Annotated in this window: 53 protein-coding genes, 3 tRNA genes and 1 pseudogene (1 of these 57 cut by a window edge); 29 read left to right on the top strand and 28 right to left on the bottom strand. The window is 52.2% G+C overall.

Annotated elements, in window-relative coordinates; genetic code table 11:
• Nucleotides 1–38 precede the first annotated feature (38 nt).
• From MOV14_RS04620 to MOV14_RS04600, 5 genes are all read left to right on the top strand, one after another.
• Nucleotides 39–293: a histone family protein gene (locus MOV14_RS04620; protein WP_318538054.1), complete on the top strand. Its 255-nt coding sequence runs from the start codon at nt 39–41 to the stop codon at nt 291–293.
• A 126-nt stretch (nt 294–419) separates the two neighbouring features.
• Nucleotides 420–2228 carry a V-type ATP synthase subunit A gene (locus MOV14_RS04615; protein WP_318538053.1) on the top strand — a complete coding sequence of 603 codons (1809 nt, stop codon included), beginning with the start codon at nt 420–422 and terminating at the stop codon, nt 2226–2228.
• The gene (locus MOV14_RS04610; protein ID WP_318538052.1) at nt 2221–3636 is read left to right on the top strand and encodes a V-type ATP synthase subunit B; all 1416 of its coding nucleotides are present in this window, start codon (nt 2221–2223) and stop codon (nt 3634–3636) included. Before MOV14_RS04615 ends, MOV14_RS04610 begins: the two co-directional genes overlap by 8 nt.
• Nucleotides 3637–3647: 11 nt before the next feature.
• Nucleotides 3648–4247 (top strand): V-type ATP synthase subunit D, encoded by a 600-nt coding sequence (locus MOV14_RS04605; protein WP_318538051.1) that lies wholly within the window; start codon nt 3648–3650, stop codon nt 4245–4247.
• Nucleotides 4248–4249: 2 nt separating this feature from the next.
• Nucleotides 4250–5143 carry a hypothetical protein gene (locus tag MOV14_RS04600; RefSeq protein ID WP_318538050.1) on the top strand — a complete coding sequence of 298 codons (894 nt, stop codon included), beginning with the start codon at nt 4250–4252 and terminating at the stop codon, nt 5141–5143.
• A gap of 9 nt (nt 5144–5152) precedes the next feature.
• Here MOV14_RS04600 and MOV14_RS04595 read toward each other — a convergent pair whose 3' ends face one another.
• From MOV14_RS04595 to MOV14_RS04585, 3 genes are all read right to left on the bottom strand, one after another.
• The gene (locus MOV14_RS04595; RefSeq protein WP_318538049.1) at nt 5153–5506 is read right to left on the bottom strand and encodes an ATP synthase subunit C; all 354 of its coding nucleotides are present in this window, start codon (nt 5504–5506) and stop codon (nt 5153–5155) included.
• Between the two features lie 34 nt (nt 5507–5540).
• Nucleotides 5541–8360, bottom strand: a complete 2820-nt coding sequence (locus tag MOV14_RS04590; protein ID WP_318538134.1) for a V-type ATPase 116kDa subunit family protein — start codon at nt 8358–8360, stop codon at nt 5541–5543.
• An 81-nt stretch (nt 8361–8441) separates the two neighbouring features.
• Nucleotides 8442–9956, bottom strand: coding sequence for an acetate--CoA ligase family protein (locus MOV14_RS04585; protein ID WP_318538048.1), 1515 nt, complete (start codon nt 9954–9956; stop codon nt 8442–8444).
• A gap of 254 nt (nt 9957–10210) precedes the next feature.
• Here MOV14_RS04585 and MOV14_RS04580 point away from each other — a divergent pair, with 254 nt between their 5' ends.
• On the top strand, nt 10211–12124 hold the full coding sequence (locus MOV14_RS04580; protein WP_318538047.1) for an anaerobic ribonucleoside triphosphate reductase: 1914 nt from the start codon (nt 10211–10213) through the stop codon (nt 12122–12124).
• Nucleotides 12125–12127: 3 nt separating this feature from the next.
• On the opposite strand, the gene MOV14_RS04575 is transcribed toward MOV14_RS04580, so the two are convergent.
• Nucleotides 12128–12958 carry a metallophosphoesterase gene (locus MOV14_RS04575; RefSeq protein ID WP_318538046.1) on the bottom strand — a complete coding sequence of 277 codons (831 nt, stop codon included), beginning with the start codon at nt 12956–12958 and terminating at the stop codon, nt 12128–12130.
• Nucleotides 12951–13217, bottom strand: a complete 267-nt coding sequence (locus MOV14_RS04570) for a hypothetical protein (protein WP_318538045.1) — start codon at nt 13215–13217, stop codon at nt 12951–12953. Before MOV14_RS04570 ends, MOV14_RS04575 begins: the two co-directional genes overlap by 8 nt.
• Before the next feature lie 89 nt (nt 13218–13306).
• Between MOV14_RS04570 and MOV14_RS04565 the strand changes: the two genes are divergently transcribed.
• Both MOV14_RS04565 and thiI read left to right on the top strand, forming a co-directional pair.
• Nucleotides 13307–13732 (top strand): EamA family transporter, encoded by a 426-nt coding sequence (locus MOV14_RS04565; RefSeq protein WP_318538044.1) that lies wholly within the window; start codon nt 13307–13309, stop codon nt 13730–13732.
• Nucleotides 13733–13914: 182 nt separating this feature from the next.
• The gene (thiI, locus tag MOV14_RS04560; protein ID WP_318538043.1) at nt 13915–15393 is read left to right on the top strand and encodes a tRNA uracil 4-sulfurtransferase ThiI; all 1479 of its coding nucleotides are present in this window, start codon (nt 13915–13917) and stop codon (nt 15391–15393) included.
• Here thiI and MOV14_RS04555 read toward each other — a convergent pair.
• Entirely contained in the window at nt 15350–16603 is a 1254-nt protein-coding gene (locus tag MOV14_RS04555; RefSeq protein ID WP_318538042.1) for a M28 family metallopeptidase, read from the bottom strand. The genes thiI and MOV14_RS04555 overlap by 44 nt on opposite strands.
• A gap of 43 nt (nt 16604–16646) precedes the next feature.
• Here MOV14_RS04555 and hypF point away from each other — a divergent pair, with 43 nt between their 5' ends.
• Nucleotides 16647–18920 (top strand): carbamoyltransferase HypF, encoded by a 2274-nt coding sequence (hypF, locus tag MOV14_RS04550; protein ID WP_318538041.1) that lies wholly within the window; start codon nt 16647–16649, stop codon nt 18918–18920.
• Nucleotides 18921–19009: 89 nt separating this feature from the next.
• On the opposite strand, the gene MOV14_RS04545 is transcribed toward hypF, so the two are convergent.
• From MOV14_RS04545 to rpiA, 6 genes are all read right to left on the bottom strand, one after another.
• On the bottom strand, nt 19010–19261 hold the full coding sequence (locus MOV14_RS04545) for a 50S ribosomal protein L35ae (protein ID WP_318538040.1): 252 nt from the start codon (nt 19259–19261) through the stop codon (nt 19010–19012).
• A gap of 313 nt (nt 19262–19574) precedes the next feature.
• Complete coding sequence (locus MOV14_RS04540) at nt 19575–21008, bottom strand: tagaturonate epimerase family protein (protein ID WP_318538039.1); 1434 nt, start codon at nt 21006–21008, stop codon at nt 19575–19577.
• Nucleotides 21009–21095: 87 nt separating this feature from the next.
• Complete coding sequence (locus tag MOV14_RS04535; protein WP_318538038.1) at nt 21096–21677, bottom strand: ASCH domain-containing protein; 582 nt, start codon at nt 21675–21677, stop codon at nt 21096–21098.
• Entirely contained in the window at nt 21678–24107 is a 2430-nt protein-coding gene (locus MOV14_RS04530; protein WP_318538037.1) for a valine--tRNA ligase, read from the bottom strand.
• Nucleotides 24108–24179: 72 nt separating this feature from the next.
• On the bottom strand, nt 24180–24929 hold the full coding sequence (gene pdo / locus MOV14_RS04525; protein WP_318538036.1) for a protein disulfide oxidoreductase: 750 nt from the start codon (nt 24927–24929) through the stop codon (nt 24180–24182).
• Between the two features lie 230 nt (nt 24930–25159).
• The gene (rpiA, locus tag MOV14_RS04520) at nt 25160–25849 is read right to left on the bottom strand and encodes a ribose 5-phosphate isomerase A (protein ID WP_318538035.1); all 690 of its coding nucleotides are present in this window, start codon (nt 25847–25849) and stop codon (nt 25160–25162) included.
• 85 nt (nt 25850–25934) lie between these two features.
• Here rpiA and MOV14_RS04515 point away from each other — a divergent pair, with 85 nt between their 5' ends.
• Both MOV14_RS04515 and MOV14_RS04510 read left to right on the top strand, forming a co-directional pair.
• The gene (locus MOV14_RS04515; protein ID WP_318538034.1) at nt 25935–26321 is read left to right on the top strand and encodes a hypothetical protein; all 387 of its coding nucleotides are present in this window, start codon (nt 25935–25937) and stop codon (nt 26319–26321) included.
• A gap of 60 nt (nt 26322–26381) precedes the next feature.
• Nucleotides 26382–27023, top strand: a complete 642-nt coding sequence (locus tag MOV14_RS04510; RefSeq protein ID WP_318538033.1) for a hypothetical protein — start codon at nt 26382–26384, stop codon at nt 27021–27023.
• 118 nt (nt 27024–27141) lie between these two features.
• On the opposite strand, the gene MOV14_RS04505 is transcribed toward MOV14_RS04510, so the two are convergent.
• From MOV14_RS04505 to MOV14_RS04495, 3 genes are all read right to left on the bottom strand, one after another.
• Nucleotides 27142–27285: a hypothetical protein gene (locus MOV14_RS04505; protein ID WP_318538032.1), complete on the bottom strand. Its 144-nt coding sequence runs from the start codon at nt 27283–27285 to the stop codon at nt 27142–27144.
• Nucleotides 27286–27437: 152 nt separating this feature from the next.
• The gene (pyk, locus tag MOV14_RS04500; protein WP_318538031.1) at nt 27438–28820 is read right to left on the bottom strand and encodes a pyruvate kinase; all 1383 of its coding nucleotides are present in this window, start codon (nt 28818–28820) and stop codon (nt 27438–27440) included.
• Between the two features lie 309 nt (nt 28821–29129).
• The gene (locus tag MOV14_RS04495; protein WP_318538133.1) at nt 29130–32228 is read right to left on the bottom strand and encodes a DEAD/DEAH box helicase; all 3099 of its coding nucleotides are present in this window, start codon (nt 32226–32228) and stop codon (nt 29130–29132) included.
• Between the two features lie 82 nt (nt 32229–32310).
• On the opposite strand from MOV14_RS04495, the gene MOV14_RS04490 reads away from it, so the two are divergent.
• Together MOV14_RS04490 and prs are read left to right on the top strand one after the other, a co-directional pair.
• On the top strand, nt 32311–33003 hold the full coding sequence (locus MOV14_RS04490; RefSeq protein ID WP_318538030.1) for a VTT domain-containing protein: 693 nt from the start codon (nt 32311–32313) through the stop codon (nt 33001–33003).
• Nucleotides 33000–33887 carry a ribose-phosphate diphosphokinase gene (gene prs, locus MOV14_RS04485; protein ID WP_318538029.1) on the top strand — a complete coding sequence of 296 codons (888 nt, stop codon included), beginning with the start codon at nt 33000–33002 and terminating at the stop codon, nt 33885–33887. Before MOV14_RS04490 ends, prs begins: the two co-directional genes overlap by 4 nt.
• On the opposite strand, the gene MOV14_RS04480 is transcribed toward prs, so the two are convergent.
• Together MOV14_RS04480 and MOV14_RS04475 are read right to left on the bottom strand one after the other, a co-directional pair.
• Nucleotides 33867–35558: an ATP-binding protein gene (locus MOV14_RS04480; protein ID WP_318538028.1), complete on the bottom strand. Its 1692-nt coding sequence runs from the start codon at nt 35556–35558 to the stop codon at nt 33867–33869. The two genes, prs and MOV14_RS04480, sit on opposite strands and share 21 nt — an antisense overlap.
• Nucleotides 35559–35616: 58 nt before the next feature.
• Nucleotides 35617–36873: a DNA double-strand break repair nuclease NurA gene (locus tag MOV14_RS04475; RefSeq protein WP_318538027.1), complete on the bottom strand. Its 1257-nt coding sequence runs from the start codon at nt 36871–36873 to the stop codon at nt 35617–35619.
• Nucleotides 36874–36943: 70 nt separating this feature from the next.
• Between MOV14_RS04475 and MOV14_RS04470 the strand changes: the two genes are divergently transcribed.
• Together MOV14_RS04470 and MOV14_RS04465 are read left to right on the top strand one after the other, a co-directional pair.
• Nucleotides 36944–38179 (top strand): M20 family metallopeptidase, encoded by a 1236-nt coding sequence (locus tag MOV14_RS04470; RefSeq protein WP_318538026.1) that lies wholly within the window; start codon nt 36944–36946, stop codon nt 38177–38179.
• Nucleotides 38176–38865: a molybdenum cofactor biosynthesis protein gene (locus MOV14_RS04465; protein ID WP_318538025.1), complete on the top strand. Its 690-nt coding sequence runs from the start codon at nt 38176–38178 to the stop codon at nt 38863–38865. The genes MOV14_RS04470 and MOV14_RS04465 overlap by 4 nt, the downstream gene beginning before the upstream one ends.
• A gap of 63 nt (nt 38866–38928) precedes the next feature.
• On the opposite strand, the gene moaC is transcribed toward MOV14_RS04465, so the two are convergent.
• Both moaC and MOV14_RS04455 read right to left on the bottom strand, forming a co-directional pair.
• Nucleotides 38929–39402, bottom strand: coding sequence for a cyclic pyranopterin monophosphate synthase MoaC (gene moaC, locus MOV14_RS04460; protein ID WP_318538024.1), 474 nt, complete (start codon nt 39400–39402; stop codon nt 38929–38931).
• Entirely contained in the window at nt 39399–39932 is a 534-nt protein-coding gene (locus MOV14_RS04455) for a MogA/MoaB family molybdenum cofactor biosynthesis protein (RefSeq protein WP_318538023.1), read from the bottom strand. The genes moaC and MOV14_RS04455 overlap by 4 nt, the downstream gene beginning before the upstream one ends.
• A gap of 79 nt (nt 39933–40011) precedes the next feature.
• Between MOV14_RS04455 and MOV14_RS04450 the strand changes: the two genes are divergently transcribed.
• Both MOV14_RS04450 and MOV14_RS04445 read left to right on the top strand, forming a co-directional pair.
• Nucleotides 40012–40614 (top strand): hypothetical protein, encoded by a 603-nt coding sequence (locus tag MOV14_RS04450; protein WP_318538022.1) that lies wholly within the window; start codon nt 40012–40014, stop codon nt 40612–40614.
• A complete protein-coding gene (locus tag MOV14_RS04445; RefSeq protein WP_318538021.1) occupies nt 40568–41071 on the top strand; it encodes a PUA domain-containing protein in 504 nt (167 codons plus the stop codon). Before MOV14_RS04450 ends, MOV14_RS04445 begins: the two co-directional genes overlap by 47 nt.
• Here MOV14_RS04445 and MOV14_RS04440 read toward each other — a convergent pair.
• Together MOV14_RS04440 and psmB are read right to left on the bottom strand one after the other, a co-directional pair.
• Nucleotides 41068–42987: a beta-CASP ribonuclease aCPSF1 gene (locus tag MOV14_RS04440; protein WP_442786687.1), complete on the bottom strand. Its 1920-nt coding sequence runs from the start codon at nt 42985–42987 to the stop codon at nt 41068–41070. The genes MOV14_RS04445 and MOV14_RS04440 overlap by 4 nt on opposite strands.
• A 62-nt stretch (nt 42988–43049) precedes the next feature.
• Nucleotides 43050–43655 carry an archaeal proteasome endopeptidase complex subunit beta gene (psmB, locus tag MOV14_RS04435; RefSeq protein ID WP_318538019.1) on the bottom strand — a complete coding sequence of 202 codons (606 nt, stop codon included), beginning with the start codon at nt 43653–43655 and terminating at the stop codon, nt 43050–43052.
• Nucleotides 43656–43703: 48 nt separating this feature from the next.
• Here psmB and MOV14_RS10015 point away from each other — a divergent pair, with 48 nt between their 5' ends.
• A complete protein-coding gene (locus MOV14_RS10015) occupies nt 43704–44192 on the top strand; it encodes a UPF0179 family protein (RefSeq protein WP_442786686.1) in 489 nt (162 codons plus the stop codon).
• Here MOV14_RS10015 and MOV14_RS04430 read toward each other — a convergent pair.
• Complete coding sequence (locus tag MOV14_RS04430; RefSeq protein ID WP_318538018.1) at nt 44110–44898, bottom strand: FKBP-type peptidyl-prolyl cis-trans isomerase; 789 nt, start codon at nt 44896–44898, stop codon at nt 44110–44112. The genes MOV14_RS10015 and MOV14_RS04430 overlap by 83 nt on opposite strands.
• 249 nt (nt 44899–45147) lie before the next feature.
• Here MOV14_RS04430 and MOV14_RS04425 point away from each other — a divergent pair, with 249 nt between their 5' ends.
• The 4 genes from MOV14_RS04425 to MOV14_RS04410 are packed head-to-tail and all read left to right on the top strand — an operon-like array spanning nt 45148 to nt 49168.
• Nucleotides 45148–47346 carry a CDC48 family AAA ATPase gene (locus MOV14_RS04425; RefSeq protein WP_318538017.1) on the top strand — a complete coding sequence of 733 codons (2199 nt, stop codon included), beginning with the start codon at nt 45148–45150 and terminating at the stop codon, nt 47344–47346.
• Between the two features lie 5 nt (nt 47347–47351).
• Nucleotides 47352–47618 (top strand): hypothetical protein, encoded by a 267-nt coding sequence (locus MOV14_RS04420; RefSeq protein WP_318538016.1) that lies wholly within the window; start codon nt 47352–47354, stop codon nt 47616–47618.
• Nucleotides 47608–48648, top strand: coding sequence for a flap endonuclease-1 (gene fen, locus MOV14_RS04415; RefSeq protein WP_318538015.1), 1041 nt, complete (start codon nt 47608–47610; stop codon nt 48646–48648). Before MOV14_RS04420 ends, fen begins: the two co-directional genes overlap by 11 nt.
• A gap of 7 nt (nt 48649–48655) precedes the next feature.
• The gene (locus MOV14_RS04410; protein WP_318538014.1) at nt 48656–49168 is read left to right on the top strand and encodes a DUF371 domain-containing protein; all 513 of its coding nucleotides are present in this window, start codon (nt 48656–48658) and stop codon (nt 49166–49168) included.
• A gap of 15 nt (nt 49169–49183) precedes the next feature.
• Here MOV14_RS04410 and MOV14_RS04405 read toward each other — a convergent pair.
• A tRNA-Trp gene (locus MOV14_RS04405) sits at nt 49184–49279 on the bottom strand.
• Between the two features lie 128 nt (nt 49280–49407).
• Between MOV14_RS04405 and MOV14_RS04400 the strand changes: the two genes are divergently transcribed.
• The 5 genes from MOV14_RS04400 to MOV14_RS04380 all read left to right on the top strand — a co-directional run bounded on the left by MOV14_RS04400 (nt 49408) and on the right by MOV14_RS04380 (nt 51207).
• Nucleotides 49408–49515 (top strand) — tRNA-Asp (locus tag MOV14_RS04400).
• Between the two features lie 139 nt (nt 49516–49654).
• A tRNA-Ile gene (locus MOV14_RS04395) sits at nt 49655–49728 on the top strand.
• 286 nt (nt 49729–50014) lie between these two features.
• The gene (locus MOV14_RS04390; protein ID WP_318538013.1) at nt 50015–50383 is read left to right on the top strand and encodes a hypothetical protein; all 369 of its coding nucleotides are present in this window, start codon (nt 50015–50017) and stop codon (nt 50381–50383) included.
• A 48-nt stretch (nt 50384–50431) separates the two neighbouring features.
• A complete protein-coding gene (locus MOV14_RS04385; RefSeq protein ID WP_318538012.1) occupies nt 50432–50575 on the top strand; it encodes a hypothetical protein in 144 nt (47 codons plus the stop codon).
• 326 nt (nt 50576–50901) lie between these two features.
• Nucleotides 50902–51207, top strand: coding sequence for a hypothetical protein (locus tag MOV14_RS04380; RefSeq protein ID WP_318538011.1), 306 nt, complete (start codon nt 50902–50904; stop codon nt 51205–51207).
• A 13-nt stretch (nt 51208–51220) separates the two neighbouring features.
• On the opposite strand, the gene MOV14_RS04375 is transcribed toward MOV14_RS04380, so the two are convergent.
• A complete protein-coding gene (locus MOV14_RS04375; protein WP_318538010.1) occupies nt 51221–53749 on the bottom strand; it encodes a DNA-directed DNA polymerase I in 2529 nt (842 codons plus the stop codon).
• A 260-nt stretch (nt 53750–54009) separates the two neighbouring features.
• The gene (locus MOV14_RS04370) at nt 54010–54165 is read right to left on the bottom strand and encodes a 50S ribosomal protein L40e (protein WP_318538009.1); all 156 of its coding nucleotides are present in this window, start codon (nt 54163–54165) and stop codon (nt 54010–54012) included.
• Between the two features lie 174 nt (nt 54166–54339).
• On the opposite strand from MOV14_RS04370, the gene MOV14_RS04365 reads away from it, so the two are divergent.
• Nucleotides 54340–55614, top strand: coding sequence for an ABC transporter substrate-binding protein (locus MOV14_RS04365; protein ID WP_318538008.1), 1275 nt, complete (start codon nt 54340–54342; stop codon nt 55612–55614).
• On the opposite strand, the gene rimI is transcribed toward MOV14_RS04365, so the two are convergent.
• The 3 genes and pseudogenes from rimI to MOV14_RS04345 form a co-directional block, all read right to left on the bottom strand.
• Nucleotides 55611–56090, bottom strand: a complete 480-nt coding sequence (gene rimI / locus MOV14_RS04360) for a ribosomal protein S18-alanine N-acetyltransferase (protein WP_318538007.1) — start codon at nt 56088–56090, stop codon at nt 55611–55613. The genes MOV14_RS04365 and rimI overlap by 4 nt on opposite strands.
• A gap of 61 nt (nt 56091–56151) precedes the next feature.
• Nucleotides 56152–56741: pseudogene (locus MOV14_RS04355) on the bottom strand (TATA-box-binding protein).
• A 102-nt stretch (nt 56742–56843) separates the two neighbouring features.
• Nucleotides 56844–57257 (bottom strand): signal peptidase I, encoded by a 414-nt coding sequence (locus tag MOV14_RS04345; RefSeq protein WP_318538006.1) that lies wholly within the window; start codon nt 57255–57257, stop codon nt 56844–56846.
• A 94-nt stretch (nt 57258–57351) separates the two neighbouring features.
• Between MOV14_RS04345 and thsA the strand changes: the two genes are divergently transcribed.
• Nucleotides 57352–57671 carry the 5' portion of a thermosome subunit alpha gene (thsA, locus tag MOV14_RS04340; protein ID WP_318538005.1) on the top strand. It continues 1327 nt past the right edge of the window, so the window shows 320 of its 1647 coding nt (coding positions 1–320); the start codon lies at nt 57352–57354; its stop codon lies beyond the right edge, outside the window.

Here is a 57671-nt window from a genome sequence, read left to right as displayed (position 1 = left end):
AATTACGTGACCATGTAATCTATCAAAAGTGTTTCGGTATGTCGGCAAAGAAGAAAGAGCACGAAATACCGCTAGCACCTATAGACAGGATTCTCCACCAGGAAGGAGCTGAGCGGGTAAGCGAAGAGGCTACCCTACTTTTGAGAGACTTCATAGAGAAACTGGCGCGGGAGATTGCCCGTGAAGCTATAGATGCCTCAAAACACGCGGAGCGAAAAACAGTAAATGAAGAAGACGTGAAGTTTGCTATAAGCAGGCTTCAAAGAATCCTCTGCTCCCACATTGTTGTCTAAAAACCTCAGCCGCTCACTCGAAAACTTCTTGCGTCTAGAATATGCGGAAAGCCCTGAGAATACATGTGCGAATGGTAAAACATTAATGCAACATATTTACAAAACTTCACCGGTTGGCAGAAAGCTATGTCTGGTGACCGGAAAGGCTACATCGCGAAGATCTCGGGACCCGTTGTAATAGGAAAGGGTATCAGCAACATCAAGCTCGGCGAAGTCGTGTACGTGGGTAACGAGGGCCTCCTAGGTGAAGTCGTCAGGGTGGGTCAGGATTACTTCGCGGCACAGGTTTATGAGGACACAAGTGGGCTACGCCCTCGCGAACCTATCACGGGTACAGGAAAGCTGTTGGTAGCTGAGCTCGGCCCAGGGCTCATGTCAAGCGTGTTCGACGGAGTCCAGAGACCGCTAGAGAGTATAAAGGAGCTCGTAGGGCCCTTCGTGAAGAGAGGTGTCAAGGTCAACCCCCTTCCTAGGAATAAGAAGTGGCACTTTGTACCAATGGTCGAGAAAGGCGTCAAGGTAGGCTCCGGAGACATCATCGGCACCGTACAGGAAACGTCCCTCATAGAGCACAGGATAATGATCCCTGTGGGTATTGAGGGCAGGCTACGTGAAATAGCTCCTGAGGGCGACTACACCATCGAAGACGTCGTCGCTGTCGTTGAGTCGGACGGTAGGACATACGAGCTAACAATGAAGCAGGAGTGGCCTGTGAGGCAGGCGAGGCCGTACAAGGAGAGGTTGACGAGCGAGGTGCCCCTTTTGATAGGGCAGCGAGTGATAGACACGTTCTTCCCGATAGCCAAGGGCGGCGCCGGCGCTATACCTGGGGGCTTCGGCACTGGGAAGACGGTTACGCTTCACAAGGTCGCGATGTACAGCGACTCCCAAATAGTCATCTACATCGGCTGCGGTGAGCGCGGTAATGAGATCGCAGAGATGCTCATGGAGTTCCCGAGGCTCACCGACCCGAAATCTGGTCGCCCCATCATTGAGAGATCAATAGTGATAGCTAACACCTCTAACATGCCCGTCTCCGCTAGGGAAGCATCGATCTACATGGGCATCACGCTGGCAGAATACTATCGGGATCAGGGATACGACGTAACGCTCATAGCGGACTCGACAAGCAGGTGGGCTGAGGCCTTGCGCGAGATAGCCGGAAGGCTCGGAGAGCTCCCTGTCGAGAGAGGATACCCGGCCTACCTTCCCGATAAAATAGCGGAGTTCTACGAGCGAGGTGGTCGAGTAAAACCCCTAGGCTCACCCGAGAGAAGCGGCTCTGTGACTGTACTGGGGGCCGTGTCGCCGCCGGGAGGTGACTACAACGAACCGGTAACGATACACACTTTGAGGTTTGTCGGGGTCATGTGGGCTCTGGACACTGACCTGGCCTACAGGAGGCACTTCCCGGCTATAAACTGGCTGAGAAGCTTTAGCCAGTACGCGGACATAGTTGAGCGGTGGTGGGTTAAAAACGTTTCACCAGAGTTCCCGCAGTACAGGCGGAGAGCCCTGCGGCTCATGACTGTTGCTAGCGAGATAGAAGCCATAGCTTCGGTGGTGGGAGAGGGGGCGCTGCCGGACGACCAGAGGCTGATACTTCTGACGTCGGAGATAATAAAAGAGGGCTTCCTGAGGCAAACGGCTCTCTCGGGGGAAGACATCTTCTGCAAGCCTGAGAAGCAGTACTGGCTCCTCAAAATGATGATAGACTTCTTCGACAAAGCATATGAGCTGATTAAGAAGAGAGTATCGATAGAGGAGATAACGAAGCTCCCCGAAGTGTACGAGATGATGCGCGTGAAAGAAGACGAGAGAGGCTTGGAGGCCGTGAAAGAGCTATATAACCGAGTAATGGCTAAACTAGACGAGATCGCACAACGGCATGGTGTTCAAATAACGGCTGAAAGCGGGGTGGTGGCTAGTGCCTGAGGAGATCCTCACTACCATTATCGAACGCTATCCCGGAAAAATCTACCGAGGCGTGCGAGAGATACGCGGTAGCCTGCTCATCGTGGAGGGCGTCGAGGATGCTGCTTACGACGAGGTCGTGAAAATATACGGTAGAGACCATAGGGAGAGGTTCGGGAGGGTCCTGGAAACGAGCATAGGTAACGCTGTGGTCCAGGTTCTCGGAGACCGGGAAGGCCTCGAGACAGACACTCTAGTGAAATTCACAGGATCCACGTTCAAGATCAGAGTCTCTGAAGACGTTTTAGGCAGAATCTTTAATGGTAGATTCGAGCCGATCGACGGGCTACCTCCCGTCATGACGGGTGAGATGAGGGAGATAACCGGCGAACCGATCAACCCGGTCGCGAGGGAGTACCCTCACGACTTCATCCAGACCGGCGTCTCGGCGATCGACGGTCTCTTCAGCCTGGTGCGTGGTCAGAAGCTCCCAATATTCAGTGTCTCAGGTCTGCCTCACAACCTACTCGCGGCGCAGGTTGCTAGACAGGCGACTGTTAGAGGCGAAGGTGAGCGATTTGCTGTGGTTTTCGCCGGCATTGGTCTAAGGAAGACGGAAGCCGAGTTCTTCATGGAGCAGTTCCGCGAAACCGGGGCCATCGAGAGGCTGGTAGCTGTCCTTAACATGGCTGACGACCCAGCAGTAGAGCGCCTTATGACCCCGCGCATTGCCCTCACGGTGGCGGAGTTCCTGGCCTTCGACCTCGACATGCATGTGCTGGTAATAATGTCCGATATGACTAACTACTGCGAAGCTCTTCGGGAGGTAAGTTCCGCAAGGGGCGAGATCCCTGGCAGGATGGGTTACCCAGGATACATGTACAGCGACCTCGCGACGATCTACGAGAGAGCGGGCATAATAAAGGGCAAGAAAGGCAGCATCACGCTCTTCCCGATACTCACTATGCCGGGAGGGGATCTGAGACACCCAATCCCGGACCTCACCGGCTACATCACTGAGGGGCAGATTTTCCTAAGCCAGGAACTCTATGCTCAAGGCGTATACCCACCAGTGAACGTTTTGCCGAGCCTCAGCAGGCTGATGAAGGCTGGGATAGGCGAGGGCAAGACCCGAGAGGATCACAGGTACCTCGCGGATCAGCTCTACGACGCGTACTCAAGAGGTGTGAGGGCTAGGGACCTAGCCAGGATAATCGGTGAAATCGGGCTCAGTGAGAGGATGAGAAGATTCCTGAAGTTTGCAGAGGAGTTCGAGAACCATTTCGTGAGCCAGTCCTTCAACGAGAACAGGAGTGTAGAAGAGACTCTGGACAGAGGGTGGAAGGTGCTTTCAGTGCTCCCGGAGGAGGAGCTCGTCAGGATCCCAAGGAGGCTCATCGAGAAATATCACCCCGCTTACAGGAGCTGAGGGTATCGGAAATGCTTAGCGAGCTTGCTTTTCTACCTGCCTCCAGAGGAACCCTCCAGGTGCTGCGGCGGAGGTTGGAGCTAGTAAAAAGGGGTAAAGATGTTTTACAGATGAGGAGAGACCAGCTCGCTAAAGAGCTACTTGGTATAATGGACGAGCTGCAGAAAAGACCACAGGCAGAGCACGAGTTCATAGAGGCGTCCCGCCGAGTTGCCATTATGAGGATGGCTCGCGGCGAGTATGACTTCAGATCCACCGCGTCGCTCGTTCGACCACCAAAGATAACAAGCATCATAGTCAGCTACCAGGGCATACCTGTGCCCCAGGCCAGGATCGCCGAGGACCCTGACTTCTCGCAGATAACAGACCCGGACTACCGGGAGGCTATCGAGCACCTGTGGAACGCCGTCAAGATGATGATCGACGTCGCCAACAAGGAGCTCGCCGTTGAGAAGATAAGCGACCAGCTCCTCTACATAAACAGAGTCGTGAACAGCCTCGAGAAGAACCTCATTCCAGCCCTCACCGACGTCCTGAGAAGAATAGAGGAGCGGGTCATTGAGGAAGAGCTTGAAGACTTCGTCCGGGTAAAAATCCTAGGGGGTGGCTAGGAGTGGAGTCGTACATAGCCGTCAGAGCTCACGGCTTGAAGTCAAGGCTACTCAAAAGACAGGACTATGAAGCCATCCTGAGCGGCGAGAAGAAGCTCTACGAGCTAAGGGACTACGCCCTGATATCCGATCGGGACTCTCTGGAAGAAGCCCTCGAGAAGATATACAGGGTTTACGTTCAGAGGATTGAAACGCTCGCGAAGCCCGACAGAGTCCTGGGGCAGTTCGCCTACGCCCTCTTAGACCGACTAGAGGTCGAGAACGCCAAGATCCACCTAAGGTACATACGAGGCGCCCAAAGGCCCGTCATATACTACCCATACGGGCGGCACATAGGCCCCGCGAGACTCTCTCAGATTAGAACAGAGGGGGGTCTATGGGAGGAGCTGTCGAAGACGCCCCTTCAAGCCCCAAGCACTCCGAGCTTCTCAAGCGGCCTCGAGGCGGAGCGCGAGGCGTTGCTGGAACTGCTGTATTACAAGTACCTGCTAAACATGCTCAAAGAACTCCCCGTAAACAAGGAAGAGAAGGAAGACCTGGAAGCTCTCATAAGAGAGGAAGCATCCCTAAAGATGGTCGTGTGGTCCAGGACGCTTAGCCAAAGCATCGTCGAAAAGCTCGCTCAAGGATACCTCAAGGGTTACGGAATCATGTCCCCTCAACTCCCAGAGGAGTGGAGCTCGATGAAGCTTACGGAGCTACTTCTTCACGTCCAGAGAACAGTCATCTCCAGAGCTGAGCAGCTAGCCATGAAGCATTCATTAGACATCGCGTACATATACTACTTCAACCACCTAGCTCTTGCGGAGGCGAATAACCTCGAACGAATTCTCCTGGGGAAAGAGATAAGACTCCCAGAGGAGGTAATTCAAAGAAACCTAGTCATTGTCGTTTAAGTTCTATCCCTATATTTTTCCTAGAATCAGTATAGCTACTAGTAGGCCGTAGATCGCGATACCTTCGGCTAAGCCGCCCATGATAAGTATCCATGTTGAAAGTTCAGGCTTTTCAGCGGCCGCGGCGAAGCCCGCTGTAGCCACGCTTTTCAGAGCCATACCAGAAGCTATAGTAGATCCTATTACAGCTAATGCACTTGCCAGCATGGCTAAAGCTGCTGGTAGGTCTAGTGGGCGTGCTTCCTGGGCTGGTAGACCTGGCTGAAGGATTTTCGTTGAAGCCGAGGCAAGCACGGATATCGATGCTACCAGAACAGCCATGTTCACCGCGAGCAATACCAGAGCTATCTTCTTGCTCTTCATAGCAAGCCACATTTTTTAATCATATATAAAAATGTTATTCCCTTACCATTTCTGCAGTTGTAGCTATCGGTTTAAACTCGATCCCTTCTCCTTTGAAGAACTTCGTGGAAAACTCATAGTAGGTTAGCCTCATCGCCTGAATTCCGACCGCTAGGGCCTCAATAGCCAGCACCAGGAAGTTTGCCACAAGGAAGCTGACAGTCTCGCCTGCAAACGGCGCCATGTTTTCAGCCAGTATCCCGAAGGCCTCGTGGGCCATTGCGAAGGCGGCTAGACGTATATAGGAGAGTGAATTAGCTGGAAACGCGATGATCATCTCGATAACCTCTGACATTGCGTGCATCAACCTTTCTTTATGTCCAGTGAACTTCGCCTCGTAAAAGCCGAAGCCTAAAACACCGATTAAAGCTCCCGCTACGAGCCAAAGGAGTACTGCCACGTCGGGTGAGCTGAGGACGGCGAAGTTGAAGCCGCTTGAGGCTAGCTTGTAGGCTATCATGACGCCGGACGCGTAGAACAGTATGCCCATTCCCCCCATTCCGCTGAACACTGCCCCAACTACATCGCCGAACCTAACGAGGTTCACAATATTCAAAGTCATGGCAAGCATCAACTGTATCACGCCAAACCACAGCGCGATCGAGATAATCTCGTATACATCGTGTATGGGGCTTATCAGCGGCGTTCCCAGTTGCTTCAGGAAAAACATGAAGCCGTAAAGCACCCCGAAAACCATGCTCGAAGCCCCCGCGAGGGTAGCTAGGGCACCTAGCGTGCCGGCGCTTTCTCGTTTAATCCCCAGCAGGGGGTACTTTGTTCTGAGCAACCACAGGCCGAATAGCACCAGTATAAGCCCCTGCCCAACGTCACCGAACATCATCCCGTACATTACCGTGAAGAGAGCCGTGAAGATCAGTGTCGGGTCTATCTCCCAGTAGGCAGGAGTGCCGCGCATGGAAGTGAGCTTGTAGAGAAGCCCTCGAATACCTCTAGTCTCCACGTACGTAGGAGCGTTCTCCCTTCTCGGCACGTCTTCAAACTTCATGTAAAGTATCCTTGGGACTCGCCGGGTCAGCTCCTCTCTTAAGGTGACGCTGAACTTGGCAGGCACGTAGCCCTCTACGACCGTGATCCTCCTGCTCCGGAACACTCTCACCTGGCTGAGCAGGGGCTGAGCGCGGTACATCGCCTCCAAGGTCTGCTCGTACGATAGGTACTCCCTCACCTTTCCCAGAACGTCTTTCAGCACTACAAGCTGAGCGCTCAGCTTAGCTAGCATCTCTTCGGAGGGTAGCTCCAGGGCGTTCCTCAGACCCTCGCTTAGGTGCCTGATTTCCTCCTCAGTAGCGTCAACGCTACTTATTAGGCTTCGGAGGAATGCGAACCTTTCCTCGTCTGGTAGAGGCCTAGGGGGGGTCTCCGAGAAAGCGGCTTTGAGCAAATCAGCAAGCTCCTTTAAATCAGTGTCGTTTAGATGCTCGGCCACTTTCTCAAGGCTCACATTGTGGTGCTTCAAAGCCATCATAATGGTTCTTGCCACTATCGAATTCCTCAAAGATCGCCCCCGCCGCTCGGTGTCTTGCAGCATCTCTTTGATCTTCTCTGGGCTGCACACGGAGGTGTAAGCTAGCGCTTTGTAGCGAGCCCGTAGAGCGCTGGCCAGGCTCTCGGAAACTGTGGCTGGTACTGCTAAGACGCACCCGAAACCCCAACCTATGCTTTCCGATGCTAGAATACTGGCTCCGTAAACACTGCAGGCATCAGCCTTACAGAACTCTTGGAGCGCATCTTCCCCGTAAGCGGCGAGAAGCGTATCACAACCCGCCTCCAGTCTGTCCAAAGCTTTTATCAATAGAGCCTTAACTCCCAGGTATTTGTAAAACATCTGGACATCTTCCATAATCGCACTAGCCTCTTTTTTCGCAGGAAGCGAAGACAGGGCTTTTTCTATATCGCGCTGTGGCACTACGGTTTCTTTGAGTATATTCTGAATAAAGGAACAGTACTCCTTACCCAGACCAATCTTAGACTGTTGGAACGCGCCCTCTTTACATGCCTTGTGCGCTAGCTTAAGCGAGGCAATAGCGTAAACCACGTCCTCTAGGAGCTCCCTCTTCTGGCGAAGCTCTCTAACAGCTCTATATGCGTTACCTATCACCTCCAACCTGGAAGCCCTCTCGAACTCAACGGCGTCTCGAAGAACGCCTGCCACCTCGAGGAGCAAATCGTACAAATCTTTTCTGAGCCTCGCCTCCTCCTCCTCAATTCTCCTGAGGACGGTCTCTGGCTTGTCGAAGAACCATTTTGGTAGGTCGAGCTTTATAGAGTACAATCTTTTTACCTCCTCAACTTTGCTCTGAAGCTCTCTCCTGTAGATCAGCAGTAAAGCGTGCTCGAAGCTCGAGACTCTCCCTCTGCGGACGATGACCCCGAGGGAAAGGAGGGAGGACATCGCGTCGCTGAGGTTTTCGTCGGCAACGAAAATCAAGTCGGTTACAAGCCCCTGCTTTTCCTTACCTATGTCCTCCGGCGAGACTCCTATCTCATACAGCCTCTCTGCAAGCCTTTTAAGTTTCTGGACGTAGTAGAGGCCTTCAACCTTCTCCTCAACTCGCCTTAGCAGAATATCGTCGCGCCTTAACACTTTTCTCGAGACCTCGAGAGCCTCTTCAATGTTCAGGGTCTGCGGTGTGATCTTGCCCTCGAGAACGTCTACGAGGAGAGGGGGGAGCACGCCTCTAGCCTCGATAGTAGGTTCTAGGTGAACGCTTCCAACTGCCGTTAGAGCATCTAGAAGGTTAACCTCGTACTCTGAGGGGACGGCGATCCTGAACCTCTGGACAGCTTCTGGCACAATCAAGCTTCATCCCAGAACTAGTTTTGGATACCTCGTAATATAAAACTATTTAGGGTATATGTAAAAAGAATGAAATACTCAGATATTCCCTTTTGATCTCCTGCTCAGGAACTCCTCAACGTACTCCCGATACTTGCCTTTTTTCCTCAAGAACTCCCCGTACTTATATAAGGCCCATAACGCCTTCACGGCTCTCTCGGGAGTCGGGTAAGAGGGCACACCGCCTTTATCAAACTCTCTGCGCTCCAGGATGGCGGCCTCGCTCCAGCCGGTGTCAACTGCTACGACAGGCTTCGAGAACCCGCTAGCGATCTTAGCCAGCTCGCGCGCCAGCTCGACGGGGTCAGGAATACCCGGAACCTGGTGGAGAGCTAGCACAGCTACTGCGTCAACCTCATCGCTCTCCAGGAGCACCCTCGTGGTAGCTATAAACATCTCGCTGGTAGCAGACCCAGTTATGTCTACGGGGTTCGAAACCTGTGAGAACTCAGGTAGAAGGCCTTTCTTCCTCATTTCTTCAAGCCTGGCTCGCGTGTCTCCGGTTAGTTCGGGGACCTGTAAGCCGAGGATCTCAGCCATGTCAGTGGCCATGACTCCGGCACCTCCCCCGTCGGTCACTATTGCGAGCCTCGGACCTGCTGGAGGCGGTTGGCTTACGAAGATTTTAGCAAAGTCGAAGAGCTCTTCAATATCGTAGGCCCGTATTACCCCAGCCCGCCTGAAGGCAGCCTCGTAGACTTCGTCTGTCCCGGCGAGCGAGGCGGTGTGAGACGCCGCGGCGCGCCTGCCAGCTTGGGTGCGGCCAGCCTTCAGCGCTATGATAGGCTTCTTCTGGGCAACTTCTTCTGCGACTTTAATGAACTCCCTACCTCTTTTAATACTCTCGAGGTAGAGGAGGATAACCCACGTGTTGCCTTCATCCTTGAGGGCTTGTAGAAGCTCGACCTCGTCGACGTCGGCTTTGTTTCCTACACTGAAAAAGTACGACAGCCCTATTCCCTCACCGTACATGTAGTCCAAGGCGGCGGTTCCGACGGCGCCACTCTGCGAGATCAAAGCCACGTGTCCACGCGCAGGTCTAGGAGCGCTCAGCACTTTTCGCCCATCTCTCAGCTCCTTGTAGTATGGCAGGAATATCATGTCAACACCGCTCCACGGAGAAAATATCCCAACGCAATTAGGCCCGAGTATTCTGATGCCGCTTTTCCTAGCTTCACGCTTGACTTCCTCCTCTAAGTCAAACCTACCGATCTCGCTGAAACCCGAGGAGATTATCACCGTCGCCTTTACCCCCTTTTCGCCTAGCTCCCTCATAACCTGCGGAACAAGCCGAGCAGGCACGACGATCACAGCGAGATCCACGTCCGGGGGTAATTCACTAATGCTCTTGTAGACCTTTACTCCAAGAATCGTATCGGCGTTCGGGTTTACGGGATACACGGGGGCTTTAAGGACGCCTTTTGCGCGGTTCTCCAGTAGGAGCCTTAGTATCACGTGCCCAGGTTTATCCTCCTCGCGCGACGCACCGATCACGGCCACTCCACTGGGTTCAAAAAACGGTTTCATGTTGCTGATCATGTAATGCTCGCTCAACTCTCTCACCTAAAATTAAAAGATATTTATTTTGGCAAACGAAATAACTAACACATTAGATATTTTTCAAAGATTCTCGGAGGTACAAGATACTAAATAAAAATTCACATATGTGATTCACCTTAAATCTCATAAGAAATAGTATTATTTTTTAGATTTAAAATAGATATTCGCAGTTTTTCAAAAGAATCACTTTCGGTGTACTCTATGGTTCAAATATAAACGCACTTAGAGGAGCTGTGTATAGACACTTCATGGTTACTCCCGTATCTGCGAAACGTGTGAACGAGGTAAGGAGGCTCGAGGAGAAGTACCTTGAAGACCTTGACTGGGAGAAGCATGAGAACGCCAACCACAACGTCAGCTACAGCAACTTCAGGAACTACATCTTCGAGAAGCTCGTCGAGACCCCTGAGGTGCTGAGGGACTACCTGCCGCCGCGAGCCGTCGAGCAGCACCACCGGGGTGATATCCACATACACAAGCTCCCCGACAGCCTCTGGATCCCCTACTGCGCCGGCTGGAGCTTCAAGAAGATACTCCAGCTCGGGCTCAAGACACCTACCATAGTCTCCGCGCCTGCCAAGCACCTCGACACGGCTGTGGCCCATCTGACAAACTTCTTCTTCATGGGTGCCCAGGAGTGGACGGGGGCCCAGGCTGTCAGCGCGTTCGACCTCTACGTCGCCCCCTTTGTGAGGCACGACGGAGCCGACTTCACCAGGGTGAAGCAGACCCTGCAGGGAATGCTCTTCGAGCTCAACTATCCCGCAAGGGCCGGCTACCAGAGCCCCTTCACGAACATAACCCTCGTCTTGGACACGAGCAAAGACATGCTCGAGGGAGAGGCCCTAGTCGGCGGCAGGAAGGTCGGAAACCTCGGCGACTACGTCGACGAGGCGATCGCGGTGGACAAGGCCCTCTTCCAGCTCTACTCCGAGGGCGACGCCCTGGGACAGCCCTTCACGTTCCCCATACCCACCCTAATGCTCACCAAGAACTTCGACTGGAACGGCAGGAGGTGGGGCGACCTCACGGACCTCATCTTCGAGGCCCTCGCCAGGAAGGGGTCAGCGTACCTGCTCAACGGCTACGCGAGCAACGTTGAGGCACTATACGCGATGTGCTGTAGGCTGACCATCGACGTGAACCACGTGGTCTCCAAGAGCAACGGAACCTTCACACTCCGACTCGACAAGGCGTCACAGGAAGACGCCCTAGAGAGGTTCCTCAAATCCAGGGAGAACTCGAGGACGTACGGCATCTGGGCCCTGCCAGACGCGACGGGCAGCATCGGCGTGGTCACCCTCAACATGCCCAGGCTCGCCTTCCTCAGCCGGGGCGAGTGGGGGGTCTTCGAGGAGCTCCTCGCATCCCTCCTCGAGAGCGCAAGGAGCGTCCTCCTCACGTGGCGCAGGAGATACGCTCAGACGCTGAAAGCCGGGCTCATGCCGCTCACGAAGACCTACCTAGGACACCTCGACCACCACTTCAACACGATCGGGATAATAGGCCTCCCGGAGGCAGCCGCCAACTTCATGAAGAACCCCAAGGTGTGGCTGGAGGGCTCCCAAAGGGAGATGGCCGAGGCCGTGGAGGTAGAGAAGAAGATGGTCTCACTGGTCAGGAAGTACGCGGAGGAGTTCGAGGAGAAGGACGGCTACCTCTACAACGTCGAGGAGATCCCGGGCGAGAGCACGGGCTACAAGCTGGCTAAGCTGGACGCCGAGGCGTTCAAGGAGGAATACAGGCGCGGCGAGCTCCTGATACCCTCAGACGGTCAGAGCCCGTTCTACAGCAACAGCATAGTGCCGTACTACGCCGACGTGCCCATCTACCAGCGCGCGACCTGGGAGGGAGAGGTTCAGCAGGAGTTCACGGGCGGCGTGATGATGCACCTCTTCCTCCACGAGCAGCCCGACCCTAAGGCCCTTAGGAACCTCGTCCACCGCATTGCGACGAACACGAAGGTCGTGTACTTCAGCATAACCCCGACAATCACCGTCTGCAAAAGGTGCGGGAGGAGCGTAACCGGCTACCTCGAGGCCTGCCCACACTGCGGGAGCAACGAGCTGGAGCACTGGAGCCGCATCGTCGGCTACTACCGCCCCGTCAGCAACTGGAACCCGGGCAAGAAAGCAGAGTTCAAGCTGAGGGTAACTTACTAATCCCTACAGGAGAGACTCTACTTCTACCCCTTTTCTCCTCATCCTCGCGCCTACAGGCTTCTCTATAGGGTAGAACCTACAGCTGAAGATGCTCAGTAGTTTCCCGTCGAAAAACCATCGGTAGCCCTCTGGAAATGGCTCGTGAGCCCTAACTATTAGCTTGAGGCCGCTTTCCTGAAGGAAACGTTCAACGGGGCCTCGGCCGAAAACGTACACCCCCCATCCCCTGATGCTAGGAGCAAAGTCGTCTACGTCTTCACTGGGGTCGTTCCAGAGCATCTGAAACGCGACATCGTTTAATTGCCCCCTTGGTATGCTAAGCACCTGCGCAGGCTTCGTTAGGCCCTTTGCTATTCCGCCATGCACGGCAAAAATCTCTCCGTTCACGACTGCGGCCAAGCTCAGATAAGAGAACAGTTCCTCGAAGTCCCTGTAGGTAGCGTAACCATAGGTCATTGCTACTGTTGAGTAGAAGCCGTACTCCATGTTCATCTCCCTGGTCTCGTGATTTCCCCGAAGTAGGAAAACCCTGTCAGGGGTGGAGGCTTTGGCAAGCAAGAGTAGCTCGATGTTCTCGATCTGGTAAGGGCCTCTGTCAACGTAGTCTCCAAGGAACACCTTCACCTTGGCGTCGCTCCTCAGAGCATTGACCGTGGATTCGACGTCGCCGTGAGTATCCCCCACAAAAAACACGTCATCCTCCTCGACTACGAGTAGCTGGCTCTCAGACCTTAAAATGCCCTTAACGTCGTCGATCAGCTCAAGCAGTAGACTCTCAGGAAGCACGCCAGGTTTTCGGATGAATTCCTCCAGAATCCTGCTGTAGTCAGGCACCTTCGCTGCCTCCCTCTAGCGCCAGCCCTCTACAGTACACCACTCCTCTAACCCTGCGGATAAAGTTCGGGCATGAATAGCACTGAAGGAAGGATACCCGTCTCTTGAGAACCGGGCAGTCTACAGCTTCCTTCTTCATCTCGCTCAGCATCTTCTTCGATACAGCTTTCTCGAGCTGTTCAACGAGGGCTTTTTCAACGCGCATAGCTCTCTCGAGCTTTACTACCGGGACCTCGTATCTATAGTCCTTTGAAGCCATACACGCACCCTTACCAGGCAGTCTAAATATTTCTGTCGTGTGCTTGCCCCTAAGGTTAACTATAAATCGGAGCCATTACCAGACTAGCTGTGAGCGATATAGCGTGGCTTGTTTACGCGTTGCTCGACGCCCTCTTCGCGGCTTTAGCCACAATTTTCGCTAAAATGGGCTTGTCTCGGGTTGATCCTGTGGTCGCCACAGGCCTCCGCTCGATAGTAATGATGGTTTTCACGGTTTCTGTAATGCTGTTGATAAGAGACAAAGCCCTCATAACAAGCCTGACAACCCGCGAGACCCTATTCATAATTCTGAGCGGGGTGGCGGGCGCTCTCTCCTGGCTTCTCTACTTCGTTGCGCTGCAGTACGGCAAAGCGGTGAACGTCGCGGTGGTCGACAGATCCAGCATACTTTTCATCATTGTCCTCGCCGCTTTAGTTCTCGGCGAGGAAATCACCGTTAAAAAGGCGGTTGCCGCAGGGCTTGTGCTCGTCGCGTTAGTGTTGATTTCCACGTGACTCTACGGGTCTCACGATGATTTTCTTCAACTCCCGCCTCATCCGCCAGTAGTGATACTCGATTGCCAGGATCACTATCAACACTACTAGAGTTATCGCTCCGACAACGAGAGCTATGAAGTCCATCACACCTAATACTATTTCTGCCACATCCTCGTTTAAACTAGGGGTGGTATAATTCCGTGTCTCTGAAAAACGTGATACTCGTCCGGCCAGGCGAGCTCACCGTAAAGGGTCACGAGACGAGGAAGCGCTTTGAGTCGCTTCTCGTGAGGAACATGGAGGATGCACTTCGCTCAGAGGGCCTCCAGGCGGAAGTAAGGAAAGGTTACGGGCGCTTTTACGTCTACGGTCCCCCAGAGTCGGTTAGTGTCCTGCGCAGGGTCTTCGGCGTAAAGTCTCTATCCCCAGCTGTAGAGGTCGAGTTCCGGGACCTCGAGGATCTGATAGGCAAAGGTGAAGAGTACTTTAAGGAGAAAGTTCGCGGCAAAAGCTTTGCGGTCAGAGCAAGGCGGACCGGGGACCATCCATTTACCTCGATGGACGTTAACAAGCTCCTCGGAGAAAGGTTGCTGAAGTACGCGAGGAAAGTAGACCTCGAAACCCCAGAGGTTGAAGCCTACGTTGAGGTCAGGGACAAGAAAGCTTACTTCTTTACGGAAATAGTCAAGGCATACGGTGGCCTCCCCATAGGAAGCGAGGGGAAAGTAGTAGCTCTCGTCTCCGGGGGTTTCGACTCACTTGTAGCTGCGTGGATGGCCCTAAAGAGAGGTGCAGAAGTCGAGTTCTTGTACCTCAACATGGGCGGCCAGGTCTCGAAATACTACGTCACGAGAGCGGTGAAAACGCTAGCGGATAAGTGGTGCTACGGCTACTATCCCAGGCTGTTCATCGTGGACTTCTCGGAATTCATCAGGGAACTGCGTTCAAAGGTAAACCCAGGGCTTCTAGGAGTCGTGCTTAAGAGGTACATGTACAGGGCGGCTAACATCTTTGCAAGGAAAGTGGGTGCTGGCGGCATAGTTACAGGGGAAAACCTAGGCCAAGTCTCCTCTCAAACTCTCAGCAATCTAAACGTCATAGACAAGGCGTCAGAGCTCGTCGTCCTTCGACCCGTCCTCTGTTTGGACAAAGACGAGATCGTTAGCCTCGCAATGGAAATCGGGACCTACGAGGCTTCGAGCACCGTTAAGGAAATATGCGGTGTGTACTCGGTGCACCCTAAAACGGCCTCAGAGATAGAGGAGGTGCGACGGGAGGAGGAGAAGATCGAGGAGAGCGTGTTCAGGGAAACTCTTGAGCGAGTTGAAGTAATCGACGTCCGCCGAACCAGGATCGAGGATCTCTGGAGCGGAAACTTCGCCGACCTTGACATCGACCACATACCCGAGGGAGCCACAGTGTTGGACGTGAGGCCAGCCGAGAAGTTCAAGCTAGAGCACATTCCCGGGAGCGTGAACGTGGATTACTGGAGTGTAGAGGAAGCGGTTAGTCGCATGGGGCGCGACAAAACGTACATCATCGTATGCGACGAGGGGGGGTTAAGCAGGGAAGCGGCTTACCGCCTCCGAACCCTCGGGTACAATGCCTACAGCTTGAAAGGAGGCATACGAGGCTTTAAGAGGAAGTCTCATCTTCGAGAAGCGCCAAACGTTTCCTGAAGTACTCATCTGCTTTCCTCCATATATCATCCGGGACCGCTTTCTCGAAAGGAACCTCCTCGGAGTTTGCTAGGTCGAGCAGAAATCTGAACGTAAACTCGCCGATCAACCTGAATGCGACTGGGTGGAGGTGCTCCACGCTATCTCTCACGGTGTGTATGTCGGCACCACTACCGCTAGCGCGGAAAATGTTCACTGCAGGCACCTTCCACTTCCAGACAAAGGACGTGCTATCGCTACTCATGACATCCTCTGTGACGCTCAGGTTCACCCCCATCTCTTTCGCCTTTGATTCCACGTAGCTCCGCAGGGATTTCGAGCCGCTCACGATCGACGCAGACGAGCCCAGCGCGCCCCCGTGAACGTCTAGATTAACGACGAGGACCGTTTTCTTTTGCTCATCCTTGTGCTTCTCAGCATAAGCCTGCGAACCTCTAAGTCCAAGTTCCTCGGCCCCGAAAAGCACAAACCTTACTGTCCTCTTTAGAGCTCGATCGGATAGGCTTTTAGCCAGCGCGACAGCGAGAGCTGCACCGCCCGCGTTGTCGGTTGCGCCCGGGACGCCCAGCACGCTATCGTAGTGGGCTGTTACGAGAATGATCTCCTCAGGGTACTTGTAGCCGTTTTTCTCAGCTACGATGTTGTAGCTTAACGTATCCCTATACGTCTGCTCCAGAACCAGCCTAACTCTTTCGGCGGCCAGTAGCTTTACAGCGTCCCTGTAGCTCACGTACACAGCGGGCAGATTTCCGAACTTCTCCCTCCACTCCCACGGGACAGAAACCCGACTCAGGTCACGGTACGGCGTGCCCTCGGCAACTACGAGACCAGAGGCCCTCTTAGCTAGGAGCCTCCAGCTCTCAGCCGAAGGCCTCCCAGTGGCCAGCCCCACCCATCCACCGTCACTTGGTAACAGCGCTCTGTCTGAGTTCTCGATGTACACGAGCCTAGCCTCGACCCCCCTTGTCTCGCCGCTGAACCCAATAGGACTCGCCCGGACCTCTTCCTCGAATGGGCTCAGGACGGATAGTTCTGCCCGGTGAACCTCGTAAACCTTCACGTTGAACTCCTCGAGCTTAGGCGCGTACCCGCTACGGGTAAGCTCCTCCAAGATCAAGCCCCTGGCCTCTGCCTCGCCCCCGGTACCGGTGAAGCGTGGGCTCCGCGATAAACGCACGGCCAGCCCGTAAGCGTAGTCGTAGTTGAACATTGACTCATCAGTATTTAACCCCCTCTAATTAGCTTTCTGACAGATGCCCAAAAAGGCCCTTAGACTGCGCGTGGCAGGCATAGTGCAAGGGGTGGGATTCAGGCCACACGTGTTTAGATTAGCCAGGCGTCTAGGCCTTTCGGGATACGTGGTTAACTTAGGCGGGTCTGAGGTTGAAATCTGGGTTGAGGGAGACGAGAAAGCTGTAAACCTTTTCCCAGCGGCCTTAAGGAGTGAGACTCCTCGGTCGGCCGAGATCGAGGAGATCGTCATTGAGGAGGTTAACCCTGCTGGATTCATGAACTTCGAGATCAGGAAAAGCGGGCGGGAACTCACGAAGATCTCGATGATTCCGCCGGATTTCGGTATGTGCGATGACTGCAAGAGGGAGATCCTGGACCCGACTTCAAGGTGGTACCGTTACCCCTTTCACAGCTGCGCGTGGTGCGGGCCACGCTTCACCATCATCAGAAGCATCCCCTATGACCGCGAAAACACGTCAATGGCGGCCTTCCCACTCTGCAGGAGGTGCAGGGAGGAGTACTCAGACCCCCACAACACAAGGAGATTCCACATTCAGGGCATTTCATGCCCTGAGTGCGGCCCCCAGGTTTACCTTGTGGGCTCGGATGGAAGCCCCCTTCGCGTAAAGGACCCCATACTGGAAGCCGCTAAGCTGATCGACGAGGGATTCATTGTGGCCGTGAAAGGCATAGGCGGCTTCCACCTTGCGGCCCGCGCTTCCGACGATCGCGCGCTCAGGGAGCTGAGGAGGAGAAAAAGAAGAGGCCGAAAACCCTTCGCGGTGATGGCTCTCGACATTGAAACGGCTAGAAGGGTAGCTGTTGTGGACAGCCAAGCGGAGCAAATCCTCCTGAGCCCGGCTAGACCCATACTCATACTCCCTAGGCGTGACGTGGTTTCACCCGAGGTCGCACCCGGCCTTAAAACCGTCGGGGTCATGCTGGCTTACACACCTCTACACTACCTCCTACTAGCCGGGACGGAGGATCGCTTCGCAGTAATGACGAGCGGTAATGAGAGCGGCGAGCCGATAATAAAGGACAACGAGGAAGCGCTGGAGAAGCTAAGAGGTGTAGCCGACTACTTCCTGTTGCACAACCGAGAGATTGTGAACAGGGTTGACGACAGCGTCTTGAGGTTCGCGGACGGTGAGCCTGTTTTCCTGCGGAGATCAAGAGGCTACGCTCCCAGGTGGCTTAGAGCGCCTCGAGGCTTCAAGAGGCCGGTAGTAGCCTTGGGGGCAATGCTGAACAACACAGGGGCGGTTGGCCTGCAGGAGTACGTCGTGCCGACTCAGCACATAGGGGACTTAGAGAACATTGAGACGCTCAACTTTCTGAGAGAGGCCCTTTATTTCTTTATAAGGACGTACGCTATGTCACTCCGCGATGCCGTCATTGTAGTAGATAAGCACCCAGGCTTCTTGAACAGGGTGCTCGCTCGGGAGTTAGTGGAAGAGTATGGGGCAGAACTCCTCGAAGTTCAGCATCACGTGGCCCACGTGGGTGCCGCTCTTCTCGAGTACAAGGTGCGAGAGGGGTTCGGGATCGCGATAGACGGTGTAGGTTACGGCGATGATGGTGCAATTTGGGGGGGAGAAGTTATGCACCTGCAGGAGGGAGGCTACAGTCGCGTAGGGGCGCTTGAGTACCTTCCTATGCCCGGCGGGGACAGATCGACGATCTACCCGTCTCGGATCGTAATCGGGGTTTTAGCCGAGAAGCTGAGCGTGGAAGAGACGCTGAAACTAGTGGCTAAACTAGGGCTGGATAGGCAGCTCCCAGGTGGAATGAGGGAAGCCTCGGTTGCTGTCGCTCAGTCAAGCAGAAGCATTAAGTGCTCTAGCGTTGGGCGATTCCTGGACGCCGTCTCCGCGCTGTTGCATGTCTCATGGGAAAGGACCTACGAGGGAGAGCCGGCTATAACGCTCGAGGAGTTCAGCTGGGGCGGCAGATTGTTGAACTACAGGTTTGAGCGCGCCGGAAGCATTATCCATACAAAAGACTTCTTTTTCGACTACGTCCTCAACGGTCGCTTTAATGGGGAGAGAGCCCAGGATGTGGCTTACACCGTGCAATTCGAACTGGGAAGGTCTCTTGCGGAAGTCGCGCTCGAGCAGGGCGCGAGGACAGTCTACGTGACAGGTGGAGCTGCGGTTAATTCAATTTTGTTGAAAGGTATGAGGTCGGTTATGGGTAAGGAGAACGTTCTCGTGCAGAGAAAGCTCCCGCCTGGAGATGGAGGGGTTTCAGCGGGTCAGGCGTACTATGCGCAGCTTGAGGGGATAGCTTAATTAGGCTTCGGCATTGTTTTCAGAAACGCAATGATGACTTGAACCCGATTCGAGTTATCTAGTGACTGGGGCCGTCGCTGCTGAGCGCTCTACAGGATCGTTACCTCAGATCCGAGCGCGATGCCGGGAAGCTGCCGCCTAAAATAGGCAATGAAGTTGTTGCCCCTAGCCCCGTGCTTTCGCACGATCTTTCCGATAAATTTCTTCCCATTGGGGTGCGTCCACACGACTTTCCTGCCGATCACTAGGTGGGTTGCCGTTTTCCCTTCAACCTCTATTATCACCTGCCTAGGATAGTAACGCTTCCTACCGAGCCTGAAAGACAGTATCCACCCTCTCATCGGGTTTCACCCGGTCTTTTAGTAGCAGACCGTGAGGAAAAAATTTTACGCTCATCTTTTACTCAGATCTTCACATAAATCATGGCATCTCGAATCAATAGCATTACATACCTGGTTGCATCCATCTCCGTATTTGTTGCAGAGTTCCTCGCATGCCTCCGTGCAACCTGTCTGCTCTTGGCCCTCGCACTCCTCTATACACTCGGCCAATAACCTTTCGCACCTACTGGTACACTCCTCAACCATCTCCTCGCATGCCAGTAAGCAATCTTCACGTCGGGCCATTGCTTACTCTTGACTACGCAACATGCTTTTATATGTTCCTGCGCACCGAGGCGGCATTGCCCGTGAAACCCAGGCTTTCCACCAGCATTGAAGTCAGTCGACGAACTTCTCTGTCAACGCTTGCTTTGAACTCGGGCTCTTCCTCGTAAAGTTGGACGACCCCCTCTCTAATAAACCGCTTACCGTCTCTTCGCATGTTAAGGGCTATGAAGGAATAGTGCCGGAAAAGGGGTGTGTCCACAAGGTACCTACCCTGGTTTCCGCTGAGCCTTATATGCTCTTCTAGGAGTCTCGCAAGGTTTTCGTCGTAAAGCTCTCCTCTGACGCTAACCTGCTCCTCAAGGAACGCGAGGACCTCGTCGTAGATCTCCTCGAAGAACCTCCTGACACGGCTAGATTTGTGGCTGGCCATCAGGTGCATGAGGAGCTCAAAGTACACGCCAGAGACCTTGTACTTGAAGAGACCCCCAGTCGCTCTTCTAATCGTATCGTGAACCCCGGGGCCCTTCATAGAGAACGGTGTGCGGCCGCTACCGCTGTGGAATGAAAGGAGCACGCTGAAGAGAGATGAGATGCCCGAGTAGACCTTGACCCTGCTGTAGAGTTCCTCTAAACTCCCTGCGTAATCCTCTCTTTTCTGGAAACCAACGTTAGGTGCAACGAAGTCCACAGGCACCCCACGCTCAGTTGTTTCTCTCAGAATGAAGAACAATTCTTTCGGGTCTGTGATATTCGGCGTCTCATCGAAGGCAATCTCGACTCCAAACTCCCAGGGAACCTCCTCTCGGATGATCCTGTAAATGCGCTCAAGCACTTCCACACTCCTATAAAGCTTCAACGCAATCCGCTTAACCTCAAGCTGATCAAACTTCAAGCGGAGACCTCCAAGACTCACGTCTACCCCCAAGTATCTGTTGAGGAGGCCACTGTCACCCACCTGGTCTTTAAAGAGGGCGCTCACCTCATCATTGGTCGCTTGGTCGGCTGCGTGATTTATCAACTCACAGGTATCTATTGTGAAGAAGTAGATGTTGCGCGTGCTCGCAGCCTCTCGCACCTCATCCCGAATGTACTCCAGGACCTTTTCAACTTCCCTATCCGAGAGCTTGGTCACCGCTCGTCCTCCCGTGATCCTCCTAACGGCGTCGGTAGCAGAGGCTGTCACAGAAACGTGGTCGGCCTCGACCTCGATGGCAACCTCCTTCTCCTTAGCCTTAGCCACGCTCAACTCTATGTACCTACGTATGGAGGTTCCAGTGTGGCCCCTTGTAATCTCGTAGGCCCCCGGCGGCGCGTTTATCACGTACTCTGGTGCGGTTTCACGGTGGTATGAAAGCATAACCCCGCCGGCAGCTCTCTCGTCCTTGAAACCATCGAGTATGCCATCCAGAAACACTTCAGGTATCCTGACTCCAACGGCCAAGTGAGGTGTCTTCCCGAGGTAGAGGGGTGTTCGAAGCATCTCAAACTACACTTTGAGCCTCAAGCTTTATACCTTCTCGTCCCCGTCTTCCAGCCCGAGCGTTGTAGAGAAGCACGAGAGCACACGCTACTCTCGGCTCCCAATCCTAGTCAGAAGACCTTTCTCTTCGAGCATTTTTGCAGCTTGGCGCAGTACCCCTCGAACCACGTGCCTGAGCCTAATGTCACCGAGCTTCGCAGCGGCACGACGTATGCTCCCCTCCCTCGCGACCAGGCTCAGTATTTTCCGCTGATCGCGGTCCAGGTTCAGGTGCGTCAGCGCGAGTACCGCAACCTCCTGTGGCGACTCACTGTAAGGCCATGCCTCTAAATGCTCATTAATAAAGTTTTCGTACTTTTCGACCAGCTCAAAAATGACGAGATATACGGTATCGCGTGACCCTAAATTCGGGTAGTGCTTGCGCAGAGCGGCTCTCAGCTCCTCTGAGCTGTTAAAACCGTCCAAACGCGCAACCTCGTCGGTGATCTCGTCCAGCCTGAGCCTGCGCACCTCAAGCACCTTCGCCTTGCCGATAATTTTACCACCGGCGTGAACGATAACCTCTTCCCCTGGTTTAACCCCCGGATGTTTAGCCCTAATCGTGGCGGTCTTCTTCCCATGTAAAAGCAGGGGGATATAAGACTTAGAGAACATTAAGTGCTTCATCATCTAGTTCTCGATATCTATCGATATGTCCGGGTACTCGGGAACTTTTCGAGCCCCCGAATAGTCTCTGTGTATTATCACGTCGAGGGCTCTCAGCGTGCCTTTGACATCTGCGACGAACAGAGGTAGTACCTCATAGTACTTCTCAGAGTGAAGGTGTATTGCCTTTACGGGAGCGCCGAGGGCTATGCGGGCATCGTGCTTAGCTCTCCTCGCCTCCGCGATGGTGGCTACTATCATGTCGCCTATCCTTGCCTTCTCTTCATCGAAATTGAACGCGGCGGGCCAGGGTGCTGTTGTTATGCTTTCGTACCCTTCGCGCGAGCTGTAGATTACACTGTAGATTTCCTCGCTTATGTGTGGAGCGAAAACAGAGAGGAGGTTTAAAGAGCTCAGGAGAACCTTGTAGGAGGTGTAAAGGGCTCCGGGGTCCCCCTGAGATAGACGGTACTTAATAGCCTCTAGGTAGTGGTCACAGAATTTATGCCACACTGTGTCTACGATTAGCTGTGCAGCTCTCTGGAAGTCGAAGTCCTCTAGGGCTTTTTCGGCTCCGTTGATCATCTCTGAAGCCTCACGCATCATCCAGTGGTCGACGGGGGTTAATTTTTCGGCGTGGCTTTCCTCGGGCTTGTAGTTCCTCAAGTATGGGTGAAGAAGCCGGGACGCGTTCCACACCTTAACCAGAAAGCGGTGTGCGTAGTCGACGCCCTCCCACGAGAACCTGACATCTTGTCCGGTTGAGGCAGCAGTTGCTACCCACAGTCGGAAGCTGTCCGCACCGTACTTCTCCAGGACTTCATTGACCGCAACGTAGTTGCCGTAGCTTTTGTGCATCATCCTCCCGTCGGTGCCCCTGACCATGCCGTTAATCAGCGCGGTCTTGAACTGAGCTTTGCCGAAGAGAGCTACACCGCGTAAAATCAGGTAGTAGTCCCACGTCCTTATAATATCGTAGCCGTTGGGTTGCAGGTCCGCCGGGAAGAGTCTCTCGTCAAGGTTGTCCGGCCAACCGGCGTGAACGGCGGCGGTTATGCTCGAGTCCATCCACGTGTCCATCACGTCTTTTTCACCGACCAGGTTGGTTGAGCCGCACCGGGGACACTTCTCGATAGGCGGTTTATCGAACCTAGGGTCTATCGGGAGGTGCTCCGGGCCTACGACGATCTCGTGGCCGCAGTCCTTGCAGTAGTAAACAGGTATCGGCGTCGCAAAAAGTCTCTGACGCGAAATGACCCAATCCCAGTCGAGGCTAAGCACCCAGTTCTCGAGCCGCTTGTACATGTGAGGTGGGACCCAGCGAATCTTGGAGCCCTCCTCTAAAACAGCCTTGTCGAGGGCGGTGGATTTCACGAACCACTGCTTCTTCGGTATTATCTCCACGGGGGTATGGCATCGCCAGCATGTCCCAACGCTGGTTCTGATGCTCTCCACCTTTACGAGCAACCCCTGGCTTTTGAGGAGATCGACGATCTTCCTCCTTGCCTCTTCAACATGCAGTCCTTTAAGTGGCCCGGCATTCTCGTTCATCGTTCCGTTGTCTGATATGGAGATTATAACGGGGAGTGAGTACTTTTTCTGCCACTTAACATCCGTTTTGTCCCCATACGTGCAGATCATGACTGCTCCACTTCCGAAATTGGGGTCCACGGCCTCATCGGCAATTATGGGAACCTCCCTTTCGTAGATTGGCACGATTGCGTGCGAACCCACGAGCCTCGCGTATCGCTCGTCCTTCGGGTTCACCACAACGGCAACGCATGAGGCGAGAAGCTCCGGGCGGGTTGACGCGATAACCAGATCTTCCCCCGTTTCCTTGACCTTGAACTTGAAGAAGTAGAGGGGCCTGTCTTTCTCAACGTACTCAACCTCAGCCTCCGCGATCGCCGTCTCGCATCGAGGGCACCATATGACCGGGTGCTCACCCCTGTAGATGAGGCCTTTCCTGTACATTTCGATGAAACTCAGCTGGGTTCGGCGCCAGTAGTCCGGATCCATGGTCATGTACTCGGTGCTCCAGTCTATGCTTAGTCCAAGACCTTTCAGCGCCTTCCTCATGGAGTCAATCCACTCTAAGGTGTACTTCTTGCATAGTGCAATGAACTGTTGAGGCTCGAATTCGCTCTTCCTCTTACCTGTTATTCTCTCAACTCTAACCTCGGTTGGCAACCCGTGGCAGTCCCACCCTTGGGGGAAGAAAACATTGTATCCACGCTTCCTTTTATACCTGGCAACGAAGTCGATGTAGGAGAAGTTAAGCGCGTTCCCTACATGGAGTTCACCGCTCGGGTAGGGTGGAGGCGTGTCAATACTGTAGGTTTTTCTGCTCTTGTCGTTTCGGTCGAACCTATAGAGGCCCCTCTCTTCCCAGAATCTTTGCCATTTACTCTCGATGGCTTTGAAATCGTAAGTCTTAGGGAGAGTCTCGGCCATTGTATCGTACAACCAACAAACTAGGGAATAAAAACTTAATCCTCCCTCTCGGATATCCGCGAGATTTTTCCCTTAGTGGTGGTGATGCTCGTCCTCCACGTCCGTCAATGTCTCCTCTACGCCTATCCCGGCGATCGCCTCCCGAATATCCTGTGGGATTTCGGCGCCGTACGCCTCGAGTATCTTGGCCACGAAGTAGGGGTCTGGAGCCGCCCCCTCGAACTCCACCTTATCCTCGCCGTTAATCTGTATCACGTTCTTCGGAACAGCGTAGACACCATAGCTATCTGCTAGGTCGCTGAACTCCAAGGCCTCTATCATGTCGCCGTAGATGTTCTTATTGACCATAGCGAACCTGTGCGAGGCCCTCACGGCTAGCGGGCAGTAGGGGCATGTCGGAGTTACGAAGACCATGATCCTAGTTGGCTTGGTAACGTACTTCTTCAGTAGATCGGCCAGCTTGGGGTCGATTTCCGGTTTACCCGTAGACGCGTCGAGTATGTCCTCAACAAAGGCTCCAAACTCGTAGCCTGCAGGTATGCCGAAGTACCTTATGTTCCACTCATCAACCCCGTGTATCAGTATCGCTGGGAACATGGGGATGTTGTACTTCTTAACCTCAGGGTCTTTGCTTGAGTGCTTCTCGATCCTTACTTTCCCGCCGGAGGTTTTATTTATCAGCTCCAAAATCTGCTCCGTGTCATCGCAGTACATGCACTCAGCTTCAGGGTCTCTAAAGTACCTTATGGTAACTGGGTTATCCAGCTTTGCGAACATCCTCGTGAGCTCGCCCACCAACTCCTCATCGTATTCAACAGGCATAGTACCTCAACCTCTATCTAGGCGTGGTTTTTAAGCTTTTGTAGCGCTGACCGCGCCTAAAATCACTCCTGTCCGCTGCTCGCCTGTAGTTACCTTTTTCGTAAACTGTCAAACGTTTCTTAGACAGGTTGCAGCTACGCGAGTAGCTTAGGCTAGCAGGGAATGACGAGAGAAGGGTTCAAGGATGGGGACATTAAGGAGAGTGAGGAAGCTGTGTTTCCCGAAAAACCTTAAGAAATCACTTTAACTCCGCTCGAAGTACCGATATAGATCTTGGATGGCTTTTTGATTGCGAAGATGCCGTTCGCGACTACACCTGGGAGTGTCATAAGCTCTTTTTCTAGGCTTTCAGGATCGCTTATCTCCTGGAATGATACGTCGATGAGGAAGTTGCCGTTATCAGACACCACAGGGCCCAGCTTACCTTTCTCAGCGAGCCTAAGGGTTGTGGCCGCTACGCCCCTAAAGCTCTTAAGCTCTTCAATGACCTGATGGACGGCTAGCGGGTGCACCTCAACAGGAACAACCTGGACCTTTTGTCTGCCGGCGAGCTTGCCTTCATCCACTATAATGATATACTCCTTGGAATAGTAGTCCACGATTTTCTCCCTGAACAGCGCGCCACCAGCACCCTTTATAACCCACCTCTCTGGGAAAACGGCGTCGGCCCCGTCAAAAGATACATCGGGTCTCTCGTCGAGCAGGGGCCTCTCGATCAGGCCAAGCTTTCCAGCTAGGAAACTCGTGTCGTAAGATGTTGAAACGAAATATACCTCCAACCCCTCCCTCTTCACCTTTTCTGCCAGCCTCTCTATGAAAAGCCTGATGGTGCTACCGCTTCCAAGCCCTATAAGCATACCGTCCTTAACGAGTTTTAGAGCTTCCTCTACCGCTATGAGCCTGAGCGTAGCCACCTCCACGGATATGAGACAAGCGTTTTTCCTAATTAAACTTGGCTTTCTACAGCTGTGCTCGGCTTGTCTGCTTTCTTCGCATCGTCAGGGGGTGAGAATTGGGGTCTCCAAACTAACAGCAGAGGAAGGACACATGGGTGAGATTTCTAAACGTTTTTCAAATATCTCAACCTCGCACTTTTGGTCTAACGTGGAGGAAAACATCCCTAACTGGCCTCTAATGGAGGAGGAAATACTCGTAGTGGAAGATGAAAGCCATGTTTACTTTAACTTCCCTCACTCTCTTTACAAGAAGACGATCGAGAAGCATGTAGTCAAACTATCCCCCATCGTAAGGGTGAAGGACGATCCCCTCGGTGGTAAGAGAGTTGTGCTTACCCTGGACAAGCAGGGTGGTCTAGAAGTTAAGGCTTGGCTATCCCTGATGATGGACAAGCTTGGCAAAAAATACTTTATAACAGAGCTTGAGATAGTTTAGGCGGCAATGATGAACCTTGTAAGGGCAGACGCGTGAAGAGTCGAACCCTGCTGAGGAACTATGCCCGAGACCGTCTTCGCCGTGGAGGTTTTGGAACCATTCATAAGCAAGTGGATGTTCATCGAGCTATCTCACGCGTCAAGGATCGTCGGGAGAGAGAAGTTCTGGGTATTCAACGTCGCGAAGGAGTGCGAGCGACAGCTACTCGGAGAAATCGCGTCACGTGTTGGGCGCGAAAGCATAGCAGCATTTATTGGAGAAGTCAGCCAAAGCTTCACTATAGTCGTGTTGGACCCCTCCGCCGAAGTGGACCTTAGCCCTCAGGACTTCAAGGGAAGAGTCCTCGTCGTTGTTGGGGGTATAATGGGCGACCACCCTCCACGAGGCCGAACGAAGAGGGATTTAACTGACAGGTTAGGACAAGTGCCCTTGAAGCGGAGAATAGGTCCTGGACAGTTCACCATCGACGGTGCCATCTACGTCGCCTATAAAGTCTCAAGGGGGGTTCCGCTGGAATCGATAGCTGTTCAAAGAGGCCTTTACCTTTCAGATGGCGGTGTGGAAGTACGCTTGCCCTATACTTATCCAGTGGAGAACGGTCGTGTAATAGTGTCCGAAGAGGAGGTCAGGTATCTATTAGGGGAGCTCGAAGAGGATGAGGCTAGAGCCATAAGAGATGGTGTGTTGCCATCTATCTGCTAGTCTGCATCCAGCCCTCTTGCTTGTCTAGATCCCCAGGGTGTAGAGTTTCTGCGCTACGGCACCCCATGAACCCCCCCAACCGCCTGTTGCCTACCAGGAACACCTTTTTCACCAAGAATCACTCAAAATACTCCACTGTTGATGTTACCAACAACAGGTTGAAGAAGGCACCTGCTGCCATCGCACTTACTTCTCCGCCAAGCCCCTCACCGGCTCGAAGAACTCCAAGTCTGACCTCCTCTGTGTTTTGTGCATCTCTCATCCCAGTTCAGCTGAAATATTCGAACATGTCTCTCGCGTATGGTAAGGGTCATAGTGCTGGGCACGAAAGGGTGCACGTCCCTGCACTTAAACCTAAAAGGGAAAATGGTAAAGAGGCAGAGATTGCTGCAGGAAGAAGCGAGATAAAATTTGCTAAGTTCCCACGCGTTCAACGCTGATGAGATCTGTCGATTCTCTGCGCCTGCCAGCAGTGAATATAACTATATCGCCCACCGCCACGTAACCGTCTCGTGTCGCCTTTGCGAGTAGCTCTGAGAACAGGTTTGGAGAACCCTTATTGAGCGTGGGGTCGTAAACCGCCTTAATGCCTTTTAGAAGGTTAATGTAACGCGCAGTGTTTGGCGAGCTCGTATACACTATCACTTCCCGTGAGGGTCTGAACTTAGCCAGCCTGCGCGCTGTATTTCCTCTTTCAGAGAAGGCTAGGATCTTTCCTCCGATTATGTCTGAGAGGAGAGTTACACCCTTTGCTATCGCTTCGTAGTGGTCTTCGGGCTCATGGCGTTGAGGGTTAGTGTCTAACCTCTCCGCCTCGATTATTATTCTCTTCAACCACGACACGGCTTCGACAGGGTACTTTCCGGCTGCCGTCTCTCCTGCGAGCATTAGAGCATCAGCATCCATCTTAACTGCTGTGATAACGTCGACGACCTCAGAACGGGTTGGGACGGGGTTGTTCACCATAGATTCCAGTAGCTGTGTGGCTATTATGCTCGGTTTGCCTCGGAGCCTAGCCTTCCTGAGTATTTCCTCCTGCACTCGGTATATCTCTTCAAGGTTGTAGAAGTTTGCAAGGTCCCCCCTAGCAACAAGCACCATGTCTGCTAGAGCAAGAAGCGAATCTAGCCTCTCAACTGCGCTCTTGGTTTCGATCTTCGCTATTACCTTCACCTCCTCAGCCTTGAGGTCGAAGAGCAGCTCCTTAAGCCTTCTGAGGTCATCCTCGCTCCGGACGAAGCTCAGCGCCACTGAGTCAAACCCGTTTTCAACCGCGAACTTCACGTCGCTCACGTCTTTTTCCGTTAGCGAGGGTAGAGGGTACTCTTTACCCCTAACGGCTACCGTTTTCCGCGGCTTAAGTTCCCCGTCCATGAGGGCTACAGTGATTAAACGGTCGCCGAGGTTTTCCTCCACTCTGAACGCCAGCCTACCTCCCTCAACATAGAGGACGTCCCCCAAGGAGGCGGTCTCAAAGAGGATGCGCATCGGAACAGGAATACCCTCTCCGGTCTCACCAAACGAGAACACCACTTTATCTCCGGGCTTCACAGGCTTCGGCTCAAAGCTTCCGAGCCTGACGACCGGGCCCTGTAGGTCAGCGATGAGCGTAGCTGGGCGTCTAGGGGTCTCCAAAGCTCTGATTTTCTGGACAAGCTCCTTGAAGACCGAATACTCTGCATGCGAGAAATTGAATCGAAATCCCTCAACGCCTTCCCAGAACAGCCTCTTCAGTGTGGTGTCATCCCATGAAGACGGTCCCAGCGTAACAATTATCTTAGTTTTTCTCGTCTGCATCGAACCTCGAAAACCTGTAACTTGCTTCAGTATTTAACAGTTGATCTCAGATCCGTCAAGCAGCCGGCACTACTACAGCTATGTTCTCACCGTTGTATCTGAGCAATGCTGGGGCTGACCCCTTGCTTGCCGGCTTAGCATAGCCTCACAAGTGCTTAGGCGGTATTCCATCCCTGGACTACCATCGATGCCATCTGTAACTCTATACCGGCTGGACTTAGGGGCGCTCGAGCATCCTGATGTCCTTCTCTAATTTGCGATGTTAAGGTGTATGTCGAGCATTGGAAGAAGCAGAGAAAGATATCATTGTTAGGTCTGAAGAAGCCCGAGAAGGTAAACGAGCTTTACGCTATTCTCGACATATTTTCTAGCAACGTTATCAAGGAATCTCGTACCTTTCTCGTGATCGCGGTATATTCTGTCTCCAAGCCAGTTCCTACTGTTGACAAGCTCTCGCTCGACGTCTGCTAGGCTTATAGCGTTAAGTTGGAAGGTCTGCCGCGCCTCCTCCGAGAGGTTGCGCTGAAGCTCCTCTAGCCCTGTAACATCCATCCCTAGGAACTTCCTGATTCTCGGCTTCGCATCATCCACGAGGCCCATCTGAATTAACCCGCTGAGAAGCGCTGCGTGGTAGGTGAGTCCTAGCATGTGGAGCTCTTCGCGGACCCGGTTTACATCAGATACGATTAACTTGAAGTTGTTGTTAAGCAACTCTTCAAGCCTTTTCTGGGCCTCGCCTGTTGACTTAACCCTGTAGAACTCCTTGACGAACTTCTCTACTACAGTTTCCTCGCCATCGAATATCGCGATATAGCCATACACTAGATCCCCCCTGTCGTCTAGCGGTACTAGGAGGACATCGAGAGAGGCGAGTTTGAGATGGCGGCCCGGCTTTGGGACGTAAAGCTTCTTCCCCTGAAGGAGCAGTGCTATCTTGTGAGATGAGAGGATGTATTCGACGACTCGCTTAGCCAAATCTCTCGCCAGATCCCATTTTCCTCCAAGGCCTATCCATTCGATGTGAGCTTCCTCGTCACGCGCGAGGAGCAGAACCTCTGCGACTATACTGGGGGTGTAAGCATCCAGCTCCCGGTAGATTTTCTCCCAATCCAGCCTCTCTATCAGGCCAGCGCACTCCTCCTCCCAGAGAACCAGCGTCTTCCGTCCTCCAAGTGTTGACAGCGAGTAGGAGAAAGTAAAGAGGGGGAGCCTGTACGCTTCTCGCAGGAAAACCATGAGGAAGGCGAGTCCAAGCCTGATTCTCCTTAAATCCTCCTGGTAGTCGAGTTCGATTAAACTGCCGTACGTGTAGTCCTGGTACTTGCCAGCAGTAAGGGCTGGTATTTCCACAACTCGCCTGTCCCTCACGATTATAGTCCCGCTCTCCGTCTCGACGGGGCGCCCCCGCTCCCGCTCAATTATCCATACCGTCTTGTAGGGGTACTTGTGGTACAACCCGAAGCCCTCTGTTGGGGGTATAACGTTGCTAATCGCCTCCGAAAGTAAGCGCCCCCGGAGGTAATCGTGCAGAATGCTCGCCCGCTCCCCCCACTTTGCCTTAATCTTCCTGTACTCTTCAAGAGCGAAAGCGAGCGCATCGCTCCTCGATAGCACGCTCTCGCTTAGTGGTTGTACTATTACTTTCCTAACGGATCTCCCAGTTTCTCCTCCCTTTCGAATCGCGGTTACGATGCCATCTGACGAGTAATCTAAGCAGCCTACCTGGAATTTCTCTACGAGATCTGAGAAAGATATGTCCTCTAGGTATTTCTCACCACTGTCATCGACTAAGACACGTTTGATCCCGAAGGGGGGCGCGAACTCGTAGAAGTTGATGTTGTACCATGTGCTCTCGCCTCGGCGCGTGAGGGAGCCGTTGCTGTAGAGGCCCAGCTTCTCAAGAAACTCTGCCTCCTGCCTTGAAGGTCTCTGCCCAGACTTGACTTTAAACAGTGTGTAGAAGAGTAGGCCGTACTTATTGTCCTTGTTGATCAACGTTACCTCGATCGGGCTTTCGATCCAAGCCTTCAGAACCTCAACACCTCTGCTTAGGAGCTCGCGGTCCCACCTAGCCCCCGGAAGAATCACGGTCTCGGTGTACGGGATAGTTTCCCTTCTCCCCTTTCTACCGTTTCGTTGCCAAAATTCACGAACATCATCCGGTAGACCGACGTGCACAACTCTGGCCACGGCTCCTATGTCAATGCCCTGAGTGAGGGTTCGAGGGGAGATGACAACTTTCACCTTTCCCTCCCTCATAAGGTTCTCGACCTCCTTCCGCTTTTCCTTACTCACCAAGTGGTGATGGGAAGCCACGAGGCCTTTCTTCTCATCCGGAAGTGAAGCCACCAGTTTCCTGTAGATCTCTTCAGCCCTGTTTATGCTCCGAGTGAAAACCAGCGTAGCATACTCGTCGTCGACGTACTCACGCAAGAGGTCGGTGGGGTCTAGGCGCCATGGAGAGGCTTCGACGCCCAAAGCCTGGAGGGCTTCCACCACCTTAAAGTAGTTCTTCTTAAACGCGTCGAAATTCTCGAGCGCTTCAGCAACTTCCTTACTCTCACCGAGCCTTTCCACGAGGCTTTTGTACTCCCTAAGCCTCAGCCATTCCTGAAGCAGATTCTTGCCGAGGGCTATGTACACCCTGTCCTCGCGCCTGAAAGGCTTACCCTCGATGATCGCGCAGTCCCTCCCCGTGTACTCCTTCAGCACGGAACACATGTCCTCGGGATTGGAGAGGGTAGCCGTTAGAACAGCCACCTGCAAGGTGCCTCTCACTTCGGCGAGAATCCTGATGAGTGAGAGGAGTAGTGAAAGTTCCCGCGGGCTGTAGAAGTCGATCTCGTCGACGACCAGGAGGTCCAGCTCGTTTATAAAGCCTAACAGAAGGCTGCTCGAAGGCTTTACGGCCAGCCTTTTAACGTCCATGAGAAGGAAAGCCGGGTTAGTCACGACAATGTCGGCATTCCTTATTTCGCTCTTTAGCTGGCCGAAGCTTTTCCCAGAAGCACTAGCCCTCGTAGTTGCATCCACCGCGTAGACCTTTAAACCCACAGCTGAGGAGTACTCTTCAAGCCGCGACAGCTGGTCGTAGGACAAAGCCAGCGTCGGGTAAACAGCGAGCGCCTTCTTCCGTCCTTTAGCCACGTAGAGCCACCATGCTTCCGTTTTACCACTTCCTGTGCCCGACCTCAGTACCACGTTTTTTCCACGGACGAGCTCCTGGAAGGCCACGTACTGGTGCTTGTAGAGCCTCCTTCCGGCTAGGTAGGAAAGCCTCGGCGAACTCGGGGGACACTCAATGATCTCACCAAAGGTGACTTCTACGGTCTCCGGCTCTACGCCAGGCTCGGTGAAGCTGTAGAAGTCCACTTCAAGCTTCTTGAACACCTCCTCCGTAGTTATCATCACGAACTCTTCCCAATGCGAGGGAGTGACTAATCCTAACCAGGACCCAGAACATTAATAAAGCGTTTGGTCATACGCTCATGTGCATCCATTACTCGACTGGCTACTACGGATAGCTAGCGGAGTTGGCGGGTATCTTGGCATCTTCGTCATCTCGATAATCGGCAATTTAATTCCGTTTATCCCCATACCGTACCTAGTCGCCGTGTACCTCTACTCAGCGCTCATCCCAGGGTCAAATCCCCTCCTAGTCGGCGTGGTGAGCGGAGTTGGAGCAGGCTTGGGCAAACTCTTAGTTTATTTGGCCAGCCGGGGGGCTTCATACCTTATAATAAGTAAGGAAACCCGTGAGAGGTACACCCGAATCTCTTCCATGTTGGGGAAATGGGGTGCGGTCGCCGTCTTTCTTTTCGCGGCTACACCGAGCCCTGATGATGCAATAATAATACCCCTAGGGTTGATGGGGTATGATCCACTTAAGTTCTTCCTTGGGGTAGCTTCAGGCAAGATCGTCATTAGCGTTCTGGTAGCCTACACGGGTGTTATTGTCGCTAGGATCACCGGAGGAGAGTTCTTCATGGAGCTCCTAGCATCGATTATTTTATTCGTGATTGTTATGCTGATAATCTCTCTGATTAATTGGGAAAACATTTTAACAATTCTCGCAGAGAGAGGTGTTAAGGGTCTGCTTGAGGAGGTCAAAAACAAAGGCCTCGGAGCGGTTTTCTACCCGAGAAAAACAAATAAAGAATCGCTAGGCAAAAGTAGAACGTGACCGTCTACGCTCTCGAAAATTCTTACGGCATAGCCGCTGGGATAGCAAGGTCTATTGGAGACAAGCTTGTCCAGGTAGAGTACAAGCTCTTCCCAGACGGTGAAAGCTACATAAGAGTACAGCAGAGGCCAGAAGGTCCTGCAGTGCTTGTTGCCTCCCTGTACCCCAACACCGACAAGAGAATCTTCGAGCTCTTCATGGCGGTTGAAGCTCTAAGGGCCATCACGCAGGATGTGGTAATCGGAGTAGTGCCCTATATGGCTTACGCGAGACAGGATAGGAGGTTTCTAGATGGTGAGCCGATCAGCGTGAAGGTGGTGCTTAAAACTCTCGAAACGCTCGGTCTCGACGCCCTAATCGTTGTCGACATACACAAGCCCGCAGTCCTCGATGAGTACTGGGGAAAGCCTTACCGAAACGTCTTAGTTGACAAGCAGGTAGCAGACTACTTCAAAGGCAAGCTTTCGAACCCGCTGATTCTAGCACCTGACGCCGGGGCGTTAGAGCGGGCTAAAAGAGTTGCAGAACAACTAAATGCAGATTACGATCACTTGGTGAAGGAGCGGGACAGAGTAACCGGGGAGGTCAGGGTCTCCACAAAGGAGATTAGCGTCACTGGGAGGGACATCCTCATCGTGGACGACATCATAAGCACTGGCGGTACTATGGCGTTAGCGGCCAAGACAGTCCTCGCGCAAGGAGCCAGGAGCGTTTACGCCTCATGCACGCATGCCGTAATGGTTAAGGGAGCGTTGGACCTTCTCCTGTCCTCCGGTATACAAGAGGTTGTTGCCACGGACACCGTGCCCTCCCCAGTATCAAAGATTTCCGTCACACCCGCAACCGTTGAGGCACTTAAAGACCTATTGGAAGAAGTTCTCTAGCTTTGCTGTTTTGTCAGGCTTCTTCTGATCACTCCCTAGCGAGTTAGCCTTAGCTTCGCGATGGGAGAACAGTAGTTTTGAAATGTCGAGGAACTCCTGTCTTCCGCTCCACGCTTTGGACCAATCAACGTCCTTTCCGCCGAGCTCCACTGCATAAAGCTCACTGAAGCTATGGATGTTCACGATGGCAGGGAGTGGAGCCGCGGCTCCAGACACCAGGGCCTGCCCGACCGTCAGGCTGGAGAGGCTCTGAACAAGCTCGGCTGTAATATCCTCTACACTCAGCATTATGTGGCGTTGGTCTTCGGGGTTTGTGGTTCTCATTGCTATGAGTGTACCGCACTGAGCCAGTAAGGTCTGGCTTAGCTCTCTAGGCCTCTGGCTGACGATACCTAACCCTACTCCGAACTTTCTGCCTTCTTTAGCTATTTTCTCGAGGATCTGGCGGGAGGGGATCTCACGGTCCTTAGGAGCGTAGATGTGCGCTTCCTCAACTATCACGAGTACCGGTAGCGAGGCACCTGCCTGAACGTGGGCTGACACAACCCTCCACAAGGCGCGTAAAATAGTCGCTGTAGTCGTAATCTGAACCTCGCTGGGTAAGCCTCCAAGGGCTACAATCGTCAACCCCTCGTCGAAGAGCCTCCTGTAAACCTGCGCGTAGGCCTGCCCGCTCTTCTCTGGTTCACTTGCCGCTACTCTCTCGTAAATCTCCTTGCTTGCAGAAGGGGAGGTGATGAAAGAGAGTTCTGGGTCATCTAGCAAGCTTGCCAGCTTAAGCCTAAGGTCTGTAGCCGAATCATCGCGGCCCCCAATTTTCTTGAGAAGGTCGCCTGGCTCGAAGTATATTGGGTCATCCGGAGTGGCCTCTCCCCACTTCTCGCGGCGAACGGCTAGTAGGGCCTCGCGCAGGTGGAGGAGTTGCTTCGTCGCGCGGCTATCGAGCCTGAGAAGCTCCGCAATCTCCTCAAAGCCTAAGCTCCACAATGGTACTTCGAGAGACTGTGGGTCGATGCCGTACCTCCTTCTGAGCATCTCCTGGAGAACCCCACTGGGGGAGAATACCCTGACTCTGCCTTGAAACAGCTTCGCTAGGGGGACGTACTCGCTATGAGTGTCTATAAGCAAGATGCGGGGTGAAGCGTACCTTTCGAGGATTCTAGATACGATCACTGCAACCGTGTTCGATTTCCCGGAGCCAGTCATAGCTAGAACAGCGAAATGCCTAGAGGCGAGCATGTTTAGGTCGAGCGTGAAGTTGACGCCCGGAGCCGCAACTAGAGTGCCTACATCAATATCATAGGAAGACAAGAGTGGTTTAAGCTGGTCTTCATCAGCTAGGAAAACCCTCTCGCCAGGAGCTGGAAGGCTTTCCACGCCTCTAACAACCTTCCCGTCGCGCACGTAGCCTACCACAACGGCCGTTATCTCGTTCCTTGTGACGACTACGTCCTCATACCCTTCGAGCTCCTCAAGGACGCGCCCGCGCTTGTAGAGCTCGTCCGTGAGAAGATAGCCGGCTATAAGCGCCAAGTGCTTGGTTCCACTGCTCGAACGGAAGGTCACGTACGTCCCAGGCCTGGACACTAGCCTGAAAGCTTCGTCGGGAACAGCTATTCTTAGCACGTTCCGTCCAAAGACGTTCACTATCTTGCCGACTTCTCCACTCAAGGCGTACTCACTACATGCATGGAGTTTACGTAAATAAATCGATCACCGGCGCTCGGCCCTAAAGAGCGATTTCCCGACCGATAGGCGAGAGGATACTCTTTAAAGCCCCGCTGGAGTCCCGCCAGAGCCTTGTGGCAAAAGCCTCGGCAAGCTCTCGCGAAAGCACCGCTTTGTGGTGTACAACCGCAAGGGGGCGCGGGTACCCGCTTCTTTCATCGGCGAGCTCCGAGAGCGTTGCCATCGCGTCCTCCAAGCGGTCCCTAGGCACTAGCTCGCTGGGAAAGGATGCCTGAAGAACGGGTCCAGCCCTCGAGATCTTAAAGTACACAACGGTGAACCTGTTGAACCTATACGCGCGCTTAATCGTATCCGGGGACGCTACTGGGTCTCGTGGGGGAGAAATGGGTTTGAGCGACCTTGCTTTCACGTCCTCCCGTAAAACAAGATACGAGCGCTCCTTCGCATGCCAGATGATACTAAGCAGAACTGCATCGCTGATCCACCCCCGCACGCCGAGCACCTCGGATAAGAAGCGGCTCGTCGTCTCCTTCGCCACCCATATAGGCGCGATTCCACTTTCCTTGGCCTGAGAGAGTAACTCGCCCAGTAGCCTCAAGTAGAAGTTAACCTCAGTGTACGCTACGCTGAAATCTATGAGGATCTGCTTGCTGAGACCCTCTTCAACTCCTAGTTCTGACAGCGGCTCGTACAAAGACTCGGCGTGATCGTAGATTGTCGCCAAGAATCGGGCAACAGCCTTCAGGAACCTCGCCGCGTCCTCCTCCTTACCGGCCTCCTCAATCAACCCATCGATAGCTCTGTTCACTTCATCCTCTACACCTTTCAGCACGGTCTGTAGAGGCACCCCCCGAGCTCTAAGAGCAGAGTGCACCTGTGTGACAGCATCGTAAGATGAACCATACCCAGCGAGGAGCGATGCCAAGTAGCTTCCGTCAAAAACTACCAGCTCGACACCCCTCCTAACAGCCCTTATACCCTCTAATAGCTCGAGCGAGCCCATGATCAGCGAAGCCCTCGTCTCCCCAAGGAACTTAGGAATGAGTATGTGAGGTAACGGGTGCCGCGCCCCCGGCATGCCGTCTACTAGCCTCCTGGAGACAACTCCGACAGAGGCCAGCGAGAGCAGGGAAACGAAAGACCCCTGCCTCTCGCTCAACGCGTAGCTCCCATCGATAAACCACGAGCTGCTTAACGGCCGGCCTCTTATTTCGTCAGTCTCTTCGAGCTCGCTCTTTGCCCTGGACACGATTTCCTCGATTTCCCAAATCAGCCTTGATTTATCCAGTTTGTGCATAATGAGACTTCAACAACTTTTCGGCCCTTAAGGGCTAAAAGTATATTTCCCCCTTCGCCTGAAAAATGTGATGCCTGAAGGCTTTGACATGGTAAGCTTCCTGCTCGAGCTCGTGAGAATTCCTAGTGAGTCGGGGTACCAAGGAAACACCATCGTGAGGCGTAACTACACGGAGATTGTCGCACTCATCGAAAAAACAGCCGTTGAGAACGGGCTAACAGTTGAGCGTGTGGAGCTCCTCAACGGAGATATACCATCTCTCGTGATAGGGCTCCCTGATGCTCCTAGGAACAAACCATCGATGGCGTTTGTCACACACTATGACGTGGTTCCAGCTAAAGGCCCCTGGGTTGTGGACGGGCAGCAGATGGATCCTTACGAGCCGATCGTGAGAGACGGTAAAGTGTACGGTAGAGGGGCCGCGGACGACAAATCGGCTATCGCAGCCGTCATGGCGGGGCTTGTCTCTCTTAAAGGTGCAGGGGAGAAGTTGCGCTATGCTCCGTTTCTGGTGATTACTGGGGACGAAGAAGTAGGCGGCACCGGGGTTAAAGCCCTGCTGGAACAGGGTTACAGGTGGGATCGCGTTGTGATCGTTGATTCGGGCTCCGAGTACGTTTCGGTTGGGGCAAGCGGCGTTGTTCACGGATGGATTAAGGTGAGGGGAAAATCCGGTCATGCAGGCTATCCTCACGAGACGCGTAACGCAGTAGAGGACTTATTGAAGCTATTGTGGGAGCTAAGGGAGTACAAGGCTCTCAGACATGGGAAGCTGTCGAAGCTCCCCTCTCCTCCAGGTAGCCCGGTGCCCCAGGTTTGGGGACGCTTTACAGTAACTGTGGTTAAACTCCCGGAAACAGAACCCGAGAAACACAACAGGGTACCCGGCGAGGCGTGGGCGGGATTTGACATGAGGCTAATACCGGAGGAAAGGGTAGAAGACGCTCTGCACGAGCTCTACGCATACTTCTCGTCAGCTGTATCCAAACTAGGTATTAGCGCGAAAGTTGAGGTGATCACGGGTCAGCCGGGTTGGTACGCGAAGAACGAGCTCTTCGTAAGAGAGGTTATAGAGGCCGCAAGGAAAGCTTACAGAGATATGGGCTTCCGTGGCGAGCCTTCTGTTGCTGCTGAGCTGGGAGGGAATGATGGAACTTACTTTGATCTCTACGGCATGGACGTCGTGGCGTTCGGAACCATACGCGAGGGGACGAACATTCACTCCGAAGGTGAGTTCGTCTACATCGAAGACCTAGAGATGTTTAAGCGCTTTATGGTAAACATTCTTTTAGGGGATTCTCGTTGAAAGTTAAGGTTAGGTACTTGGCTTTCTTCAGAGATTTAACGAAATGCAGCGAGGAGATCTTTGAGATTCCTGAAAGCGAAGCTAAGGTGGCTGACATCTTAGCGACTGTTTCCGAAAAGTATCCGAGAATGAAGGACTACGTAAATAGCGGGGAGTTCGTTGTTCTCCTAAACAACAAAAGCGCGGGGCTCGGCGACATCGTAGTTGAAGGGGATGAGGTCATACTCATGCCCCCAATTTCTGGAGGCTCACACTATGCATTCGTCGACTCTGTGGATCCGGTCGTGCTGCTTGATGCTATGCTTAAAGCCCTCGATGACAGCGCAGGAGCCGTGGCCGTCTTTATTGGAAGAGTGAAGGGCTCAATCGACGGGAAAAAGGTAAGCGAGCTTTACTACGAGACCTTTGAGCCGATGTCGACGTCCGCACTCGCGAAGATAGGTGAGGAGGAGTCGCTGGGTCATGGGCTCCTCTATGCGACAATCTACCATAAAAAGGGCTCTGCCAAGCCCGGGGAGCCGGTGCTGTTCATAGGTGTAGCCTCAGAGAGTCGCGAAAACGCTCTAAGCGCCTTGGGAGCGATCCTAGAGCGCGTAAAGCATGAAGCCTACGTTTGGAAGCTTGAAAAACGAGAAGACGGTGAGTTCTGGATACTGGAAGATAGAAAAAGGGTGCCAAGAGGCTAGGGGTTAGTGAAGTGCTCCTGAAAACTACGTGAACTGATTTGTAGAGGTGAATCAGCCTTGAGGTCAGATGGGTTTATCGTCCTTTGAGGCCTGTTTAACTTTCTCCAACACGCGTACTTCTTTTATCAAGGTGTAAGGATACTGGCCTCTACTGTCTTTCTCCAGGGATTTTACCATATCCCACACCGTCAAGAGCGCCACGGTAACGCCCGTCAAAGCCTCCATTTCGACTCCCGTCTTTGAGGTGGTTTTAACCGTGACCGTTGCCTCCACACCATCCTCTGTTAAATCGAAGTCGACCTCTACGCCGGTTATTGGAATTGGGTGGCAGAGCGGGAGTATCTCCCAAGTTTTCTTCACTGCAAGTATCGCTGCCACGCGCGCCACGTTCAGCACGTCGCCTTTTGGAACCTTCCCCTCCAGTATAGCTTTTACCGTTTCTTTCTTCAGTCGAATGAAGCCGCTAGCAGTAGCCTCTCTGTAGACTTCAGGTTTCTCCGTTATGTCCACCATCTTCACTCCTATTTTGCCGCTCATACGGCTCGCCTCGCTAGGCTTAAGACGTGGCCAGCCTCCGGGACGATGAGCTCCCTTAAAGCGGTCTCGACAGCCCCTGGCGACCCGGGAATACAGAAGATAATTTTACCGCGTACAATCCCGGCGGTGGAGTTAGAGAGGAAACTGGATGAGCCGGCTTCCTTAAAGCTCACAAACCTGAATAGGTCCCCAAACCCTTCTAGCTCTTTTTCAAACAAAGGTCTCACGGTTTGAACAGTTAGATCGTCTGGCGTGGGTCCTGTGCCCCCGCTTACGATGATCTCATCAACGTCCGGCTCATCCAATAGAGTATCTATTGCTAAGAGTATAAGACGAGGGTTGTCAGGGACGAGAACATAACGCGTCAACTTATGACCGCTCCTTTCAATTATCTCCCTTGCTTTCATGAAGGAAACATCTTCCACGCTTCCTCCCATCCGCGAGGCGAGATACCTAGATGTGCTCACAGTTACAAATGCAAATCTTACAGTGCTTGGAGCCTCCTTTTTATGCACCTCAATCGTAGTCATTGTAGGAGCTTTCTCAAGGGTGCCTAAAATAATTTAGCCTTAGAGAAACGTTTTATATCGTTCGCTATCGAGTACGCATGTGGAGCAAGAAAGGGGCGCTGAAAGAGAACCCTTTAGAGGAAAATTGGCAGGGGGCTATGTGGTTGTGTGCGGCGAGGAGGCGGTCTCCTTTCTGGCTGATAGAGGTTATGGTCTACGAGAGGCTGAGTGCCTTAAGTTGTCGCTCCTAGAGGCTGCTTACCTTATGTATAGAGGGTTGCTACTGGCTGTTGATGATTCGGGTGAAGAGCTCCACTTTGACTCCATAGTAACTTTGGGGAGCAAGGCTGATCCTGACTTTTGGACGAAGCTCAACGTGTACTCGGATCTAAGAAACCGTGCTCTTATGGTTTTTCCCGGTGTTGCTCCCTTGGAATTTCTTATTGACTGGAAGAGGAAGGATAAGGTGCGAAGATACCTTGTGAGGGTCGTGAAGGAAGGAGCTAGGCTTAGTTTTAAGGAGTTTGAGGAAATGTTTCGAAGAGCGCTTGAGAGCGATCGGGAACTCGTATTGGCAATAGTTGATAAAGAGGGGGTTATCTCATACTATACCGTAGAGGGTGTGTTGCGTGGCAAGCTCCCAGAAGTTGAAGATCGTGACAAGGTACAAACTGAGCAAGAAGGACAAGAAAGCGCTTTTTGAGGAAGCCATGAGGGAAGTTGGCGCTGAGGTAGCAGGCTTGATCGATTCGAGTGAGAACGTGGAAGTGGCCAAGTTAAAGCATGCGAGTCTGACTGAACTTTATTTCGTTGACGGGATGGTCACCTTAGCCAGGTTCGAAAACGTGGGTCTGGTTCCGAGCCTCTACCTTATATACCGGAAGGGTATTACTCCCAGCTATCCGTCAGTCTACGTTGACCAAGGGGCCATACCACACATTCTCAACGGGGCCGATGTCATGGTTCCGGGCATTAAGATGATCGAGGGCGAATTCGACGCAGGGTCAAAGATCCTCGTGAGGGATCACGATAAAGGTAGAGTAATCGCAATAGGAGTCAGCTTGATGTCGTCACAAGAGTTGAGAGCTGCGCATAAGGGTAAAGCCATTAAAAACCTGCACTACCTCAATGACGATATATGGCAGCTTTCCCTGTCTTAAACTATCCTAACGCTCTCCGCATTCTGCGGAGTCAACACATTGAAGTTCAAATGGGTTTTCTTCCTGAACCAGTCGCTGAGAAGATAGGATCGAAACTCTTCAATCTTGCTTCTCTCGCCGTGATTCAGTATCACCGTTCGCGGGGTAGGCTCAACTCTTCTTAGGTAGGCCTCTAGCTGCCTTCTGTCGCTGTGGCCTGAGAAACCTTCAACTCTGTACACGCCCATCTTCAACTCCTTTGTGACAACTCTGCCCCCCTCATCAAGGAACGTCAATTTCCGCAGTCCCTGAAGTATCTTTCTTCCAAGTGTACCCTCAACTTGGTAGCTCACAAATACCAAGCTACTGTTGGCGTCGTCTGAAAGTATCTTCAGGTATTCGAGCACAGGACCACCCGTGAGCATACCGGAAGTTGCTAGGATTACCGCTGGTCTTGTGCTGGCCACCTCTTCCTTGTTTTCACCGCGGTAGATGTGTATGTTTTCGGAAGTGAAAGGATTCTGGTCGTTGTATATCAGGTTTCTAACGGTTACGGAAAGGTACTCTGGGAAGGTCATATGCACCGCGGAAACCTCGTCTATCATACCTTCGATGTAAATTGGAAGAGGTGGAATGATTTTATTTCGAATAAGGTCGAGTATTGCAAGGAGGACCTCCTGGGCTCTCCCAACGGCCAGGACAGGTATAAGCACAATCCCCTTCTTCTCTATGGTTTCGAGGATGATCTTAGCTAGCTCGAGACGGGCTTCCTCCTCGCTCGGCAAAACATCGCTCCTGCTACCGTAGGTGGATTCCATTATCAGAACCTCTGCTCTTGGAAACTTGGTGTGTGCTGGGTCGAGCAGCATGGTTCTCGCGAACTTCATGTCGCCAGTGTAGACGAGGTTAATAAGGCCCTCACCTATGTGGAGGTGAACCAGAGCTGAGCCTAGGATGTGCCCAGCTCGGTAGAGAGTGAGCTTTACCTCTGGGGCTATATCCGTAACTTCTCCGTAGCCAAGAGCGTACGTGTGGAGTATTATCGACGATATTTCCCTTGCTGAGAAAAGTTGAGGCCTGCCTTCGCGCTCAGAGACCTTTATGTAATCCTCGAAGAGTAGCTTAGACAAGTGGAGCGTAGGCTCAGTCATGTACACAGGTCCCTTGTATCCATACTTGAACAGTACTGGTAGTGCTCCGACGTGGTCGAGATGGGCATGCGTTATGACAACAGCATCGAGAGAGTCGACATCGAACTCAGGCAAGTCAAACATCGGTAGCTCGTCAGAGTTTCCTGTGGGTTTTAGCCCAGCATCTAGGAGTATATTCGCCTCTGGCGTTTGAACCAGAATAGCGCTTCTGCCTACTTCCTGGAAAGCTCCGAGCGCGACAACTCTTACTCGATCCGTCTCAAAAACGGGCTTTCGGTAAACTCTATTGCCGAGCTCTTTCAGGAACTTTCTCCTGCTTTCGACTTCGGCACGATAGATCTCGCGTATCTCGCGTACGCTTCTGCTAACAATGGGGGGTCTGCGAAGGACGCGCGGATACCAAAGAGTGTCGATGAAAATTCTGTTCAAAGTCTCTTGACTAACCTTCTCAGGGTAGAGAAGCTCTATCTCGACTTCACCTATCGCTTCGTTGAAGTAGAGATCTTTTAGACCAGCCTCTTTCGGTATCAGTGAGAGTATTATATCTCGTGCAGTCTTCTCGTCTAGTCTAGATGCGTCATCTCCCCTCACGATGACTCTCTTTCGGACAGTTTTAGCTATTCTCTTAACGAGCTCGCTGTCATTCTCGAGAAAGACCTGGGGTCTCCTAGTGTAGATGGCTATTCGTGGTCCTTCGAAATCCACCTTTGTGATCTCCGCACCGGGTGGGAGATTGCTGAATATCGCCTCCCTGACTTCCCGAGCTACTGACGTTACAACTTCCAAAATCTTCACCTTGCAGAGAACAGAAGTGTGTGTCCTAATTCCAGACGTCTTTAAATACTTTTCTACGTGCGTTTGAACGAAATGCCGCTTCTCGTTATAGTAGCAACATCTACACCTTCACCGCTACCAGGGTCTCTGGCAAGCGCTATCCTGACGGCCTTTACAGCAAGCTGGACTGCCTCGTCCAGCGATAAGTCATCCCTGTACTCGTGCTCTAGCATGGATACTGCGAAGGGTGATCCTGAACCCGTCGCGGTGAACTTTTCACGCGTGAGAGTTCCAAGCCAGTCCAGCGAGTATAGTGAAGGACCTTCACTGTCAATTCCACCGATGAGCATCTGAACTGATAGTATTGGTCTGTAGTTGAAGAGGATCACCGAAGCGAGTGTCGCCAAACTTCTCACGGAAATGCCCTCGCCGTTGGTTGCTCTATAGTACCTTGCCTCCGCCCTTAACCGTTCAACGAGCTGTTGAGCATCTCCCACCGCACCAGCTATAGTGACTGCGATGTGCGAGTCTACTTCGAGTATCTTCCAAACTTGCTTGCTTGCGATGAAGTACCCACTAGTGGCTCTTCTGTCAGCCGCCAGGACGACGAAATCTTTCCCAGTTATCCCTACCGTGGTCGTTCCTTTGAGGACACCTGGAGGGAGTTTTCCGTCAGACATACCAAAGCGCAAAAGTAAAATGATTAAAGCAGGTATAAAAAGAGCACTATGCCGCGTCGCGCAGTTTCAATGGTGACGTCGCTCTTCGCCAAGCCTGGAATAGTCTTTCAGCCATTGGTCACGTCTAAGTGTCTAGAGTGCCCCTTTTTCAATGCGTGCTTGGGGAATCTACGACCACTTGTAAGCTACAGGGTTGTAGGTGTGCGTAAACACGTGGTACATTGCCCTGCTCTTGCTGAAGACCTGATAACAGTTGAGGTCGAAGAGCTGCCTGCTAAGCTGGTTTTAAGCTCTAGAGACGTCATGCCGGGTGCTGTGGTTTACTACCGGAGACCTGGCTGCGATAAGGGCGTCGAAGAGTGCACCCCCGTCTTTATTGAAGAAGGAGAGCGTATACGAATCCTAAGGGAGATCGAAAAAGTGGGGAGTGGTTTTTCGCTTGTGGAAGTAGAGTTTATTGATCCTCCTTCTCCGCGGATTTGGCTTCTTGCGAGGCGGAAGCTTCTTGGGAGGGTTGCGCAGCAGGAGCCTGGGTAGGTTCTTTAGCTGGCTCTCGTTCCAGCTTAAACGTGAACACTACGTTCACTGAATGGACGCTGGGAAGGTACTTCTGGACGTCTCTAATGAACGCGTTTAATAGTTGGTAGGCATTGTCGTGAAGCAGAGCCGTAGTGGGGATGCCCACTGTAACCTCGGCATCTTTTTTCTCAACGGTTATCTGTTCTCTAGGAACACCTCTAAACCACCTGTGGAAAAGCTCTCGGATTTTCTCCTCGTCGCTACTGAGAACTTTCTCAAGTTTAAGCGTTGCTTTTACCTTCTTGCCAGCAAACGGGTGGTTGAAGTCTACGGTTACACGCCCCCCTCCGACTCTGATGATCCTACCTCTTTGACCCCCAATCTCGACCTCTTCGCCTACCCGGGGTATAACTCCCTGCCGAGTGAACTCGCGCGCGGGTATCACCCTGATATTCTTTGGATCTCTTTCACCGAACGCCTGAGATGGCTCGAGGATGACTTCTTTGGTTTCTCCCTCTTTCATTTCCCGTAGAGCGTCTTCAATAGGCTTAAAGAGGAGACCCTCACCTACAATAACCAGCTCGGGCTCGAAAATGTTTTGCGTTGAGAGGTTGTGCTCTCTTGCTACTTCCTCAATTGTGGTGTCTACGACTTTTTCTCCGCTCTCGTCGACTACGCTTATCGTGTAGTTCACTAACACGAATTGTCTGTTATCCGAACTCATGCCAGCACCTGGAGAGGGGATAGGTTCCTTAGCTATAAGCTTTGCTTTTGATCCCAACACTCAACTCTTAGTTTTTCCCATGTGATTTGCAAGGAGATGGGGAGTAGTGGGGGCCTTGTTTTTATAAGACCTGCTTTCGTCTAGCTAGTCTGAGAGAGCTCTCTAAGGAACACCTTGGCGTACACGAGAGTGTGGCAGAGTTTTTATATGCCCCTACGTGTTGGTAAGTATAGCTTCTGGTGATGTCATGTGAGTAGCGACGAGAAGCCAAACGAGATAGAGCTGAAGGTATACGAGGTTCGCCAACACGAGGCCGGCAGAGGCAGGGTTAGGATTGACGAAGATGCGATGGAGGCCCTCGGCATAAGCGCCGGCGATGTGGTAGAGATTGAGGGTAAGAGGAAAACTGTGGCCATTGCCTGGCCTGGTTACGCGGAAGATAAGGGAAAGGGCATTATTCGAATGGACGGATGGACCAGGAAGAATGCCGGCGTTAGCATCGGGGATAAGGTTAAGGTGAGAAAAGCCGAAGTTAAACCCGCTGTGGTGGTTAGGCTTGCCCCCGTCTCTATGACGCTCGCTGTGGATGAGAACTTCGTCGCGTACGTCAAGAAGCGGTTACTGGATAGGCCGATAATTGAGGGGGATATTATACAGATACCTGTCCTAGGCCAGGTCATACACTTCAACGTTGTTAGCATAAAGCCCAAAGGAGTGGTTATGGTCACTGAGAAGACTCAGCTGAAGATACTTGAAAGGCCAGTTGACGTTGGTAGGATACCAAGGGTCACCTACGACGACATAGGAGATCTGGAAGAAGCCAAGCAAAAAATCAGGGAGATGGTGGAATTGCCGCTTAAACACCCTGAGCTGTTCAAGAGGCTGGGTATTGACCCGCCTAAGGGTATACTGCTCTACGGCCCACCTGGAACTGGCAAGACCCTGCTCGCGAAAGCCGTTGCCAACGAGACCGACGCCTACTTCATAGCTATCAATGGCCCCGAGATTATGAGCAAGTTCTACGGTGAGAGCGAGCAGAGGCTCAGGGAGATCTTCGAGGAGGCTAAGGAGCATGCCCCGGCTATAATCTTCATCGACGAGATCGACGCCATCGCCCCGAAAAGGGAGGAGGTGACAGGCGAGGTCGAGAAGAGAGTTGTAGCACAGCTCCTAGCACTCATGGACGGGCTAGAGGCTAGGGGTGATGTAATAGTCATAGGCGCTACGAATAGGCCGAACGCACTGGACCCTGCTCTTAGGCGTCCTGGGAGATTCGACCGCGAGATCGAGATAGGGATACCTGATAAGCGTGGAAGGCTTGAGATTCTTAAGGTTCATACTCGGAGCATGCCGCTAGCCAAGAACGTGGACTTAGAAAAGCTTGCAGAAATAACACATGGCTATGTGGGGGCGGATCTTGCTGCTTTGTGCCGTGAGGCCGCGATGAAGGCACTGCGTAGAGTTTTGCCTAAGATCGATTTGGAGAAGGAAGAGATTCCTGTAGAAGTTCTAGAAACCATCGAAGTCGAGATGGAAGACTTTCTGAACGCCTTTAGAGAAATAACTCCTAGCGCACTTAGGGAGATAGAGGTGGAGGTTCCCAATGTGAGGTGGGACGACATCGGCGGTCTTGAGGATGTTAAGCAGCAGCTGCGGGAGGCCGTGGAGTGGCCCCTCAAATATCCGGAGTCCTTTGAGCGGCTGGGTATTGACCCGCCTAAGGGTATACTGCTCTACGGCCCACCTGGAACTGGCAAGACCCTGCTCGCGAAGGCCGTGGCAACCGAGAGCGAGGCAAACTTCGTGAGCATAAAAGGCCCAGAGATATTCAGTAAGTGGGTTGGGGAAAGCGAGAGAGCAATCAGAGAGATCTTCAGAAAAGCCAGGCAAGCAGCGCCCTGCGTGATTTTTATAGATGAGATCGATGCACTTGCACCAATGAGGGGCCTGGTTTCATCTGACTCAGGCGTAACGGAGCGCGTAGTTAGCCAGCTTCTCACGGAGATGGATGGTCTTGAGCGTCTTGAGGGTGTTGTGGTGATTGCGGCTACTAACAGGCCTGACATCATTGACCCTGCTCTGCTCAGGCCTGGGAGGTTTGACAGGCTGATCTACGTCCCGCCGCCCGACGAGAAGGCTAGGCTCGAGATCTTCAAAGTGCACACGAGGAGAATGCCCCTAGCCGAGGACGTAGACCTCGCAGAGCTCGCAAAGAGGACAGAAGGCTACACGGGAGCAGACATTGAAGTTTTAGTGCGTGAAGCTGGGTTAATAGCCCTGAGAGAAAACATAAACACCGATAAGGTTCATATGAGACACTTTGAAGAGGCCTTGAAAAAAGTCCGGCCTTCCTTAACGCCAGACATAATTAAGTTCTATGAATCTTGGAACGAGAGAGCGAGGAAGGTCTCAAAGCAGCAATTAACTGTAACGGGATTCTACGTGTGAGCGCGATGAGCGTCGTTATATCCCTCATACTTTCCGAGCTACAGCGAAGAGGCGGGCAAGCAAGTGATAAAGAGTTATTTGAAAGCGTCTCTAAGCTTCTCAGATCTGAGGATGGCTTAGAGATCACCCCAAAGGAGTTTAACAAGTTGCTTTTAATTCTCGAGACTCGTGGGATGGTGAGAGTCACATTCGTGAGGAGAAACTTGAGATCTGTCCAATTAATTCAGAGCAGTACAAATAGAAATTATCGGGGCGAGGATAATGGGAGTTGACCTTAAGGAACTTGTTGAGCCGGTCGCCAAGGAAGTTGAATTAAGTTCACTTTCGGGTAAGGTTGTTGCTATTGATGCTTACAACAGCCTTTACCAGTTCCTGGCTACTATAAGGCAGAAGGACGGGACTCCTCTCATGGATGCTCACGGGAACGTAACGAGTCATCTTAACGGTCTCTTCTACAGGACGATCAACTTCATTGAAAACGGGATCAAGCCCGTTTATGTTTTCGACGGCAGACCACCGGAGGTAAAGCTAAAGGAGCTGGAGAGGCGGCAGCAGATAAAGGTTGAAGCTGAGAGGAAGTACCTTGCGGCTATCGAGAGAGGCGATTTAGAGGAGGCTCGTGTTTACGCCCAGCAGACAAGCCGGCTAACAAGCAGCATGGTTGAGGACGCAAAAAGGCTTCTGACATACATGGGGGTGCCCTTTGTCCAGGCACCGAGCGAGGGTGAAGCTCAGGCCGCGTACATGACGCAAAGAGGCGACGCGTGGGCATCGGGTAGCCAAGACTATGACTCGCTCTTATTCGGGGCGGTGAGGCTTGTCCGTAATCTGGCCATTACGGGAAGGAGGAAGTTGCCTAGAAAGGAAGTGTACGTAGAGGTCAAACCGGAGATTATAGAGCTTGGAGAGCTCCTATCATTCCACAGCATTACTCGCGAACAGCTAGTGGTTTTAGGCATCCTGGTGGGTACGGATTACAACCCAGGAGGAGTCAAGGGCTATGGGGTCAAAAAAGCCTTAAAGCTTGTAAAGGAGCTTCAAGACCCTGAGAAGGTTTTTAGGGCTGTGCCGTGGGATTTCGACACTCCTCCCGATGTGATCATGCAGATTTTCCTCAAACCCGATGTATCAGATAAATACGTCTTGCAGTGGAGGGAACCTGACCGAGAAAAGGTGATAAAGCTTCTCGTGGACGAACATCAATTCTCCGTTGAGAGAGTCGAGAACGCGCTTGAAAGACTCGAGAAAGCGTACAAGACTTACTTTAAGCAGACATCCCTTGAAAGCTGGTTTGGGTTCTAAGTCTTCGATGCAGGCAATAGTTGCTGTTGAAAAGTTGAAAGCGTTCGGGCACCCTAATGTAAAAGCCTTTCATGCAACTACGCTGGAGATCACAAGAGATAATGATCTTACTCCTCGAGGGGACTGCATATTGGCTGTTTCAGCGACTAAATCGGCTTTCGATCTGTCTAAGGATCTTAAGGACTCACTTCGTAGAGGAGACTGGTTAGTGATGATATTGGCAATTCCGGACACAGATCTGTACGACTACATGATCGCTAGGGGGTCGTGCAGCCTAACGTTCACCGATAGGAGGTCTCTCGTCGTTAGGAAAAGTGATTACATTGACGGCAGAACAATAGCTGTGAAATCCACTAAAGCTGCGAAAGACATCAAAAGGGAGATTATTAGCATGCTTAGAAACCCCTGTGTGCAGCTTGATGTAACTTTAATCGCAGTATCAAGCCAGATTGAATTAAATGACTCTATAATCAGACTCCTTCTAGCAAAATTTCTGCAAAAATCGCCGTCTAAGCCCTAACTCCCAAAAAGGGAGTGGTGGGCCGGGAGGGACTTGAACCCCCGACCTACGGGTCTGGAGCCTCGGCCTGTTCTGAGCGACCGCCGCTCTACCTAGCTGAGCTACCGGCCCCCACACAAACAGGGGATAAAGGTATCATAAATCTTTCTCTCCGGGAAGAAGTTGGCCGAAAGGGGGGTTGTGAGGCTGAGCTTCCTTAGGGTAAAAATTTAATAACCCCTTTTAGGTAACTGCGATTAGCCCCGGTCGTCTAGTGGCCCAGGAAGACCCTGTCCTGGAGTGGCGGCCTGTCGCCGGTAGCTCCGGCAGAGAGCCGCAGAACCCGGGTTCGAATCCCGGCCGGGGCGCCTTAAACAGTACACTTATTGCCTGAACCTAAAAGCGCGAGTAAGGCTTGCACAATCTTCTCGTATACGGAAAACTAATCACGTGCGGACCAAAAGATTAAATAACTGAGCTAGGTAATTGAATTAGTCGCAGCGCCTAGGGCCGGTGGCTCAGCCAGGTAGAGCATCCGGCTGATAACCGGGGGGTCCCGGGTTCAAATCCCGGCCGGCCCACTTCTCGTGTTGGGAACATTTAGGAAATACGTTCTATAGCCCGATCTTCAGCGGGGTTAAAGCAGTTAAAGTTACTGAATCGTTGAATGTATATACGGGTATAGCCTGGCGAATTGGCTCACCCTCTATTTTCCCTAGAAAAAAGCTAGTTTGTACCGGGTGTGGGTTGCCGCTTTTCATCGCGTGCGCGAAGCGCCTCGAGCGGCGACCTTATTACCACCCGGCCTGTATGAAATATTAGTGCAAGCATTATATTGTTAACTTCATTGAGAAAGGGTGAGGCAGGATGAGTGGAGATATAGATCTTGAGATCATTAAACGAAGAATGCTCCAAAGAATGCAGAAAGAGTTGCTGGGAAAAAAAGACGCCAAGAAAACTGAGCCCGATTACTACGCAGTATTTCTGGAGCATCTAACAGATGACGGTAAGATGATGTTTGAAAAAGCGGTTGAACAGTATGGAGATACGGCTAGGAAAATAGGGGAGAAGTTGGGGAGACTGTACTACTCTGGAAGACTAAAAGGCAACATGAATGCAGAGACAGTATACTGGGTTTTCAGCGAGATAGGTCTCCCTATAAGACTTGAGACAAAAATCGTTTACAAGAAAGGGGGAGAGGTGAAAAGCATCAGCGACATGCTGAAAGAAGAGTAGTAACTCATACTATATCGCTGACTAAGAAGGCTCTGCGGGTGCTCTCGCTTGAAGGCTAGGAGTAGCGAGAGCAGAGTGCCCTGGGTGCTGATGGGGCTCGCCTTCTACGGCCAGTGCGGCGATAGGGTAGTCGAGGAGCGCGGGGGACCTGCTCGAGGCCTTAGGGGAGCTGCAGTTCTATTTCCTCGATAAGCCCGCGGAGTGGATTTACGGGGCCACGTACAGGCTTTGGCTGGGAGGGTGGAGAGGGTTGGCGGGGAGCACTGGCTCGTCGAGGGGGTCCCAAGTTAGGCCACACCTACCCCTGGTACAGCGAGAAGGCGAGGATATGCAGCCACATTGCCAAGGTCTTACCCTACCGGGGGCAGATGAAGCTAAGCGCATAAGCATGAAATAAACAAAAAAGTGAGGGGAATCAAATAGTAGCATTGCTGCTGAAAATTAAAAGTTCCTGTGAGTACTAGCGGAGGATATAAATAGAGGATTGGAGAGCCTTTCAGTGCTTGCGGTGAGCCGCGATGGGAAAACCTGTGAAAATAGTGTTTGTTGGAGCCTCTTGGGCTAGCTTTAATGACAAGCTGAAGAAGATATGTCAGGAGATTGCTGCGAGCAGGGGGCTAGAGTTCGAGGAAAGGGAAGAAGACTATGTGTTTCTGACTAAGTACGGTGAGAAGGACGAGTTGGGGGGCGCAGATATTCCTCAAGTCTTCGTGGTATATGATGATGGGCAAGTAAGGCATATATTAACGAAGGTTCCAGTGATCGGGACTCAGCCCGATTTTGAGGCGGCTAGGAAGAAAATAGAGGAAGCTGTTTCAGTATAGAGCATTTCTTTTCTCATTGTTTGATTTTTAGGAACTCATCGATGGAAGAGACTCCGAGCAGCTCGTCGAAGCTTATTTCAAGCGCGTCCAGGACTTGCTCCAGCGTGGTTTTCATCACTTCTAAGTATTTTTCAGTATCTACCTCGTCGATCCTCGCCAGCTGGAGATGTTTCACGCCATGCTTATCCCTTGTTTTAACGTAGCTGACTATGCTACCACGTGTAATATTCACCGGGACGCTTCCGTAGAGCTTACGGTACTCTGACAAAAGTTGCTGAGCGGCTTTCTTGTGCTGAGGTGTTGTCTTGTTGTACTCCTGGATGTCTTTCGTTAGCACGACATTGAAAGCAAGCTGGTCGAGCGGTACTTCACCACTTTTAAGCTCCTTTATAGCCTGCCTGATGATCTCCCTAACCTTCTCTATGCTTTCCTCGAAAGAGGTTATGTTCTCGGCCTTAGAGAGTAGTGAAGTGATCTCTGTAAAGAGGTTCTTTACGAAGTCCGGAGTGTTTCGCTTCTTGCCAACAAGTCCCTTCACATCCACTTTCCCGTCTTTGAGTGCTCCTAGGTAGTTCTTCTTTCTCTCACTGAACACGACCCACTTGTACTCCTTATCTATGCTTAGGTCGATTTTCAGCTCGTCTAAAACTGATTGGAGAAGTTTATCGAGCTGTTCACGTGAGGGGTTCCACAGAAAGAGGCTGTCTGTGTCACCATAAAGAACAGGGATACCTAGATCAACGGCTTTGCGCATAGTCTTTAGAATCGCGTACCTACCCAAAGCCGTCGTGCCCTCGGCCACAGGGGGACAATACAATGGGAAGGCCTCAGAGCCGAAGACTCCGTAGCTTGCATTCAGGAAGACCTTGAGAGCAGATTGGATAACTTCGTACTGCTGTTTTTCAGCGCTGTCCTTGCTTTCTTTTGCCACTTTTTTGTACACGTAGACGCGCAGGTCTCTCAGAACGCCTATGAGCGACGACATCATACCTCGTTTCCTTGTACACACCCAGTGTGTTGTGCCGGGTATAATGTTCTTCTTGCACTCCTCGTGCGGGCAGCGGACAGTCTCATAGCTAAGATTACCCGTCTTTATCACGCTGGGATACAGGCTGGCAAAGTCCACTACGAGCACGTTAAAGTAGACTCCAGGTATGGGGTCTATGACTATCGCTCCAAGGTATTTCTTGCCTTTTATTATAGCTCTAGTCGAAGTTTCTCCCTTTAGCTGTACGATCTCCTCTGGGTTGGGGATTAGCCACCCTCGCTGTCTGTGTTCAAAGTAGAACATGTTCCGAATCCATGCAGAGATATTGTGGCGCGTAAGGTCCTCCATAGGCAACTTCGAGATCCTCATCATGAGGATAATCAGCTTCATTACAAGGTCGTCGTTGAAGGCGGTTAGCTCATAAGTCAGCTCTGCGTCACGAAAACTGTACTCAGCCAGTCTTTCGTAGCTCATCTCCGATATCAGGTCCTCGTGTTTAACTTTTCCCTTACCTATCAGCGCTGAAGCTATCTCGTCTAGGGTCTGCCCCTCCCTGTATTTGTTGCCAAAGGCATAGACTTTCATTGATTTATTAGTGAAGAACTTGTACAGGTCTATGTGAATCGAGTTGCGGAGATCAGCGTACTCCGACTTCTCGCTCCACACTATAGGGATGTTTTCTTTCCTAAAGCCGAGCTTGAGAGCCCTGTTGTATAGGTAAGGAAGGTCGAAGTTATCGCCGTTAAAAGTAAGAACGACCGGGTAGCTGTCGAGTAATGAGAAAACAGCCTGGAGGAGATCTTTCTCGTCTTCAAAAAACCTGACATCGGCATTCGGTATTTTTGGAGCCTCCCTTGCATTCATGTTCCGCCTCTTTAGGAGGAAGACGCCTTTCCGACCGTCGGAGGAATAAAAGGAGACTGCGATTACTCTGTCTTCTGCTAATTTAGGGCTGGGTACGCGGAGTGCCTCAGACTCAACTTCAATGTCGATCGCTATTCGTCGAATCTTCGGGATAGGAGCGTTGAGAAGTTTAGCCCACTCAAGCATCTCAGTTTCCTGCACTTTATCCTCGCTTAAGGTCTTAACGAGCTCTCTTATGCCCTGCGGAACCTCCACTTCAGCCAGTTTAGGTTCACCGTTGGTCAAAGTGTAGGGCATACCAGGGATCAAATGCTTGTCATAGATGTAGCAGTGATGGTACTTTATCTTAGCCTCCCAGGCGTGCCCCTTGAGAACTTCCCTTATGCTCTTAGACGAACCTCCGATAGACAATGGGTCAAGCGCCTCGACCTTAGTCATAATAACCCATCGGTCGTTGAGAGCGTCGTACTTCTCGACAACTTCAATTTTGTTAAAACCTGGGTGCCGTAAAACTTCTGGGAACTTCTCAATAAGCTCTTCAGGCGTGTAATCTGTAAGCAGGTAAGGCTTGTGGCCGCTGTAGTCCGGCACTGCTTTGAGAGTGCCGGTCTCATCGTCGTAGAAGTACATCACAGCTTTTCCGTCGGGACCGGAGTACCTGACCGAGAAAAGGTAAAGCACGGATGTCACCAGTTAAAGCGCTCAATCCTCCAAACGTTTTTTCGATAGCTCTTCTTGTATTCCTTGTAGTGTTCTCGACAGAGGTACACCCGTCTTACACCTTCCTTTAGCTTAAGGGAAACACCACTCTTCTTGAAATTCTCGAGCGATATGGATCTGATAGCGTCTCTTTCGCACCCCTCTACGGAGCACTTGGCCCCCTTATCTATGCGTCCCATAGTTCTGCACAAAGATTATCATAGTAAAAGCTTGATAAAAAGAAAACGTTTCTACTTCTTGTACCTCTTAGGCCGAAGATCCCTGCTGTGGCACCTACGGCACCTTTCGGCCTCCCAAGGATTACGAGCATTACACCTTCTGCAGATCTTCACTTTAAAGTGGTGATCTAGGGCCAGTTGCAGTTTTTCAGGGTCCCTAATGGGCATAGATATCCCCACTCCTCATGGAAAAGAACGATTATAACTTTTTTGCCTCACGGATGTCCTTTGAGCTTATTATATCTGACAACAAAACATTAATCAATATGATATATGCCAAATACTCGTTGAAGAATTATAAGTATCACCATCCTTAAAAAGCTAGATTTTTCAACACTGACCGTGCAGGCGAATCAATCCAGCCAAAGAAAAAGCGTTAGAGCCGCGATAAAAATCTCCGCCGCTATGATAGTGGGTCTGCTTCTTGGAGTAGCTCTGGGGCTTTCTTACTTCACGTCACTCACGTCACTACAGCAAAATACAACTCGAGTGCAGGCAGTTGTGGTCCCCATAGGAGCGTTAGTCGAACTCACAGGAGACTTGGAATCGTACGGTAAGCGAGATATGCACGCGCTCGAGCTTGCTGTGGAGGATATTAATGCTTTCGCGGAGCAGGTTGGGTCGCCTTTCAGGTTCAGGCTCCTCGTCGAGGACACCGGCACGAACCCCGAGCAGGCTAGAGCCAAGATACAGGCCCTCGCAGCCCAAGGAGTACAAGCCGTCATAGGGCTTGAAGCGAGCAGCGAAGTAAGCCAAGTCAAGCAGTTCGCAGACGCAAACAAAGTCGTAGTAGTAAGCGTAGGCTCCACTGCGATTTCGCTTGCTGTTGCTGGTGACTACGTGTTTAGGGTTGTGCCTAGCGACGTGTACCAGGGGCGGGCGCTGGCTAGGCTGGTGTTCAGCAGCGGCTTCCGGGGGGCTGCGGTGATCTACAGGAACGACGCGTGGGGTAAGGGGCTGTTCGAGGCGTTCGCCGCCAGGTTCCGGGAGCTCGGCGGCAGCGTCGAGGCCGTCGCCTTCGACCCCAACGCCCAGGACGTCTCGGGCGAGGTCGCTAGGCTCGCCGAAGCCGCCTCCAAGCTCGGCCCCTCCACCGCAGTAGTGCTCATCAGCTTCGAGGACGACGGCATAAAAGTAATCCAGGCAGCCGCCCAAAACCCCACACTCTCAAAGCTCAAGTGGTTCGGAACAGACGGCGTAGCTTTATCGACAAAGCTCTCTGACCAAGTTGGCGGACAGCTGGTGATGCTCGGAGGGTTTCCGTGCACGATCTTCCAGCCCGCTGGTAACCCTCAGCAACAGGAGTTTATTGAAAGGTTTAGAAGTAGGTTTGGCGAATACCCGCACTCTTATGCAATGAACGCTTACGATGCTGCTTGGCTTGTGGCCCTCTCGGTGATGGCTGCAGGCCAGTACAGCGGGGAAGCCATCGCCAAAGCCCTCCCCACAGTGGCGCAGCACTACTACGGAGTAACAGGAAACACAGCACTAGACCAAACAGGAGACAGGTCAGCGGGAGACTACGCAGTTTGGGCAGTGATCAGGACGCCAAGCGGGTACAACTGGACGCAAATCGCGCTCTATGACTCGCAGGCAGATACTGTTGTCAAAGTCTAAGCAGGCCGAGCCATTAAATATGCATCTTCACCGTCAAGGTAGTATTTGGGTAGAACTTTAACAACGTTAAACCCCAGTTTTTTGTAAACTCGAATAGCGATCTCGTTGCTGACACGCACCTCCAGGTAGTACTCTTCTGCTCCGTAGTACTTTTTCATGCTTTCCAACGCCCTGGTCATTAACTCGGTCCCGATACCCTTTCCTTGTGCCTCAGGGATCACGGCTATCGAAATGATGTGTCCCCTTTTTCCAACCTTGTTGGGGTTTGTGTACAGAGTGTCATACTCAACTCTGCACATTACATACCCGACGATCTTTCCATTCATCTCCGCTACGAGGAACGCCTTCCCGAAGTTTTTCAAGTGCATTTCAAAATAGAAGGCAGGGTAATTCTCGGGTAAGACTTCCCTATTGATCCTTATAACCTCGTCAAGGTCTTCGCGACGTGCCTCCCTGACTATGTACGCTTTTTCCACCGTAGTGGGTGCACCCAGGCTCAGAGAGATAAAAAGGTAATCTTAACTTTTGCTGTTTAGGCTACTCCTCCTCGAGCAGGACACCGTGTTCCTTGAGGATATTGTATATCTTGTCGACAGCCTCTTTGACCTCTTCCTCTCTTTTAGCGCCTGTGCACACGACTTTTCCGCTACTGAAAATCAGTAGAACTACTTTTGGCTCTCTCATCCTGTAGATCAGCCCCGGAAACTGCTCTGGCTCATACATTGCGTTTTCAAGCAAGAACGCGGCTCTCTCGAGATCAACTCCCGCCTTCAGGTTTGCACTTGCAACTATGTTTTGGATCTCAACTATCGGCTCGTTCTTTATGTCGATACCGTGTTGCTTCAGGAGCTTTATTATGCTGTTAACTGCCTTTTTAACCTCTGACTCCGACTTTGCTCCAGTGCAAACCATCTTCCCGCTAGAGAATATTAGCGTAGCGGTTTTAGGCCTGTTCAGACGTAGCACTAACCCCGGGAACTCTCGGATCCCAGGTCCGGGGACCTGGGATGTTCCGGGCTATACTCAGCATGGGGTATGCGCTCTGCTATTCTCTCTAGGTCTAAACGTTGGTTTAGAGTTACAGAGGCTACCACATTTTGTATCTCGTAAACCGGCTGTTTTGTAATTGTGACCACCTCCTGTGACGCTTTAAAAATACATAATAGGGGTATATAAATGCTTAGTTTATAAACTGCCTCGAGAAAAATCTTGTAGAAAATTAGTAGGCTCTAACCTCTAATGAGAGACTCGAAGGCAAGCTTTATCGTGCCAATGTAAGGTATTACGAGAACCACTTTGCCCTTTATCGATGAGAAAGAAGGATGAAGGCTGTCAGGGTAGGGATTTGCGTCGCCCTTTGTCACGTACGTATTACCTGCTATTAGCACGATCCGATGCACGATTAGACCAGAAGGAGACTCGTATACAACGATGTCACCTACCGAATAGGACTCTGAGCCTACTACAACTACGATATCTCCTACGTGAAGTGTCGGCTCCATTGACCAGCTCGAGACGACGGCTAAGGGAACCTGCGTTCGCAGAATGTAACTAAGCGAGAAAATTAAGAGTACAGAGATTAGGAGAACTAGTATAAAAACAACGCTTTCTTTCGCATGGCCATCATTGGCGCGACTGGGCATGGCTATCAACAAACCATCTAGGATATTTATCTCTTCCTAAGCGTAAAGTATTTATAGAAGCGATGTTTTTCTTGAGGTGCTGAAGGTGAACGGGATGGCACAGCCGGCGGGTCAAATACCTGTTTTAATACTGAAAGAGGGAACTCAGAGAACGACTGGGAGAGACGCGCGCAAGGCAAACATCTATGCAGCTAGAGTAATTGCCGAGGCTCTGGCTAGCTCTCTAGGGCCAAGAGGCATGGATAAGCTTCTTGTCGACTCATTTGGCAATGCTACGATTACCGGTGACGGAGCCACCATCCTAAAAGAGATGGAGGTGCAGCATCCAGCGGCTAAAATGCTTGTAGAAGTAGCTAAGGCTCAGGATGACGAAGTCGGAGACGGAACCACGAGCGTCGTGGTCCTGGCAGGGCA

Source organism: Infirmifilum sp. NZ, from assembly GCF_022693705.1.
Classification (GTDB): domain Archaea; phylum Thermoproteota; class Thermoprotei; order Thermofilales; family Thermofilaceae; genus Thermofilum.
Note: the sequence above shows the minus strand (reverse complement) of the source record. Positions and strands in the feature narration are given on the sequence as shown.

Bases quoted from the DNA above. Each gene is read 5' to 3' on its own strand.
- MOV14_RS04620 (WP_318538054.1), top strand. From the start codon at position 39: ATGTCGGCAAAGAAGAAAGAGCACGAAATACCGCTAGCACCTATAGAC.
- MOV14_RS04615 (WP_318538053.1), top strand. From the start codon at position 420: ATGTCTGGTGACCGGAAAGGCTACATCGCGAAGATCTCGGGACCCGTT.
- MOV14_RS04605 (WP_318538051.1), top strand. From the start codon at position 3,648: ATGCTTAGCGAGCTTGCTTTTCTACCTGCCTCCAGAGGAACCCTCCAG.
- MOV14_RS04595 (WP_318538049.1), bottom strand. From the start codon at position 5,506: ATGAAGAGCAAGAAGATAGCTCTGGTATTGCTCGCGGTGAACATGGCT.
- MOV14_RS04580 (WP_318538047.1), top strand. From the start codon at position 10,211: ATGGTTACTCCCGTATCTGCGAAACGTGTGAACGAGGTAAGGAGGCTC.
- MOV14_RS04570 (WP_318538045.1), bottom strand. From the start codon at position 13,217: ATGGCTTCAAAGGACTATAGATACGAGGTCCCGGTAGTAAAGCTCGAG.
- MOV14_RS04555 (WP_318538042.1), bottom strand. From the start codon at position 16,603: ATGTTCAACTACGACTACGCTTACGGGCTGGCCGTGCGTTTATCGCGG.
- hypF (WP_318538041.1), top strand. From the start codon at position 16,647: ATGCCCAAAAAGGCCCTTAGACTGCGCGTGGCAGGCATAGTGCAAGGG.
- MOV14_RS04545 (WP_318538040.1), bottom strand. From the start codon at position 19,261: ATGAGAGGGTGGATACTGTCTTTCAGGCTCGGTAGGAAGCGTTACTAT.
- MOV14_RS04540 (WP_318538039.1), bottom strand. From the start codon at position 21,008: ATGCTTCGAACACCCCTCTACCTCGGGAAGACACCTCACTTGGCCGTT.
- MOV14_RS04535 (WP_318538038.1), bottom strand. From the start codon at position 21,677: ATGATGAAGCACTTAATGTTCTCTAAGTCTTATATCCCCCTGCTTTTA.
- MOV14_RS04530 (WP_318538037.1), bottom strand. From the start codon at position 24,107: ATGGCCGAGACTCTCCCTAAGACTTACGATTTCAAAGCCATCGAGAGT.
- pdo (WP_318538036.1), bottom strand. From the start codon at position 24,929: ATGCCTGTTGAATACGATGAGGAGTTGGTGGGCGAGCTCACGAGGATG.
- MOV14_RS04510 (WP_318538033.1), top strand. From the start codon at position 26,382: ATGCCCGAGACCGTCTTCGCCGTGGAGGTTTTGGAACCATTCATAAGC.
- MOV14_RS04505 (WP_318538032.1), bottom strand. From the start codon at position 27,285: ATGAGAGATGCACAAAACACAGAGGAGGTCAGACTTGGAGTTCTTCGA.
- pyk (WP_318538031.1), bottom strand. From the start codon at position 28,820: ATGCAGACGAGAAAAACTAAGATAATTGTTACGCTGGGACCGTCTTCA.
- MOV14_RS04495 (WP_318538133.1), bottom strand. From the start codon at position 32,228: ATGATAACTACGGAGGAGGTGTTCAAGAAGCTTGAAGTGGACTTCTAC.
- MOV14_RS04475 (WP_318538027.1), bottom strand. From the start codon at position 36,873: ATGCACAAACTGGATAAATCAAGGCTGATTTGGGAAATCGAGGAAATC.
- MOV14_RS04470 (WP_318538026.1), top strand. From the start codon at position 36,944: ATGCCTGAAGGCTTTGACATGGTAAGCTTCCTGCTCGAGCTCGTGAGA.
- moaC (WP_318538024.1), bottom strand. From the start codon at position 39,402: ATGAGCGGCAAAATAGGAGTGAAGATGGTGGACATAACGGAGAAACCT.
- MOV14_RS04455 (WP_318538023.1), bottom strand. From the start codon at position 39,932: ATGACTACGATTGAGGTGCATAAAAAGGAGGCTCCAAGCACTGTAAGA.
- psmB (WP_318538019.1), bottom strand. From the start codon at position 43,655: ATGTCTGACGGAAAACTCCCTCCAGGTGTCCTCAAAGGAACGACCACG.
- MOV14_RS10015 (WP_442786686.1), top strand. From the start codon at position 43,704: ATGCCGCGTCGCGCAGTTTCAATGGTGACGTCGCTCTTCGCCAAGCCT.
- MOV14_RS04430 (WP_318538018.1), bottom strand. From the start codon at position 44,898: ATGAGTTCGGATAACAGACAATTCGTGTTAGTGAACTACACGATAAGC.
- MOV14_RS04420 (WP_318538016.1), top strand. From the start codon at position 47,352: ATGAGCGTCGTTATATCCCTCATACTTTCCGAGCTACAGCGAAGAGGC.
- fen (WP_318538015.1), top strand. From the start codon at position 47,608: ATGGGAGTTGACCTTAAGGAACTTGTTGAGCCGGTCGCCAAGGAAGTT.
- MOV14_RS04410 (WP_318538014.1), top strand. From the start codon at position 48,656: ATGCAGGCAATAGTTGCTGTTGAAAAGTTGAAAGCGTTCGGGCACCCT.
- MOV14_RS04390 (WP_318538013.1), top strand. From the start codon at position 50,015: ATGAGTGGAGATATAGATCTTGAGATCATTAAACGAAGAATGCTCCAA.
- MOV14_RS04380 (WP_318538011.1), top strand. From the start codon at position 50,902: ATGGGAAAACCTGTGAAAATAGTGTTTGTTGGAGCCTCTTGGGCTAGC.
- MOV14_RS04370 (WP_318538009.1), bottom strand. From the start codon at position 54,165: ATGCCCATTAGGGACCCTGAAAAACTGCAACTGGCCCTAGATCACCAC.
- MOV14_RS04345 (WP_318538006.1), bottom strand. From the start codon at position 57,257: ATGCCCAGTCGCGCCAATGATGGCCATGCGAAAGAAAGCGTTGTTTTT.